36 protein-coding genes are annotated in these 42,934 nt (G+C 72.0%); 19 read left to right on the forward strand and 17 right to left on the reverse strand.

Features of this window, described 5'->3' with window-relative positions; genetic code table 11:
* Positions 1 to 426 precede the first annotated feature (426 nt).
* Positions 427 to 1,191 carry an SDR family NAD(P)-dependent oxidoreductase gene (locus tag ACFVX9_RS29510; protein WP_063349995.1) on the reverse strand — a complete coding sequence of 255 codons (765 nt, stop codon included), beginning with the start codon at positions 1,189 to 1,191 and terminating at the stop codon, positions 427 to 429.
* Positions 1,192 to 1,295: 104 nt separating this feature from the next.
* Positions 1,296 to 3,065 (reverse strand): group II intron reverse transcriptase/maturase, encoded by a 1,770-nt coding sequence (gene ltrA, locus ACFVX9_RS29515; protein WP_387984426.1) that lies wholly within the window; start codon positions 3,063 to 3,065, stop codon positions 1,296 to 1,298.
* Positions 3,066 to 3,859: 794 nt separating this feature from the next.
* Here ltrA and ACFVX9_RS29520 point away from each other — a divergent pair.
* Together ACFVX9_RS29520 and ACFVX9_RS29525 are read left to right on the forward strand one after the other, a co-directional pair.
* A complete protein-coding gene (locus ACFVX9_RS29520) occupies positions 3,860 to 4,480 on the forward strand; it encodes a TetR family transcriptional regulator (protein ID WP_387984428.1) in 621 nt (206 codons plus the stop codon).
* Positions 4,481 to 4,698: 218 nt separating this feature from the next.
* Entirely contained in the window at positions 4,699 to 5,841 is a 1,143-nt protein-coding gene (locus ACFVX9_RS29525; protein WP_063349997.1) for an esterase family protein, read from the forward strand.
* A 113-nt stretch (positions 5,842 to 5,954) separates the two neighbouring features.
* Here ACFVX9_RS29525 and ACFVX9_RS29530 read toward each other — a convergent pair whose 3' ends face one another.
* The gene (locus ACFVX9_RS29530) at positions 5,955 to 6,284 is read right to left on the reverse strand and encodes a MoaF N-terminal domain-containing protein (protein WP_063349998.1); all 330 of its coding nucleotides are present in this window, start codon (positions 6,282 to 6,284) and stop codon (positions 5,955 to 5,957) included.
* 209 nt (positions 6,285 to 6,493) lie between these two features.
* On the opposite strand from ACFVX9_RS29530, the gene ACFVX9_RS29535 reads away from it, so the two are divergent.
* Both ACFVX9_RS29535 and ACFVX9_RS29540 read left to right on the forward strand, forming a co-directional pair.
* On the forward strand, positions 6,494 to 7,831 hold the full coding sequence (locus ACFVX9_RS29535) for an esterase/lipase family protein (protein ID WP_387984430.1): 1,338 nt from the start codon (positions 6,494 to 6,496) through the stop codon (positions 7,829 to 7,831).
* Between the two features lie 27 nt (positions 7,832 to 7,858).
* On the forward strand, positions 7,859 to 8,122 hold the full coding sequence (locus ACFVX9_RS29540; RefSeq protein ID WP_387984432.1) for a hypothetical protein: 264 nt from the start codon (positions 7,859 to 7,861) through the stop codon (positions 8,120 to 8,122).
* 19 nt (positions 8,123 to 8,141) lie between these two features.
* Here ACFVX9_RS29540 and ACFVX9_RS29545 read toward each other — a convergent pair whose 3' ends face one another.
* Both ACFVX9_RS29545 and ACFVX9_RS29550 read right to left on the reverse strand, forming a co-directional pair.
* Positions 8,142 to 8,762: a hypothetical protein gene (locus ACFVX9_RS29545; protein ID WP_387984433.1), complete on the reverse strand. Its 621-nt coding sequence runs from the start codon at positions 8,760 to 8,762 to the stop codon at positions 8,142 to 8,144.
* Positions 8,763 to 8,946: 184 nt separating this feature from the next.
* Positions 8,947 to 9,744 (reverse strand): IclR family transcriptional regulator, encoded by a 798-nt coding sequence (locus tag ACFVX9_RS29550; RefSeq protein ID WP_079136010.1) that lies wholly within the window; start codon positions 9,742 to 9,744, stop codon positions 8,947 to 8,949.
* A gap of 188 nt (positions 9,745 to 9,932) precedes the next feature.
* On the opposite strand from ACFVX9_RS29550, the gene aceB reads away from it, so the two are divergent.
* Together aceB and ACFVX9_RS29560 are read left to right on the forward strand one after the other, a co-directional pair.
* Positions 9,933 to 11,585, forward strand: coding sequence for a malate synthase A (gene aceB / locus ACFVX9_RS29555; RefSeq protein WP_380340223.1), 1,653 nt, complete (start codon positions 9,933 to 9,935; stop codon positions 11,583 to 11,585).
* A gap of 153 nt (positions 11,586 to 11,738) precedes the next feature.
* Entirely contained in the window at positions 11,739 to 12,125 is a 387-nt protein-coding gene (locus ACFVX9_RS29560) for a gamma-glutamylcyclotransferase (protein ID WP_079136011.1), read from the forward strand.
* 290 nt (positions 12,126 to 12,415) lie between these two features.
* Here ACFVX9_RS29560 and ACFVX9_RS29565 read toward each other — a convergent pair whose 3' ends face one another.
* The 7 genes from ACFVX9_RS29565 to ACFVX9_RS29595 all read right to left on the reverse strand — a co-directional run bounded on the left by ACFVX9_RS29565 (position 12,416) and on the right by ACFVX9_RS29595 (position 18,429).
* Entirely contained in the window at positions 12,416 to 13,801 is a 1,386-nt protein-coding gene (locus tag ACFVX9_RS29565) for an 8-oxoguanine deaminase (RefSeq protein WP_387984434.1), read from the reverse strand.
* 68 nt (positions 13,802 to 13,869) lie between these two features.
* On the reverse strand, positions 13,870 to 15,348 hold the full coding sequence (locus ACFVX9_RS29570; RefSeq protein ID WP_380559208.1) for a nucleobase:cation symporter-2 family protein: 1,479 nt from the start codon (positions 15,346 to 15,348) through the stop codon (positions 13,870 to 13,872).
* A 301-nt stretch (positions 15,349 to 15,649) separates the two neighbouring features.
* A complete protein-coding gene (gene pucL / locus ACFVX9_RS29575; protein WP_380378551.1) occupies positions 15,650 to 16,570 on the reverse strand; it encodes a factor-independent urate hydroxylase in 921 nt (306 codons plus the stop codon).
* A gap of 32 nt (positions 16,571 to 16,602) precedes the next feature.
* Positions 16,603 to 16,938 (reverse strand): hydroxyisourate hydrolase, encoded by a 336-nt coding sequence (gene uraH / locus ACFVX9_RS29580; RefSeq protein WP_063350005.1) that lies wholly within the window; start codon positions 16,936 to 16,938, stop codon positions 16,603 to 16,605.
* 90 nt (positions 16,939 to 17,028) lie between these two features.
* The gene (gene uraD, locus ACFVX9_RS29585) at positions 17,029 to 17,532 is read right to left on the reverse strand and encodes a 2-oxo-4-hydroxy-4-carboxy-5-ureidoimidazoline decarboxylase (protein WP_387984436.1); all 504 of its coding nucleotides are present in this window, start codon (positions 17,530 to 17,532) and stop codon (positions 17,029 to 17,031) included.
* Positions 17,533 to 17,806: 274 nt separating this feature from the next.
* Complete coding sequence (locus ACFVX9_RS29590) at positions 17,807 to 18,187, reverse strand: helix-turn-helix domain-containing protein (RefSeq protein WP_380378546.1); 381 nt, start codon at positions 18,185 to 18,187, stop codon at positions 17,807 to 17,809.
* On the reverse strand, positions 18,184 to 18,429 hold the full coding sequence (locus tag ACFVX9_RS29595) for a thiamine-binding protein (protein ID WP_079136014.1): 246 nt from the start codon (positions 18,427 to 18,429) through the stop codon (positions 18,184 to 18,186). Before ACFVX9_RS29595 ends, ACFVX9_RS29590 begins: the two co-directional genes overlap by 4 nt.
* Before the next feature lie 225 nt (positions 18,430 to 18,654).
* Between ACFVX9_RS29595 and ACFVX9_RS29600 the strand changes: the two genes are divergently transcribed.
* The 12 genes from ACFVX9_RS29600 to ACFVX9_RS29655 all read left to right on the forward strand — a co-directional run bounded on the left by ACFVX9_RS29600 (position 18,655) and on the right by ACFVX9_RS29655 (position 33,591).
* Positions 18,655 to 19,500 carry a TIM barrel protein gene (locus ACFVX9_RS29600; RefSeq protein WP_380378544.1) on the forward strand — a complete coding sequence of 282 codons (846 nt, stop codon included), beginning with the start codon at positions 18,655 to 18,657 and terminating at the stop codon, positions 19,498 to 19,500.
* 139 nt (positions 19,501 to 19,639) lie between these two features.
* Entirely contained in the window at positions 19,640 to 20,527 is an 888-nt protein-coding gene (locus tag ACFVX9_RS29605; RefSeq protein WP_380479441.1) for a 2-hydroxy-3-oxopropionate reductase, read from the forward strand.
* Positions 20,528 to 20,983: 456 nt separating this feature from the next.
* Positions 20,984 to 22,126, forward strand: a complete 1,143-nt coding sequence (locus ACFVX9_RS29610; protein WP_380479438.1) for a glycerate kinase — start codon at positions 20,984 to 20,986, stop codon at positions 22,124 to 22,126.
* Positions 22,127 to 22,377: 251 nt separating this feature from the next.
* Positions 22,378 to 23,781: an allantoinase AllB gene (gene allB / locus ACFVX9_RS29615; protein WP_063350011.1), complete on the forward strand. Its 1,404-nt coding sequence runs from the start codon at positions 22,378 to 22,380 to the stop codon at positions 23,779 to 23,781.
* A gap of 9 nt (positions 23,782 to 23,790) precedes the next feature.
* Complete coding sequence (alc, locus tag ACFVX9_RS29620; protein ID WP_380378536.1) at positions 23,791 to 25,050, forward strand: allantoicase; 1,260 nt, start codon at positions 23,791 to 23,793, stop codon at positions 25,048 to 25,050.
* A gap of 123 nt (positions 25,051 to 25,173) precedes the next feature.
* A complete protein-coding gene (locus ACFVX9_RS29625; protein WP_387984437.1) occupies positions 25,174 to 26,634 on the forward strand; it encodes a catalase in 1,461 nt (486 codons plus the stop codon).
* 325 nt (positions 26,635 to 26,959) lie between these two features.
* On the forward strand, positions 26,960 to 27,739 hold the full coding sequence (locus tag ACFVX9_RS29630) for an IclR family transcriptional regulator (protein ID WP_063350013.1): 780 nt from the start codon (positions 26,960 to 26,962) through the stop codon (positions 27,737 to 27,739).
* A gap of 272 nt (positions 27,740 to 28,011) precedes the next feature.
* Positions 28,012 to 28,929 (forward strand): metal-dependent hydrolase, encoded by a 918-nt coding sequence (locus ACFVX9_RS29635; protein WP_387984438.1) that lies wholly within the window; start codon positions 28,012 to 28,014, stop codon positions 28,927 to 28,929.
* A gap of 123 nt (positions 28,930 to 29,052) precedes the next feature.
* Positions 29,053 to 30,138 carry a PDR/VanB family oxidoreductase gene (locus ACFVX9_RS29640; RefSeq protein ID WP_387984439.1) on the forward strand — a complete coding sequence of 362 codons (1,086 nt, stop codon included), beginning with the start codon at positions 29,053 to 29,055 and terminating at the stop codon, positions 30,136 to 30,138.
* Positions 30,139 to 30,165: 27 nt separating this feature from the next.
* Positions 30,166 to 31,029 carry a M24 family metallopeptidase gene (locus ACFVX9_RS29645; RefSeq protein WP_380479424.1) on the forward strand — a complete coding sequence of 288 codons (864 nt, stop codon included), beginning with the start codon at positions 30,166 to 30,168 and terminating at the stop codon, positions 31,027 to 31,029.
* The gene (locus tag ACFVX9_RS29650) at positions 31,026 to 32,855 is read left to right on the forward strand and encodes an SDR family oxidoreductase (RefSeq protein ID WP_387984441.1); all 1,830 of its coding nucleotides are present in this window, start codon (positions 31,026 to 31,028) and stop codon (positions 32,853 to 32,855) included. Before ACFVX9_RS29645 ends, ACFVX9_RS29650 begins: the two co-directional genes overlap by 4 nt.
* 115 nt (positions 32,856 to 32,970) lie before the next feature.
* Complete coding sequence (locus ACFVX9_RS29655) at positions 32,971 to 33,591, forward strand: LysE family translocator (protein ID WP_380378530.1); 621 nt, start codon at positions 32,971 to 32,973, stop codon at positions 33,589 to 33,591.
* A gap of 9 nt (positions 33,592 to 33,600) precedes the next feature.
* On the opposite strand, the gene ACFVX9_RS29660 is transcribed toward ACFVX9_RS29655, so the two are convergent.
* The 5 genes from ACFVX9_RS29660 to ACFVX9_RS29680 all read right to left on the reverse strand — a co-directional run bounded on the left by ACFVX9_RS29660 (position 33,601) and on the right by ACFVX9_RS29680 (position 40,724).
* Positions 33,601 to 34,893 carry an XdhC family protein gene (locus tag ACFVX9_RS29660; protein WP_387984442.1) on the reverse strand — a complete coding sequence of 431 codons (1,293 nt, stop codon included), beginning with the start codon at positions 34,891 to 34,893 and terminating at the stop codon, positions 33,601 to 33,603.
* 268 nt (positions 34,894 to 35,161) lie between these two features.
* Positions 35,162 to 36,649: an NCS2 family permease gene (locus ACFVX9_RS29665; RefSeq protein ID WP_387984444.1), complete on the reverse strand. Its 1,488-nt coding sequence runs from the start codon at positions 36,647 to 36,649 to the stop codon at positions 35,162 to 35,164.
* 336 nt (positions 36,650 to 36,985) lie between these two features.
* Complete coding sequence (pucD, locus tag ACFVX9_RS29670) at positions 36,986 to 39,355, reverse strand: xanthine dehydrogenase subunit D (protein ID WP_063350019.1); 2,370 nt, start codon at positions 39,353 to 39,355, stop codon at positions 36,986 to 36,988.
* Entirely contained in the window at positions 39,352 to 39,840 is a 489-nt protein-coding gene (locus ACFVX9_RS29675; protein WP_063350020.1) for a (2Fe-2S)-binding protein, read from the reverse strand. The genes pucD and ACFVX9_RS29675 overlap by 4 nt, the downstream gene beginning before the upstream one ends.
* Positions 39,837 to 40,724 (reverse strand): FAD binding domain-containing protein, encoded by an 888-nt coding sequence (locus ACFVX9_RS29680; protein ID WP_387984446.1) that lies wholly within the window; start codon positions 40,722 to 40,724, stop codon positions 39,837 to 39,839. The genes ACFVX9_RS29675 and ACFVX9_RS29680 overlap by 4 nt, the downstream gene beginning before the upstream one ends.
* A 451-nt stretch (positions 40,725 to 41,175) precedes the next feature.
* Between ACFVX9_RS29680 and ACFVX9_RS29685 the strand changes: the two genes are divergently transcribed.
* Positions 41,176 to 42,768 (forward strand): PucR family transcriptional regulator, encoded by a 1,593-nt coding sequence (locus ACFVX9_RS29685; protein WP_380340180.1) that lies wholly within the window; start codon positions 41,176 to 41,178, stop codon positions 42,766 to 42,768.
* The last annotated feature ends 166 nt before the right edge of the window (positions 42,769 to 42,934 follow it).

Consider the following 42,934-nt stretch of genomic DNA (forward strand, 5'->3'; position numbering starts at 1 on the left):
CAGACAGCATGGATCAACGACCCCAGCAAGCGCAGGGAACCCGCCCCACAAACCTCCTAACATCCCGACCGTCTCACTGGACTTGAAATCTTCCGGGCGGCCACGTCGGCCTCCGTGAGCCGGTACGGCGCGAGGGCGGTGAGCAGGGCGAGCCGGGCGGCCGGACGCTCGGGTGCGGCGAGCCCGGCCAGGTGCGGGCCGGCGGCGACACCGCCGACCGCGCCGCCGCCGTCCTCGCCGCGGCCCGCAACGGCGGCCTCGGCTGACCCGAGCGGCCTTCACGAGCCAGCGGCCTTCACGAGTCAGCGGCCTTCACGAGCCCGGCGCTCGTCATGCGCCCGGCCCCGCCGTCCGCGACGTGACGGTGGGGCCCGTGTCACCGGGGGGAGTGGCTGGGGCCCCACCGTCGTGCTGCCGTCCGGCGGCTCACATGTGGGTGCCGCCGTCGATGCGCAGCTCGGTGCCGGTGACGAACGCGCCGTCGTCGGAGGCCAGCATCGCGATCACCCCGGCCACCGTCTCCGGACCCGCGAAGCCCTGGCCGAGGGCCGGGGCGAGCTTGGCGAGCAGGCTGAAGTCGGCGTCGGCGGGCAGTCCCGGGTTGTGGGTCATGCCGCTGTCGATGCTGCCCGGCGCGACGCAGACCGCACGCAGGCCCTGCTTCGCGTACTCGGAGGCGATGGCGTGGGTGAAGGACTGGATGCCGCCCTTGGTCGCGGCGTACGCGGCCATGTAGGGGTGGGCGAAGCTCGCCGAGGTGGAGCTGAAGTTGACCACCACGCCCCTGCCGCCCGCGAGCAGCGCGGGGAGCGCCTCGCGGGTCATCAGGAAGGTGCCGGTCAGGTTGACCGCGAGGAGCTTGTTCCAGAACTCCAGGCTGGTCTCGTGGGTGTGCGAGGAGCGGAGGATGCCGGCCGCGTTGACCAGGGCGTCCAGTCCGCCGAGGTCCGTGATCGCCGCCGCGACGCCGGTGACGACGGCTGCCTCGTCCGAGATGTCCAGGACCTGGATGGCCAGGCGGTCCGCGGTGCCGTCGACGGTCGCGCGGTCCAGGGTCGTCTTCAGACCGTCCTCGTCGACGTCGACGGCGACGACCTTCCCTCCCTCGGCGAGGATCCGGTGCACGGTCGCCTGGCCGATGCCAGAGCCGCCGCCGGTGATCAGGACGTTCCGTCCGCTGAAGCGCTCCAGTCGGGTAGCCGGGGTGCGTTGCCGCACCCCGGCCCCCTCAGAACCGGACGTGCGGGTCGTCCCCGCATCCGGCTCAAGCGGACCCTGCTGGCTGCTTTGGATGGTCATGCGTCTATGGCCCTTCTATGGTCGCCAGCGTGATGCTGGCGGTGACATTCGGCGTGTACGAGGCGAAGGTTCGTTCGTGTGTCCGGCCCGTCGTCTCGTCGATAGATGAAGTGGTGTTTGTGCAACGGCTTCATCGATGCCGCGAACCATGCGGCCCACTCTCGCGGGCTGTCGGGTTCGTATTCGGCACCGGAGATCAGCGGCTGTTTGCGCAGCGGGCAAATCCCCTTCTGACGTGCCGCCAGGGCGATCGATGTCTTATCGACCGTCGAAGGCAGACTGCGGCGTCGGCGGGCCGCCCAGTACTCGATCAGGGACGGGTCGTCAGGGGAATTCGCCCCTTTGACTATGACGTGCCTGTCGATCCTGGTCCAGGCGGACTTGTAGAGGTAGGCCCCGGTCTCCCGGTCACCGAATATCCACTTGTCACGCCTGGTCGAGTTGAACTGGCCGAAGTACCTGGCTAAGCACCAGGGCACTGGCTTCTTCGGGTGTGTGTGCCGGACCCACTTGTAAGTGAGCTTCCACACGTAGTGGTCCAAGGATTGGAAGGTCTTCTTGGACACGACCGTCCGGTAGTAGGTTGCCCAGCCTCTGATGATGGGGTTGAGCTTTCTCGTCACCGCACCGGCGTTTGCCCCTCTGAGAGCGAGCATCTCGTCGCGGAGGCGTTTACGGACCCTCTTGACCGCGCTTTTGCTCGGCATGATCAGCAGCTTCCCGCTGTAGCGGCGGATGTTGAATCCGAGGAAGTCGAATCCTTCTTCCAGGTGGACGACTTGCGTCTTCTCCTCGTTGAAGGCGACTCCCCGGCTGGCCATCCACCGAGCGAGATCCTCCTTGGCCCTGTGCGCTTGTTCTTCGCTGTGACAGAACACTGCAAAGTCGTCCGCGTACCGGACCAGAATCGAGGCGTCTCGCCGAGTTGTTCCATTCTTCTCGGAGAGACAGCCTGCGGCTTCTTCCATACCGTGCAGAGCAACGTTCAACAGCAGCGGGCTGATCACGCCACCTTGAGGAGTGCCCTCAAGAGTTGGCGCGAACCGGCCGCGATCCATCGCCCCGGCCCTCAGCCAGCCTCGGATGGCTTCCCTGGCAGGGAAGGTTCCCAGGCTGCTGATCAGGTGGTCGTGAGAGATCCGGTCGAAGGCCGCTGTCAGGTCGGCATCGAGCACCCACAGCCGCCGGGCGTTCTTCTTCCCTGCGGCGATGAAGATCTGCGCGATGGCGTCATGACAGCCCCGGCCCGGACGGAAGCCGTAGCTCCTGTGCTCGAACCGGGCTTCCCACTCCGGCTCCAGCGCATTTTTCACGCGGGCCTGGCGAATCCGGTCACGAATGACCGGGATTCCGAGTGGGCGCTGCTTCCCGTTGGCTTTGGGAATGTACACGCGCCGAACAGGTCTGGCGCGACCAGGCTTTGTCTCTGAAGAGATCTGTGCGGCCACCATGCCCCGCTCACGCGGAGTCAGGATGACCTCCTGGTCGATGCCGGCCGTCCGGCGGCCTTGGCTCTGCTGTGTCACCCTCTTGACGCTCACGAGCGTGTTCGAGTGCGATCGCAGCATGAGCTTCTGCAAGTTCCGGACCTTCTTGAGGTCCCCTTCCTTCGCTGCCGTGAAGATTCGCTGCCTCAGTCGCCGTACCGTCGCCTCGGTCTTGGCCCAGTCGATGCCGTGCCATGCCTGCGCGTAGTCCTCGGGTCCGTTCACGGGAGCGGGAGACCCCGACGTCACTGCCTTCGTTGCCACACCTGCCTCCGGCATCTAACTTGTCCTTCGGTTCCGGCTTCCTTGCCGTTTCACTTCACAGGTCCACCTGATCCGCGTGGGCTCCCTTTCGGGCCGGGAAACTGAGTCCCGTATCCGGCGAGTTATGCAGGGTGAGTGAGGAGGCCCACCCTGTTTTCCTCCGGGCTTTCGCCCTACCAGCATTCGCTTCTCGGATCATCCTGTCCCGCTGAAGAGTTGGGCCTTCGTTGCCTCCGGCTTACCGGCTAGTGCCGGACTCCAACGGGGTTTCCACGTTCCGCTTCGTCAAGATGCGGCCGGGTTGGGCTCCCTCTTAACCCCGGGACAATCGGTGTCCTATCCCGCATCTCCCAAGGACGCGAGACCGATCGGCGCCTTTCATCGCCAGGTCCTACCAGTCGCCGAGTACGTCGCCATCGACGCGACTTCGGAGTAACGGGACGTCATCAAGGGTTCATTTTCATTAGCCCGTCCGGCCTTCCCCTTCGCCTGTTGCCACCCGATGGCGCGGGTCGCTCTTGGGCTTAACCGGCTCGGCTTCACACCCCGCCGTTGCCAGCGACGCATGCGAGCCTGGGGACGGACCCTGGACACTGGTCCGAGACGGCCTACCTGTTCACTCCTTCCTCTTGCAGGTCGTCTGCTTGGGCGAAGCGACTTCGTGTCGCACTGGTGGTACTCCGTTCGTTCGTGGCCTCTCGACCTCAAGAGGCACGGTACGCCTTTGTGGCATGACGTGCCAATAAGTCGTCTGAGTGTCACTTCGGCGCACCACGCCACAGTGGCACCGCCCCGCGTACGCTGGCCCTGTGACCGGACGCCCCACCCTGAACCAGCGCCGCCGCGACGCCACCCGGCTGGACATCGCCCGCACCGCCGCCGCGCTCTTCGCCGAGCGCGGGGCCGAGGCGACCACCGCCGAGGAGATCGCCCTCGCGGCGGGCATCTCGCTGCGCACCTTCTACCGGTACTTCTCCGTCAAGGAGGACGCCGTCGCGCCACTGCTGGCGGCCGGTGGGCGCCGCTGGGTCGACCAGCTCGCCGAGGCCCCGGCCGATCTGCCGCTGCGCGAGGCGCTGGAGCGCTCGGCGGTCGCCTCGCTGACCCCGCCCGACGGCGAGGCGGTCGAGGCGATGGAGTGGACTCGAAGCCTGCTGCGTGACCCGCGCCTCGACGGCACGTGGCAGCGCGTCCACGCCGACTCCGAGGGGCGGCTGCGGACGGTCCTCGCGGCCCGCTGTCCGGGTGGCACCGACCCGCTGGAGATCCGACTGGCCGCCGCTGCGGCGACGGCCGCGATCCGGGTCGCGCTGGAGGAATGGGCCGCCTCGGACGCGCCCACGGTCGGCCCGGGCTCCCCGCGGGAGCTCGGCGCGCGCTGCATGCGTGAACTCACGGCGGGGCTGCGGCTCTACGGGCGGGAGGGCTGAGCCCGTCAGGCCGCGAACAGATAACAGATAACAGATAACAGCTGACAGATTTCGTTATCTGTTATCTGTTATCTGTCGGCTGTCATCTGTCACCCGTTCCTCCTCCCAGGCCCCGTTAGGGTGGGTGATCGCGCGCCCCGGCGGGGGAACCGGGGTGACCACCTCGGATGTCCTGGACGGAGGGGGCGGGGAGTTCGAGGCGTGGGAGCAAGTAGGACATGGGTCTGACGAGCCACAAGGTGTTGGCGCTGGCCGTATTGATCGCCGTCGTGATGACGGCCGGCACGGTCTGGCTGTGGCCAAGACTCGCCAAGCAGACCTGGCAGGCGGTGCTCGGCCGGATCGGCGCACTGCTCGCCACCCAGCTCGCGGTGCTGGCCGCGCTCGGCCTGGTGGCGAACAACTACTTCGCCTTCTACAGCAGTTGGGGCGACCTGCTGGGCACCGGTGACACCGGCCCGGTGGTGATCCACAACAAGGCGGACGCGTCCGGCCGGCTGCTCGTGGAGACGATCGGCCACGCCTCCGTCAAGGGCGGCGGCGCGATGGGTCGCGAGCCCAGCCAGTCCGGCGAGATCCGCAAGGTGCGGATCGACGGCGCGGCCAGCCGGCTGTCCACCGAGGGGTACGTCTTCCTGCCGCCGCAGTACTTCCAACCGGAGTACGCACAGCGGCAGTTCCCGGCGGTGATCGTCAGCACCGGCTTCCCCGGGATCGCCGAGAACCTGATCACCCGGTTCAACTACCCGGGCGCAGCACTCAAGTTGCTCCAGGACGGCAAGATGCAGCCGACCGTCATGGTGCTGATGCGCCCCTCGCCGGCCCTGCCGCAGGACACCGAGTGCGAGGACATCCCGGGCGGCGCGCAGTCCGACACGTACTTCACCAAGGACGTCCCCTCAGCGATCCAGGCGAGCTTCCGGGTCTCCTCCGACCCGCAGGCCTGGGCCTTCATGGGCAACTCGACCGGCGGCTACTGCGCCCTCAAGCTGGCCATGCGCCACCCGGACGTCTTTCCGACCGCCGTCGCGCTCTCCGCCTACTACGACGCCGCCGACGACCCGACCACGGGCGACCTGTTCGGCGGCAGCAAGCAGCGTCGTGACGAGGCCAACCTGATGTGGCGGTTGAAGAACCTGCCGCAGCCCAAGGTGTCCGTGCTGCTGGCCGGCACCAAGAAGGGCGACGGCGACTACCGGCACGACACCGAGGCCTTCGTCGATGCCGCGCAGTCCCCGATGAAGGTCTCCTACAGCATGCTGGAGAACGGCGGCCACAACTTCGAGACCTGGAGCGCGCTGCTGCCGTCCTCGCTGGAGTGGCTGTCCCAGCACCTCAAGGTCCCGAACCAGACCGCCTGAGCAGACCGCCTGAGCAGGCCGTCTGAGCGAACCGCCTGAGCAGGCCGTCTGAGCGTCTGCTCAGACGGCTTGATCGAGCCGGCGGACAGCGAGGGGCGCGGGAGCGGCGAGGCTCAGGCCACCCGCTCCAGCGTCCCGGTGTGCAGCTCGCCGACGCGGCCGCCCTCGCCCTCGTACGTCCAGAAGGCGCGCACCGTCAGCCGGCCGAGGTCCATCACGTGGCTGACGGTGATCCCGCTCTCCTCGGTCCAGCTGATGAAGTAGATCTCCGGTGCCACCTCGGCGACGTGCAGCCGCACGTCCTCCCACTGGCCCGCCGACTCGCCGAGGCCCTCCCAGCGCAGCCGCCTGCCGTCGGCCGAGTAGGTGTTGCGGAAGGCCGCTCCGTTGTCGGCCCGGAAGAGGTAGGTGCGGCCGGCGAAGGCGGGCAGGGGCGCGGTCATGGTGGGGCGGTACCTCGTTCCTGTGAGGCCGTGCACGGCGGTCTTGTGCACTGCGGAAGATGTCGGAGCTCCAATTTATCCGACCCGGTGAGCCGGGTGGGCGCACCCGTGGGCGGTGCGCCACGGCACCGGCCGCCACCGCGCAGGCCTGCGGGGTGTGCGACCGGCACCTGGGCGCCCGCCGACGGCCGGTCCTACCGTCCACCCCTATGAGACGCACCCCCACTCCCGTGCGGCACATCCCCACCGCCATCAGACGCACCCCTGCCGGGCTGTCCGCCCTCCTGCTCACCCTCGCCGCGCTGCTCCTCGGCACCCCCGCCCCCGCCCAGGCCGCCCCCGCCCGGACCGCCAGTGCCCAGACCGCCGTCCAGGCGGTCACCGCCCCGCTCACCCTCGAAGCCGCCTTCCCCGCCCCCGGCAACGGCTGGGCCAAGGTCGAGCGCTACCTCGACACCACCCCCGGCTTCCGCGCCGAGCAGTACCCGGCCGATGGCCGTGGCGACCAGGACGGCGCCCGCCGGACGTACTTCGGCGGCACCGGCCAGCCCTCCTCCAGCCGCTTCCTGCTGTACTCGGCGACCGCCTGGGACACCGGTAGCCGCCCGACTCCCGTGCTGCTGGTCCACGGCGCCAACGACAACGCCGACCGCGCCTGGGCGAACCCGGGGGAGAGCGGCACCTGCGGTGCCTCCGCCTGCCCGTCCACCGGCCTCGCCCAGTACCTCGCCGGCACCGGCCACCGGGTATTCGCCATCGGTTTCGCCCACAAGCAGGGCGACAACCTGCTCCAGGCGCAGGCTGTCGGCGACGCCGTCTCGCTGATCCGGGCCCGCCTCGGCGTCCCCCAGGTGGACGTGGTGGCGTGGAGCAAGGGCGAGGTCGCCGCCCGGGCGTACGTGTCCTCGGTGCGCCCGTCCTGGGGGCGGGCCTACGCGGGCGACGTGCGCCGCCTGATCACCCTCGGCGGCCCGAACGGCGGGCTCGACTACGTGTACGCGCACGGCTGGTCGTTCGACCTCGCGAGCTGGCCGGCCTGCGGCGGCACCGCCAACGCGCCGTCCCCGCACCTGTACATGACCTGCTACGGCACGTACACCGCGCAGCCCTGCCTCGGCGTGCTGCCCACCGGCGGCTACGACTGCTACCCGGGCCAGCGCCAGCTGCTCGCCCGCTGGGACGGCCGGTACGGGGTGGACGGTACCGCCCAGGACTGGTGGACCACCTACTACGGCGGCCAGGGCTTCTACACCTCCGGCCAGGGCATCCAGGCGGCGATCGACGCCGGTTCGCTGATCGCGCCGCTGCAACAGGCGGGCGTCCCGGCGTCGGTGCGCACCTACCTGCTCGCGGGCGGGTCCGCCGACATCCCGGGCGTGCTCAACGAGAACCGGGGGCCCAGCGACGGCATCGTGTTCACCGCGAGCGCGCTGGACACCACCGGCATCGCGACGATCGGCGGCACCCGGCTGCTCACCGGCCTCAACCACCTGGAACTCGCCTGGGCACCGGAGGCCGAGAGCCAGGTCGACAACTGGCTCGCTTGACCCGTGGGCCCGTGGGCCCGTGGACCCGTGGACAACGGGGAGGTCGACTCCTTCGAGTACCACCCCGACAACCCGAACCTGCTGGAGCCGACCAACCACGTCAGCCCCGGCAACCCCAGGTACTACACCGACGCGAGCGCCAAGGTGTTCTCGGACGGCAAGGGCATCGGCGCCAACTGGTCGGCGTACCTGATCCGCAACCTGTCGGTCGGCGCGGGGAAGTACCACCCGGCGCCGCAGGGCACCGCCCCGATCACCTTCGCCGCCGACTACGTCCGCGTGTACCGGTAAGGCCTTCGGGTCTTTCGGGTCAGGAACCGGGAGCCGTCTCGACCACCGTGATGTCGAACGGCTGCCGGTTGTTCCCCTCGTCCGGGTCGTCCACGTCGCGCACCGCGACCGAGCCGCCGGTGAGCCTGCCGATCGGCAGGTCAGGGGACAACCTCACCGGCACCAGCGCGGTCGCGCTGCGCAGTGGGGGCAGTCCGGCTGGGAAGACACAGCGCACCTGTCGGCCGTTGAGCCGCACCTCGCAGTCCTCCGGGAAGTACGGGCCCTCGGGGGTGACCCCGGGTGGCAGCGTCACCAGCACGGTGAACGGTGCGGCGGTGGTGTCCGGGCCGCGGTTGGCGATGAAGGCGTGGATGGTGGTGGTGCCGCCGGGCGGGGCGGCGTCCGGGTCGAGCCGGACCACCTCCAGATCGGAGCGGGACGCCGCGGGGGCTGCCGTATCCACCGCCGGCCGGGGCTCGGGCCGCCGCAGCGCCCAGGACGGGCCGGCGGCCAGCGTCGCCACCGAACAGCCGGCCGCCACGGCCGCGACCAGCGAGGCCGCGCGGAATCCGCAGAGCCTGCCGCCCTGCCCGGACCCGCCCTGCCCGGACCCGCCCTGCCCGGACCCGCCTCGCGCTGCCGAACGCCTGTACGTCATCGTCGTCCACCCTGTCCCTGTGCTCCGGCCGCCCGCGCCGTTGCGGGCCGCGTCCGCACCAGGGTGGCGGAGCCTGCGCCGGGGCCCGGTGCAACCCGCTCGGCGTCCGCTCGAACGGGGGAACGCGCGCACGGGAAGTCGGCGGGACCGACTTCCCGTGCGTGAAACGGGTGCTGACGACAGGTCAGGGCGCGAGGACCTGCCCCAGCCGGGTCGCGATGTGGTGCATCACCGGCACCAGCGAGGACGCGCCGGTCTGCTCCTCCAGGGCCCGGATGCGGGCCTCCGGGCCGGACACCGACAGGGCGGTGGGCGTCGGTGCGCCCGGTACGGCGAGCGCGATGCAGCGGACGCCGATCTCCTGCTCCTGGTCGTCGACCACGTAGCCGCGCTCGCGCGCCTCGGCGAGCTGGTGCAGCAGTTCCTGCGGGTCGGTGACGGTGTACTCGGTGTGCGCGGGCAGCGGGTTGGGGCCCAGGATGGCGCGCGCCTCGTCCTCGGGGAGCTGGGCGAGCAGCGCCTTGCCGACGCCCGTGCAGTGCGGCTGCACCCGTCGGCCGACCTCGGTGAACATCCGCATCGAGCGCCGCGACTGCACCTGCCCGACGTACACCACCTCGCCGCCCTCCAGCACCGCCAGGTTGGCGGTCTCGCCGGTGGCCTCCATGAGTTCGGCCAGGTAGGGGCGGGCCCAGCTGCCGAGCAGCCGGCCGGCCGTCTCGCCGAGGCGGATCAGCCGCGGGCCGAGGGTGTAGCGACGCGCGGTGTCCTGGCGTACATAGCCCTGCTGGACGAGGGTACGAACCAGGCGGTGGATGGTCGGCATCGGCAGGCCGGAGCTGGCGGAGAGTTCGCTGAGCGTGGCCACGCCGCCGGAGTCGGCCAGCGCCTCCAGGAGTTGGAAGGCGCGCTCGACGGACTGCACACCGCCGGTCGCGCGGTCCGTGCTGGTCGTCGGTGCTGTGTCGGGGGTCGAAACCACCGGCGTTCCCTTCGCTGTCGGGGAGGAGTAGAGTCCCGGCGATCACATCAACAAACCGTTGAAATTCTGTATCGCGGAAACTAGTCTCCACCTTACAGAATCGAACTCGCCGACAGGCGGGTTCCGATCAAGGAAGTTCCCACCGGAGCTCCCTCCGCCAGGCTCAACCGCTTAGGAGTGTCCTGCCCATGGCTACAGAACAGGGACCCGTCGGCGCCTCCCCCGCTGCTCCGGTCGTCACTGTCGCCGGTCCGCGCGTTCACCGGGCGGAGGAGGTGCTCACTCCGGAGGCGGTCGCCTTCGTCGTCGGCCTCCATCGCGCTTTCGAAGGGCGCCGACAGGAGCTGCTGGCCGGGCGGAAGGCCCGCCGGGCGGAGATCGCCAGGGCCGGCACGCTGGACTTCCTCCCCGACACCGCCGACGTCCGGGCCGGCGACTGGAAGGTCGCCGAGGCGCCCCGCGCGCTCCAGGACCGCCGGGTCGAGATCACCGGCCCCACCGACCGCAAGATGGTCATCAACGCCCTCAACTCCGGCGCGCGGATCTGGCTCGCCGACTTCGAGGACGCCACCTCCCCGACCTGGGAGAACGTGGTCAGCGGCCAGATCAACCTGATCGACGCCTTCGAGGGCCGGATCGACTTCACCACCCCCGCCGGAAAGGCGTACGCCCTCAAGCCCGCCGCCGAACTCGCCACCGTCGTGGTCCGCCCGCGCGGCTGGCACCTGGACGAGAACCACCTGCTCGTCGACGGCACCCCGGTCGCCGGAGCCTTCCTCGACTTCGGCCTGTACTTCTTCCACAACGCCGCCCGGCTGCTCGCCAAGGGCGCCGAGGACCCCAACTCCGGCCCGTACTTCTACCTGCCGAAGACCGAGAGCCACCTCGAAGCCCGGCTCTGGAACGACGTGTTCACCCACGCCCAGGCCGCGCTCGGCATCCCGCACGGCACCGTCCGCGCCACCGTGCTGATCGAGACCATCACCGCCGCGTTCGAGATGGACGAGATCCTCTACGAGCTGCGCGACCACGCGGCCGGCCTCAACGCCGGGCGCTGGGACTACCTGTTCTCGATCGTCAAGAACTTCCGCGACGCCGGCGAGCAGTACGTCCTGCCGGACCGCAACAGCGTCACCATGGCCTCGCCGTTCATGGCCGCCTACACCCGCCTGCTGGTGCAGACCTGCCACAAGCGCGGCGCCCACGCGATCGGCGGCATGGCCGCGTTCATCCCCAGCCGCAGGGACCCGGAGGTCAACGCCGCCGCCCTGGAGAAGGTCAAGGCGGACAAGGACCGCGAGGCCGGCAACGGCTTCGACGGCTCCTGGGTCGCCCACCCGGACCTGGTGCCGGTCGCCCGTGCCTCCTTCGACGCGGTGCTCGGCGAGCGCCCCCACCAGAAGGACGACCCCGGGCCCTCCGAGCCGGTCACCGCGACCCAGCTGCTCGACATCGCCGGCGCCGGCGGCACCTGCACCCGCGCGGGGCTGCACAACGCCGTCCAGGTCGGCATCCGCTACATCGAGGCCTGGCTGCGCGGCCTCGGCGCGGTCGGCATCTTCAACATGATGGAGGACGCCGCCACCGCCGAGATCTCCCGCTCGCAGATCTGGCAGTGGATCCACAACGGCGTCGTCCTGTCCGACACCGGCGAGAAGGCCACCGCGGACCTCGTCCGCGCCCTGGTCGCCGCGGAGTTGGCCGAACTCCTGGCCGAGCTGGGCGCGGACGCCTACGCCGGCGGCCGCTGGCGCGAGGCCGCCCAGCTCTTCGAACAGGTCGCCCTGGCCGAGGAGTTCGCGGACTTCCTGACCCTCCCCGCGCTTCCCCTGCTGGGCTGAGCCCCAATCTATCCGCCGGCGCCGCTGCTGCCGCCTGCCAGGCTGTAGCAGTCCCGCCGGCCCATTGCTCCGTTCCGTACGGCGACGATTCCACCTGTCCTCTCGTCGCCGTGCGGAACGGCCTTTTCCCGGTACCCGGTAAGGAGTTCAACCGTGCCCCGCATCTTCTTCAACGGCCAGGCCATGGTCGGCGGACCGTTCCACGCCAAGGTCGCCGACTCGCTGATCGGCCCGGCCCGGACGGCCCCCGGCTACCGCTTCTTCTCGATCGACGACGTCTGCCCGGGCCTGCTCGCCGATCCGGCGGTCGACACGGCCATCGAGGGCGAGCTCTACGAGATCACCCTGGAGCACCTGCGTGACGTCATCCTCCCCGGCGAGCCGCGGGAGTTGGAGCTCGGCGTCATCGAGCTCGACGACGGCTCCGCCTGCCTGTCGATGCTGCTCGCCCGGGGTGAGGTGGAGCGGGGGGTGCACCGCGAGATCACCCACCACGGCGGCTGGCGCGCCTACCTCGGCTCGCTCGGGCGCACCGCCTGAGACCGGGCGCGTAGCAGCGGACGCACCACAGCGGACGGATCACAGCAAGCGAATCACGGCGAACAGATTTCAGCGAACAGATAACAGATGACAACTTTCGTCATCTGTTATCTGTTCGCTGTTGTCCGTCACTTGTCACCCACCCCCGGGAACGCCGCAGCCCCGGACCCTCGCCGTGGGTCCGGGGCTGCGGTCCGCGCGCCGGCCGGGAAGGCCGGGTTGCGGAGTCCGGGTCACGCACCGTCCCTGGGCGGCCCGGAGTTCAGGGGTGGAGGAGCAGCGGCGGGGCGTCAGAGCGGCCGGGCGGCGAGCTCCTTGGCGGCACAGGCGCAGGCGCGGGCGATCCGGTCCTCGTTGACGGTGGTCAGCTGGCCCTTCTCGACGACGGCGTTGCCGTTGACGAACAGCACGGCCAGCGGCGGCAGGGCGCCGAAGGTGAGGGCGGCGACCGGGTCGGCGATGGAGGAGTGCAGGACGCCGTCGATCTTCCACAGCGCCAGGTCGGCGAGCTTGCCGACCTCGATCGAGCCGATCTCGTCCTGGCGGCCGAGCACCCGGGCGCCGCCCATGGTGCCCAGCCGCAGCGCCTGGCGGCCGGTGAGGGCGGTCGGGGAGCCGTGCAGACGGTTGATCAGCAGGGCGTTGCGCAGCTCGGTGCCGAGTTCGCCGGACTCGTTGGAGGCGGTGCCGTCGACGCCGAGGCCGACCGGGACGCCGGCCCTGAGCATGTCGGGGACGCGGGCGATCCCGGCGGCCAGCCGGGCGTTGGAGGAGGGGCAGTGGGCCACGCCGGTGCCGGTCTCGGCGAACTTGGCGATGTCGGAGTCGTTCATGTGGACGCAGTGCGCCATCCAGACGTCCTCGCCGAGCCAGCCGACGGACTCGAAGTAGTCGGTCGGGCCCATGCCGAACAGTTCCTTGCAGAACTGCTCCTCCTCGGCGGTCTCCGAGCCGTGGGTGTGCAGCCGGACGCCCTTGCGGCGGGCGAGTTCGGCGGACTGGCGGAGCAGGTCGGTGGAGACCGAGAACGGCGAGCAGGGCGCGATGGCGATGTGCAGCATCGAGCCGAAGGAGGAGTCGTGGTAGGTGTCCACGGCGGCCTCGGAGGCGGTGAGGATGTCGTCGAGCTCCTCGACCGCGTGGTCCGGCGGGAGGCCGCCGTCCTTCTTGCTGCGGTCCATGGAGCCGCGCAGCGCGGTGAACCGCAGGCCGAGCTCCTGGACGGCCTCGATGGAGGCGCCGAGGACGTCGCCGCCGTCCTTGGGGAAGACGTAGTGGTGGTCGGAGGCGGTGGTGCAGCCGGACTTGAGGAGGGCGGCGGCGGAGCCCTGGCTGGCGGCGTGGACGAGTTTCTCGTCGATCCGGGCCCAGGTCGGGTAGAGGGCGACGAGCCAGTCGAAGAGGATGTCGTCCTGGGCGAGGCCGCGGGTGATCCACTGGTAGAAGTGGTGGTGGGTGTTGACCAGGCCGGGGGTGATCAGGTGGCCCTCGCCGTTGATCCGGCGCACCACGTTGTCCAGCCACTGCGGGGCGGGTCCGTCGCCGACCGACTCGATCGTGTTGCCGAGGATGACCACGTGGCCGCGGGCGTACTCGGTGTCGTGGGCGTCGACGGTGGCGATCGCGACGTTCTCGATGACGATCCGCTGGTCGGCGGGTGGGGGCTGGACTGCCATGGTGTCACTCCTATGGGGGAGGGCCGGGAGGGGCGTGCGCCGCGCGGCGTGTACCCCTCCCGGGTCGGTCAGGACGGTGTCGCCGTCGGCACCGTCGCGCCGGAGGCCTGGCCGGTTCTGGTCCGGCGGGCGGCTCCGACGTGGTGGAAGAGCAGGTTGAGCAGGACGGCCATCACGCAGCCGGCCGAGATCCCGGAGTGCATCAGGGTCCGGACGGCCTCCGGGAAGGAGTCGTAGAAGGTCGGCACCGCGATGGGGATGATGCCGACGCCGAGTGACACGGACACCAGGATGGTGTTCGAGCTGGATTCCATCCCGGCCTCCGCGAGGGTGCGGATGCCACTCGCCGCGACGGTGCCGAAGAGCACGATCCCGGCGCCGCCCAGGACGGGCTGCGGTACCAGGGAGACGAGCGACCCGAGTACGGGGAAGAGCCCGAGCAGGATCAGGATGCCGCCGCCGGCCGCGACCACGAAGCGGCTGCGGATCCTGGTCAGCGCCACCAGCCCGATGTTCTGGGCGAAGGCGCTGGCGGCGAAGCCGTTGAAGACGGGGCTGAGCGCGGTGGCCAGTCCGTCGGCCCGCAGGCCGGCGGCGAGCGTGGGTTCGTCGGCCTCGCGCTCGACGATCTTGCCCAGGGCGAGCATGTCGGCGGTGGACTCGGTCATGGCGACCACCATGACGATGCACATCGAGACGATCGCGGCGGCGTCGAAGACGGGCGCGCCGAAGTGGAAAGGGGAGGGGAGCGCGAAGACCTTCGCGTCCTTGACCGCGCCGAAGTCGGCCAGGCCCAGCGGGAAGGCGATCAGGGTGCCGAGCGCCAGGCCGATGAGCAACGAGAGCTGCTGCCAGAAGCCGCGCAGCAGCCGGTTGCAGAGCACCACCGCGACGAGGGTGATCGCGGCGAGCCCGACGGCCCGCATGGAGCCGTATCCGGGGGCGCCCGGCGAGCCGCCGCGCGCCCAGTTGACCGCCACCGGAAGCAGGGACACCCCGATGAGGGTGATCACGGTGCCCTGGACGACCGGGGGGAAGAACCGGATGAGCTTGCAGAAGTACGGTGCCGCGAGGAAGCACAGGATCCCCGCGACGATCACCGCTCCGAAGATCACCGGGAGGGCGTCCTTCGGGCCCCCCGTTCTTTCGATGGAGCCCTTGGCTATGGCGATCATGGGCGCGACTCCCGCGAAGGAGACGCCGTTGACGAACGGCAGTCGCGCGCCGATCTTCCAGATGCCGAGGGTCTGGAGCAGGGTGGCCAGTCCGGCGGTGAACAGGCTGGCCGATATGAGCAGGGCGAGTTCGGCGGGGGAGAGCCCGACGCCGGCGCCGACGATGAGCGGGGGTGCGACGACTCCCGCGTACATCGCGGCGACGTGCTGGAGTCCGGTGGAGAAGAGCTTCACCGGGGGCAGCAACTCGTCCACGGGGTGGGTTCCGGGCCCGGACGGCTCACCGGGGAGGTGTGCCGACGTGCCGTCCGGGCCAGGGGTTCTTTCCGGGGTGGAACCGCCGTCTTTACTACTGGTGTCGCTGGGTGCCATGTCGAGCCCCTCTTGTGCCCGTGACTCCCGGCGCGCCCGCGGCGCTGGAGCTGCCCCGAGGGCGGGACGGCGGTGCAGGAGTCCCTCGGGGCGCTTCTCCAGTGCCCCGGGCCGGCCGCCGCGAGGCAGACACGAACTCCGGTGGGTGGGGGTGGAGAAACTGGTGGAACGGGTGGCGCTGGTGGGGCAGATCGTGCTGGTGGGGCTGGTGGTGCGGGTACTGCGGCCCGCCCGGACGCGGCCGGCGTTCGGGGGCCGGCGGGTGCGGCGATTCCGGGCGGTGTCCATGGGGGTGGGGCGGTCAGGCGACGGGGATGACCGGGACGACGCCCTCGCGGTGCACGGTGCCCTCGATGAGGCCGTACATCCGGTCGGCGGCGTAGTAGACCTCGTTGTCGTTCTTGAGGCCGAAGGGCTCCAGGTCGACGAGGAAGTGGTGCTTGTTGGGCAGCTCCAGGCGGACTTCGTCCACCTCGGCGCGGTTGTTGAGGACCCGGGTGCCCATCGAGTGCAGGGTCTGCTGCAGCGAGTAGGAGTAGGTCTCGGCGAAGGCCTCCAGCAGGTGCCGCCGCACGTGGGTGTAGGAGCGGTTCCAGTTGGGCTGGGCCTGGCCGTCCCGGCCGTCGTAGCCGTACTTCCAGCGAGCAGTGACCTGGGTGGCGAGGATGCGGTCGTACGCCTCTTGCAGGGTGGTGTACTTGTCCTTGATGTAGCCCCAGAACTCCGAGTTGGTGGAGTTCATGACGATGAGGTCCTTGAGGCCGGAGACGACCTGGACGGTCTCGCCGTCGTAGACGATCTCGGTGGTGCGGGTCTCCTGGCCGTTGCGGACGAAGGAGTGGCCGACCTCCTCCGAGCCGATGAAGCGGGCCGAGTTGTCCGGCGTCTTGATCCGGTCCCAGGCGTACTCCTCGATCCGGATCCGGGCGCTGTGCACGACGCCGCGCTCGGTGTCGTCGACGAAGTGGCGGGCCAGGATGATGCCGAAGGCCTCGGCCGACTCGATCCCGTGCTCCTTGGCGAAGGCGTACACGGTGTTCTTGGTGGTGTCGGTGGGGAGGCAGTTGGCGTTCGACCCGGTGAGGTGGACGTCCTCGAACTCGCCCCGGAGGGAGACCGAGACGTTCAGGTCCTTGATCTCGTGCCGGGTGGAGTCGCGGTAGACCCGCACGATGCGGTTCTCCGCCTTGCCGTACTGGTTCTGACCGAGCACGTGGGCCATGACGTGGCTCCTAGGGCTTCCAGGTCGGTCTACTAGCTTCCGCGGTAGACCGAGTATCCGAACGGGTTGAGCAGCAGCGGCACGTGGTAGTGGTGCTGCGCGGGCGCGACCGTGAAGACGATCGAGACCTCGGGGAAGAACGGCGGCTCCGCGGACTTGAGCGCGTGGTAGGCGCGGGTGTCGAAGAGCAGCCGGACGACCGAGCCCGCCTCCACGGCCGGCAGGTCCTTGGCCCGGCCGTCGGAGTCCGTGGCGGAGGTGCCGAGCACCTGCCAGCCACCCTCGGTGTGCAGTGCGAGCTCGACCGGGACGCCCTCGGCCGGGCGGCCGAGGCTGGTGTCGAGCACGTGGGTGGAGATGCCAGTCATGGGTGAAGTGACCTTACTGATGGCAGAGGTGATCATTCGTCAGTAAATTCTAACGATCCGTCAGGATCTGTCAGGGTTTGCCAGGGCCTGTCAGGATGCGTCGAGCAGGCGATTGAGCCGAATGTCGTTGATCTTGCGCAGTTCGCCCCGGACGATCTCCGCCTCGGTGGCGGCGTCGTTGGTGTGGCGCTCGCGCAGGGCGGCGAGCATGGTGGCCGCGGTGCGGCCGGTCGCGCAGATCAGGAACACGTGACCGAACTTGGCCTCGTAGGCGGTGTTGGCCTCGTGCAGTTCGTCGAGGAGGGCTCGGTCCGCGCCCTGGACGCCGGCCTGCTCCCGCTGCGAGCTGGCGTCGCCGGTCCTGGGCTTGCCGATCCGGGCGTGGCCGGCCATCGCGTCGTGCAGGTCGGCGACCGTCAGCCCGGCCATGGCCGCCGCGTTGGCGGTGAGCAGGGACTCCCGGTCGGGCCAGGGCCTGGCCCGCGCGACGTCGGCGGCCCAGTGGGGGCTGGAGCAGACCTCCAGCAGAACGGCTTCCAGGTCCGCGGCGTCGGCCGCGGCCAGGGCGTCAAGGGTGTGGGGGTGGTTGGTCACGGGTGGACCTCCTGAAGAGTGGTGCCACCCGCACAAGCTAGATCCACCCCACCCGGCCGTCAACACTTTGTTGAACGGTTGGTGGTTACGTTTTGAACCGGCCGCCGTTGCCGGCGCGATTCGTGTGCGATTCGCCAAGTGCGCCCCGCCGGGGGCTGGTTCAGGCTGGCCGCGCCGGCGGGGTCCGTCCGTTCGGAAGGTTTCCGTCTGAGGGAAGTCCTGGCGGAAGTGCTGGAGGAATCGACCGGGGAATCGACCGGGGGATCGGTCGGGGTCAGGAGGGCTTCGAGCCGTCCTGGCGGTTGAGGTAGTTGTACACCGTGAACCGGCTGACGCCGAGCGCCGAGGCGACCGTCTCGACCCCGTGGCGGACGGTGAAGGCGCCGCGCTCCTCCAGGAGGGCGACGACCCGCTGCTTCTCCCCGCGGTCCAGCTCGGCCAGCGGGCGGCCGTCGAACTGGCGGGCCATCTCGGCCAGCAGCCGGTCCAGGGCACTGCTCAGGTGCGGCAGTCGGACGGCGAGCGCCGGGGCGCCCTCCCACTCCAGGACGACGTCCTCGGACTTCGCCTCGTCCAGTCGGACGGGCGCCGCGCCGACGGCGTCCAGCAGCGGCTTGATCGCCAGGGCGAGCGGGTGTTCCACGTGCTCGGTCACGGCGTACCGCCCTCCTCGCCGAGCACGCTGACCTGGACCGAGATCCGGGTCGCGCCCGCGGTCAGGGTCTCCCGGAGCAGCTTGGTCACCGCGGCGAGCACCTGGTCGGCCTCGCCCTCGGCGCCGGTCCCGAAGGGGCCGACCGAGACGGCCAGGCCGGCCTCGTCGACGACCTGGCGGGCCGCCGCGGCGTGCTCGGGGAACGTGTCCAGTTCGAACGGTTCTGTCGTGAACTCCACCATCAATCGCACGTGCTCACTGTAGCGAGCGCCGGTGCGGGCGGGCAGGGGCCGGTCGATCCGACGGCCGCGGTGCCGGCGGGAGGGGGTTTCCGGGTTCGCGTCCGGGCTTCTTCAACAAAATGTTGCGGCGGTCTTGACACCTGCTCGCCGAGCCGGAGATGCTTCCACCAAGCAGAATCCCTCTTCCGGATCGTGGAAGTTGCGGATCTCGGAAGAGAGTGAGAGGTGAGTGACGTGACGGCCGCTTCCCGACACAGCTTCACGGTCAACCTGTCGATCCTGTTCGGCGAACTGCCGCTGCTGGAGCGTCCCGCCGCGGCCGCCGCCGCCGGTTTCACCGCCGCCGAGCTGTGGTGGCCCTTCGGCGCCGAGCCCACCCCGTCCGAAGGCGAGCTGGACACCCTCCGCAAGGCCTTCGGCGACGCGGGCGTGCGGCTCACCGGCCTCAACTTCCTGGACGACCTCACCCTCGGGGCCCGCGGCACCGTCTCGGTGCCCTCCGAGAAGGACCGCTTCCGGGCCAACGTCCCGGTCGCCGCGGGGCTCGCCGCCTCGCTCGGCGCCAAGGCGCTCAACGCGCTGTACGGCAACCGGATCGAAGGCGTCGAGGCCGCCGAGCAGGACGCCCTCGCGCTGGAGAACCTGGTGCTCGCCGCCGGGGCCGCCCACGAGATCGGTGCGATCCTGCTGATCGAGGCCCTCAACACGGCGGAGTCCCCGGACTACCCGCTGGTCTCCGCGGCCGCCGCGGTCGAGGTGGTCGACAAGGTCAACGCCGCCACCGGCCTGGGCAACGCGAAGTTCCTCTGCGACCTGTACCACCTGGCCAGGAACGGCGAGGACCTGCCGGCCGTCATCGACGCCTACGCCGACCGGTTCGGCCACGTGCAGATCGCCGACAACCCGGGCCGCAACGAGCCCGGCACCGGCGGGCTGGACTTCGAGGACCTCTTCGCCCGGCTCACCGCCGCCGGCTACACCGGCCCGATCGGCCTGGAGTACCGGCCCTCCACCGGCGTCAGCGCCGACAGCTTCGGGTGGCTGCCGCGCGAGCACCGCGCCGCCGAGTAGCCGCCGAGCAGTCGCCGAGTAGGCGAGCACCGCCGCCGTGTGAGCGGGCACGGCACCGCTGCGTAGGCGGGCCACACGCCGCCGAGCAAGCCCGGCCCACCACCCTCCCCACCCCACGAACGACGTAAGGAACGACGCGATGAGCCGCAAGATCGCCTTCATCGGCCTCGGCATCATGGGCAGCCCGATGGCCGCCAACCTGGTCAAGGCCGGCCACCACGTCACCGGCTACAACCTCACCCAGCCGCAGATCGACGCCCTGGTCGCGGCCGGCGGCCACGGCGCCACCAGCATCGCGGACGCGGTGAAGGACGCCGAGGTCGTCATCACCATGGTTCCGGCGGACCCGCACGTCGAGCAGGCCGTCCTGGGCGAGGGCGGCGTGCTGGAGAACGCCAGGCCCGGCACCCTCGTGATCGACATGTCCTCGATCACCCCGCAGACCTCCCAGAAGGTCGAGGCGGCCGCCAAGGAGAAGGGCGTGCGCACCCTGGACGCCCCGGTCTCCGGTGGCGAGGCCGGTGCCGTCGAGGCGGTGCTGTCGATCATGGTCGGCGGCGCCGCCGAGGACTTCGCCGAGGCCAAGCCGCTGTTCGACGTCCTGGGCACCACGGTCATCCACGTCGGGCCGTCCGGCGCCGGCCAGACCGTCAAGGCCGCCAACCAGCTGATCGTCGCCGTCAACATCCAGGTGCTCGCCGAGGCCGTGGTGTTCCTGGAGAACGCCGGCGTCGACCTGCCCGCCGCGCTGGACGTGCTCGGCGGCGGCCTGGCCGGTTCGACCGTGCTGAACCGCAAGAAGGCGAACATGGTCGACCGCGAGTTCGCCCCCGGCTTCCGGATCGACCTGCACCACAAGGACATGGGCATCGTCACCGACGCCGCCCGCGCCGTGGGTGCCGCACTGCCGGTCGGCGCCGTGGTGGCCCAGCTGGTCGCCTCCGCCCGCGCCAACGGCGACGGCTCGCTCGACCACTCGGCGCTGCTGCGCGGTGTCGAGCGCCTCTCGGGCCGCGAGGTCAAGTAGGGCCCCGGGGCCCCTCGGGGCCCCCGTGAACTCCTCCTGGTGGCGTGTACCTCATCCGGTCGTGCCCGCGCCACCAGGAGGCCAGACCCGACCGGCGGCCGGGACCGGGGCTCATCCGCCCGCCCGCCGGTCGATCCAGCCGGTGATGCGTACCTCCCCTGTCGGGGGCACTTCGGTCGTGCCGGTACGCCTCGCCTGGCCCCCTCCCCGCCGAGGGGAGCCTCTCGTACGTCGGAAGCGGGACGAGGGGAACGGCGGGGAGGGGGTCGCACCTCCCGACGGGAGTCGCACCCTCCCGGCGGGAGGCGTATCTCCTGACCGGGGGCGTATCTCCCGAGTCTCCCGAGCGGGGACGTTTCTCCTGACGGGGGGTCGCACCCCAGGTGCACCCGGGCCCATGCTTGGCACAGGCTGTCGAAACATCGCCAGACCCCGTACGGAAGTGAGGACCGCACCATGCCCGTCACCCCCCACCAGGGCCATGTGGTCGTAGCTCCCGACAAGTTCAAGGGCACCCTGGAGGGCGCCGAGGTCGCCGCCCGGATCGCCGCCGGCGTCCGGCGCGCCGCGCCCGGCGTCGAGGTGCGCGAACTGCCCGTCGCCGACGGCGGCGAGGGCACCCTGGCCGCCGCGCTCGCGGCCGGCTTCACCCGCGTCCCGGCCAAGGTGGCCGGCCCGACCGGCCTGCCGGTGGACGCCGCGCTGGCCGTGCGGGAGGACACCGCCGTGGTCGAGCTCGCGCAGTCCTCCGGTCTCGCCCGGCTCCCCGGCGGCCGCACCGCCCCGCTCGCGGCCGGCTCCTACGGCGTCGGCCAGCTGATCGGCCGGGCCGTGGCGCTCGGCGCCAAACGGATCGTGCTCGGCCTCGGCGGCAGCGCCTGCACCGACGGCGGCGCGGGCATGGTCCAGGCCCTCGGGGCCCGCCTGCTCGACGCGGAGGGCGCCGAACTGCCCCCCGGCGGAGCCGCGTTGCGCAGGCTCGACCGGATCGAGCCCGGCCCGCTGGCCGACGTGCTGGCCGGCGTCGAGATCGTCGTGGCCTGCGACGTGGACAACCCGCTGCTCGGCCCGCGCGGCGCCACCGCCGTCTACGGCCCGCAGAAGGGCGCCGACGGCGACGACCTGGTGATCCTGGAGGAGGGCCTGACCCGCTTCGCCGACCAGGTCGCCCTGGCCACCGGACGGGACGTGCGCGACGCCCCCGGCGCCGGGGCCGCCGGCGGGGTGGGCTTCGCCGCCCTCGCGCTGCTCGGCGCCACCATGCGACCCGGTATCGAGCTGCTGCTCGAACTGCTGGGTTTCGACGAGGCCGTGCGTGGGGCACGCCTCGTCGTGACCGGCGAGGGCTGTCTGGACGCGCAGACGCTCCACGGCAAGGCCCCCGCCGGCGTTGCCGCGGCGGCCGCCCGGGCGGGGGTTCGGGTAGCTGCCGTGGCGGGGCGGCTGGAGCTGTCCGAGCCCGAGTGGCGGGCCGCCGGGTTCACCGCCGCGATCGCCCTCACCGACCTCGCCGAGCGGCCGGGGGACAGCATGACCAAGGCCGGCGAGCTGGCCGAGGTCGCGGGGGAGCGGCTGGCGGGCGAGCTGCTGGCCGGCTGATCCCTCGTGCCGATCCGCCGCACCCCGGTCCCGCACGCCGATCGGTCGGGCCGATCCCTCATGCCGATGGGGCGTGCGGATCCCCCGTACGTTTCCCTCGTACGTTCCTCCATTGACGTTTTGTTGAAGGCGGGCCTAGGCTCCCGGCAATCCTTCGCTTCCCCGCCCGGTTCCCGCCCGGTTCCCTGCCCGGTTCAAGCCCGGTTCCTGCCCGGCGCCCACCCCCAACTTCCAGGTTTCGGAGGTCTCCCATGCCTTTCAGCCAGCCAGCGGTGATCCGCTCCCGACGGGTGGTCCTGCCCGACGGGGAGCGCCCCGCCGACGTGCTGATCCGGGACGGGAAGATCGAGCAGGTCGCCGCGTACGGCTCGCTCCTCGCGGGCGACCGACCCGACGGCGACGGCGGCCTCGCCGACCTCGGCGACACCGCCCTGCTGCCCGGCCTGGTCGACACCCACGTGCACGTCAACGAGCCCGGCCGCACCGAGTGGGAGGGCTTCGCCACCGCCACCCGGGCCGCCGCGGCCGGCGGCGTCACCACGATCATCGACATGCCGCTCAACTCCGTCCCGCCCACCACCACGCTGGACGGCCTGGCCGCCAAGCGGAAGGCCGCGGACGGCCAGGCCTGGGTCGACCTCGGTTTCTGGGGCGGCGCCGTCCCCGGCAACGTCCCGGACCTCGCGCCGCTGCACGAGGCCGGCGTGTTCGGCTTCAAGAGCTTCCTCGCCCCCTCCGGCGTCGACGAGTTCCCGCACGTCGAGGCCGCGGACCTGGAGGCCGCGCTGGCCGAGCAGGCCCGGCTCGGGGCGCTGGCGATCATCCACGCCGAGGACCCGGCCGTGCTGGCCGCCGCCCCGCAGCAACCCGGCGTCCACTACCGCGACTTCCTCGCCTCCCGCCCCGCCGACGCGGAGACCGCCGCTGTCGCCGTCCTGCTCGACACCGCCCGGCGCACCGGCGCCCGCGTCCACATCCTGCACGTCTCCTCCGCCGCCGTGCTGCCGCTGCTGCGCCAGGCCCGCGAGGACGGCGTCCAGGTCACCGCCGAGACCTGCCCGCACTACCTGACCCTGGCGGCCGAGCAGGTGCCGGACGGCGACACCGCCTTCAAGTGCTGCCCGCCGATCCGGGACGAGACCAACCGCGACCTGCTCTGGCAGGCCCTGGCGGACGGCGAGTTCATCGCCGTCGTCTCCGACCACTCGCCCTCCACCCCCGACCTCAAGCTGCTGCCCGAGTACGGCGGCAGCGGTGACTTCGCGGCCGCCTGGGGCGGCATCGCCTCCCTGCAACTGGGCCTGCCGGCGATCTGGACCGAGGCCCGCCGCCGCGGCCACGGCCTCGCCGACGTGGTCCGCTGGATGTCCGCCGGACCGGCCGAACTCGCCGGCCTCACCGGGGTCAAGGGCGCCATCGCGGCGGGCTGCGACGCCGACCTGGTCGCCTTCGACCCCGACGGCGAATTCGCCGTCCACCCCCGCGAGTTGCACCACCGCAACCCCGTGACCCCGTACGCGGGCCGGACGCTGACCGGCGCGGTCCGCACCACCTGGCTGCGCGGCCGCGCGGTGGACGTCTCGGCCGAGCCCTTCGGCCGCCCGCTCACCCGGCCCGCCGCCGCCCCCACCACCCCGTCCGATCGCCCGTCCTGAGGAGACTTCGTGACCACTGCCGACACCCCGAGCGCTCCCTTCACCGAGCTGGTCAACCTGGCCTCGCGGCTGCTCGGCGCGGGCGTCGTCGCCACCAACGAGGACACCTTCGCCGACGCCGAGAACCTCCTGGTCGCCAAGCCCGCCGAGTTCCGCCCGCACACCTTCGGCCACAAGGGCCAGATCATGGACGGCTGGGAGTCCAAGCGCCGCCGCGGCGTCTCCGCCGACCAGCCCCACCCCACCGACCAGGACCACGACTGGGCGATCGTCCGGCTCGGCGCCGGCGGTGTGGTCCGCGGCCTGGTCGTGGACACCGCCCACTTCACCGGCAACTACCCGGAGAGCGCCTCCGTCGAGGCCGCCTCCGTGCCCGGCCACCCCTCGCCCGAGGAAGTGGCGGACGCCGAGTGGACCACGCTGGTGCCGCGCACCCCGCTCCAGGGCGACACCGCCCACGAGTTCGCCGTCGAGGACGCCAACCGCTACACCCACATCCGCCTCAACATCTTCCCGGACGGCGGCGTCGCCCGGCTGCGCGTCCACGGCGAGGTGCTGCCCGACCCGCGCGAACTGGACGGCCTCACCTTCGACCTGGCCGCCCAGGAGTACGGCGGCGTGGCCGAGGCGGCGTCCGACCGCTACTTCTCCTCCCCGCACAACCTGAACGCTCCCGGTCGCGCCTCCGTCATGGGCGAGGGCTGGGAGACCCGGCGTCGGCGCGACAAGGCCAACGACTGGGTGCAGATCGCCCTGGCCGGGGGCGGTGAGGCCCTGGCCGCCGAGGTGGACACCACCCACTTCGTCGCCAATGCCCCCGGCTGGGCCGACCTCGTCGGCTTCGACGCCTCGACCGGGGCGGACCCGGCCGACGGCGAATGGTTCGAGATCCTGCCCCGCACCCGCCTGCAGCCCGACACCCGGCACCGCTTCCGGCTCGACGCCGGCCGCCCGGTGACCCACGTGCGCATCAACGTCCACCCGGACGGCGGCCTCGCCCGCCTCCGGCTCACCGGGCGCCTCACCGAGGCCGGCCGCGCGGCCCTCGCGCTGCGCTGGTTCAACGCCGTCCCGGCCGCCGAGGCCGCCGCGGCCCTCACCGAGGCCGGCCTGACCGCCGACGAGGCCGCCGCGCTGACCGCCGCCCGCCCGCTGGCGGACCAGGCCGCGGCCGCCGGCGCCGTCGCCGCGCTCCGGCCCGCCGACGGCCTCGACGGCGAGCACTCCTCCCGCCGCCGCTCGGCGGTGTGGCGCCTGCTGGGCGCCTGACGCCCGTTCGGCGATCCGGCGCCCGTTCGGCGATCCGGCGGAGCCCTGCGCGCGCCGAGAAACTGACGACACGTCACATCACTCTCCACGCACCGATTTTATCGACACCTGAAGGACCCCTCCATGTCCAAGATCCTGACCACGGAGTCCGGCGCCCCGGTCGCCGACAACCAGAACTCGGCCTCGGCCGGCGAGTACGGCCCGCTGCTGATCCAGGACCAGCAGCTGCTGGAGAAGCTGGCCCGCTTCAACCGCGAGCGCATCCCGGAGCGCGTCGTGCACGCCCGCGGCTCCGGTGCGTACGGCTACTTCGAGGTCACCGACGAGGTGTCGCAGTACACCCGCGCGGACTTCCTCGCCGAGGTCGGCAAGCGCACCGAGGTCTTCCTGCGGTTCTCCACCGTGGCCGGCAACCTGGGCTCCAGCGACGCGGTGCGCGACCCGCGCGGCTTCGCGCTGAAGTTCTACACCGCGCAGGGCAATTACGACCTGGTCGGCAACAACACCCCGGTGTTCTTCATCAAGGACCCGCTCAAGTTCCCCGACTTCATCCACTCGCAGAAGCGCGACCCGTACACCGGCGTGCAGGAGGCGGACAACGTCTGGGACTTCTGGGCCCACTCGCCCGCCTCGACCCACCAGATCACCTGGCTGTTCGGCGACCGCGGCATCCCGGCCTCCTACCGCCACATGAACGGCTACGGCTCGCACACCTACCAGTGGGTCAGCGCCGAGGGCGACGCCTACTGGGTCAAGTACCACTTCAAGACCAACCAGGGCATCCGCTCGCTGGACGGCGACCAGTCCGCCGAGGTGCTCGGCGCCGACGCCGACTCGCACCAGCGCGACCTGCACCAGGCCATCGAGCGCGGCGTGTTCCCGTCCTGGACCCTCTACGTCCAGCTGATGCCGGTGGCCGAGGCCGCGGACTACCGCTTCAACCCGTTCGACCTCACCAAGGTGTGGCCGCACGCCGACTACCCGCTGGTCAAGGTCGGCCGCCTGGTGCTCAACAGGAACCCGGAGAACGTCTTCGCCGACGTCGAGCAGTCCGCGTTCTCGCCGAACAACTTCGTGCCCGGCATCGGCCCCTCCCCGGACAAGATGCTCCAGGGCCGCCTGTTCGCCTACGCCGACGCCCAGCGCTACCGCCTCGGCGTCAACCACACCCAGCTGCCGGTGAACGCCCCGCGCGCCACCGAGGCGGACAACTACGGCCGCGACGGCCTCCACGCCGTCAACAAGTCCGGCCGCGGCAAGAACTACGAGCCCAACTCGTACGACGGCCCCGCCCAGACCGACACCGCGCTCGCCGCGCCGGTCCGGCTGGACGGCTGCACGGGCACCTACACCACGCCGGCCCACACCAAGGACGACGACTTCTTCCAGGCCGGCGAACTGTACCGGCTGATGTCCGCGGGCGAGAGGACCCGGCTGATCGACAACATCGCGGGCTTCGTCGCCCAGGTGAGCCGCGACGACGTGGTCGAGAAGAACCTCGCCCACTTCCACGCCGCGGACGAGGAGTACGGCGCCCGCCTGGAGGCGGCCGTCGCCAAGCTGCGGGCGGGCGACGAGGGCTGAGCCACCTCGCTATGGCGTGCCACGTGCAACGAGGGCTGGGCCACCCCGTCGTGGCGCGCCACGCGTGACGCCCCGCTGACCGACTGACCCGCCCCCACCGGCCGCCGGGGCCCCGCAACCCGGCGGCCGCGGGACGGGCTCCTCTCCGCGGGCAGTGGGGGAGGGGCCCGTCGTGCTGTCCTCCACTACCGTTCCTCCAGGCGATCGGTGGGTGCTCCACGGAATGTTCACGGATATTCACGGACGGCAGTCGCCGGGCCCGCCGGGTCGATAGGCTGGAGGGCGCCCGCGGTCGCTCCGTGGGGGGACATCGGAAGGGGACGACATGTCGACACCAGCCCCGGGTCGCCACGCCGCGCTGGACCAGGGCCTCGCCGGCCCGTTCACCTCCCTGCAGCACGCCCTCAGACTGCTGGAGGCCGTCGACCGGCACCCTGACGGTGCCACCCTGGTCGCCCTCGCGCGGGAGACCTCGCTCGGCCTGCCGACCGTCCGGCAGCTCGCGGAGATCCTGGAGATCGAGGGCTACCTCCAGTGCCAGGACGGCGGTTGGGTGCTCGGCGGCACCTTCGCCCTGCTCGGCCAGCACAACCGGGAGCAGCTGGTGAAGGCCCGGCTGAACCGCAAACTCGCCGAGCTGCGCGACGAGTTGGGTGCGGCAGTGTACTTCACCCGCTACCACGACGGCGAGTTGTCGGTGGAGGCGGTGTCCGCGGCCGAGTATGCGCCGGCCGTGCAGGAGTGGGTGGACTTCCGGGCCACCGCGCACGCCAGCGCGATCGGCAAGTGCCTGCTCGGCCAGCTCGACGCGGACGCCCGCTGGGACCACCTCTCCCGCCACCCGGTGGCCCGGCTCACCTCCCGGACCGTCACCGACGCCGACCAGCTGATGCACCGGCTGGAGCGGCAGCCGGCCACCGTGCCGGTGCTGGACATCCAGGAGTACGCGCTCGGTACGGTGTGCGCGGCCGTCCCGATCACGGCGGGCAGCACGGTCGGCTGCCTGGCCACGTCGATGCCGGTGGACAACGTGCACAAGCTGAAGGCCGCCGCCGAACTGCTGGCGGCCCGGGCGGCGCCGCTGATGCTGGCGATGGCGGTCTGACGGCCGGTCGCTCCCGTGGGCCCCGCCGGATCCGAGTGATCCGGCGGGGCTCGCGTGTTTGTCCGCGGGCGTGTTGGTTCACGGACATGACGGTTCGCAGGCGTGTTCGTTCACGGGCGCGTCCGTTCGCAAGCGTTTCCGGTGACGGCCCCGGAGTGCGTCACTTATTAGACTCGATGTCGATAAGAGTCGCCGAACCCCTTGTCCCGGCCGCTACCCGCGAGTACGTTTCCCTGAGTCGAGCCGCCGCCCCGAGGTCAGGAGGGCCTGCCGTGCCCCGCTCAACCCCCGTACCCGCCCTTGCCGTCCCCGCCGCGCGCGTCCACGACAGCCTCGTCCTCGAACCCCGGGACGTCCGCTTCGACTGGGACCGGCTGCCGCTGCACTGGATCCCCGACGAGCCGATGGCCACCCACGTCATCAACGTGCTGCACCTGCTGCTGCCCGAGGGCGAGCGCTGGTTCGTCAAGGTTTTCAAGGAGGCGCTGCCGCTCATCCGCGACGAGCAACTGCGCGAGGAGGTCCTCGGGTTCATCGGCCAGGAGGCCATCCACGCCGAGGCGCACCAGGAGGTCCTCGACCACCTGCTCGGCCAGGGGCTCGACCCGCGCCCGTACGTCCGGCAGATCGCCTGGCTGTTCCAGCGCGTCCTCGGCGACAAGCCCGGGCTCAGCCCCGCGCGGCGACGCGAGAACCTCATCGAGCGGGTCGCCTTCGTGGCGGCGATCGAGCACTTCACCGCCTTCCTCGGCAACTGGGCGCTCAACTCCCCTGGCCTGGACCGCGCCAAGGCCGACCCGACGATGCTCGACCTGCTGCGCTGGCACGGCGCCGAGGAGGTCGAACACCGCAGCGTCGCCTTCGACCTGATGGTCCACCTCGACCCCGGCTACCTGCGCCGGGTCCGCGGCATGGCGGTCTCCGGGCCGCTGCTCGTCCACCTCTGGGTGCGCGGCGCCCGCTTCCTGCTCGCCGCCGACCCCACCCTCGGCGGACGGCTCAAGCCCACCTGGCGCGAGGCCGGCAAGATCGCGAGGCGCGGCCTGCTGCCCGACCCGCTCCGGTCGATCCGCTCCGGCCTGCGCTACCTGCGGCCCGGCTACCACCCCACCCAGGAGGGCTCCTCCAGCCAGGCCCTCGGCTACCTTGCCGCCTCCCCGGCCGCCCGCGCGGCGGCAGGGGGCCACTGACAGAGTTCAGGCGACAGATTTCAGATAACAGATAACAGAAAACGTTATCTGTTATCTGAAATCTGAACTCTGAAACTTGTCACCCGTCGCCCGCGCCCCCTCCCAGACGCCAAGGACCGCCGGATGGACCTGCTCGACCCGCCCCCCGACCTCTACGGCCGCCCCCGCGCCGACGCGTTCATGCGCCGGCTCACCGCCTTCGGCGACCGCTACACCCCGGCTCTCGGCAGCCCCCTGCTGCGCCGCAACCCCCGCCGCCCGCTCAGCCGCCCCACCCCGCCGCTCCAGCTGGTCGTCGCCGCCCGCCGCCAACTCGCCTCCGACGTCGTCGAATTGCGACTCGCCGACCCCTCCGGCGGCCCGCTCCCCGGCTGGCAGCCCGGCGCCCACCTGCGCCTCGCCCTGCCCTCCGGCCGCGAACGCCACTACTCGCTCTGCGGCGACCCCGCCGACCGCGCCGCCTACCGGATCGCCATACGGCGACTGCCCGAGGGCGGCGGCGGCTCCGTCGAGATCCACGACACCCTGCACCCCGGCAGTCGCCTCACCGCCCGCCGCCCGCGCAACGGCTTCGCCTTCTGCGCCGAGCCCGCCGTCCTGCTGCTCGCCGGCGGCATCGGCATCACCCCGCTGCTCCCGATGGCCCGCGAGGCGCAGCGGCACGGCCTGGACTGGCGCCTGGTGCACGTCGGCCGCAGCGCCGACACCCTCCCGTACGCGGACGAGCTGCGCGCCCTCGACCCGCGCCGGGTGGTGCTGCGCACCGACGACGAGCACGGCGTGCCGACCGGCGCCGACCTGCTCGCCCACGCCCCGCGCGGCGCCGCCGTCTACTGCTGCGGCCCGGCCCCGATGCTCACCGCCGTGCAGCGCGCCCTGGACGAATCCCCGTCCACCGCCCTGCACTTCGAGCGCTTCGGTGCCGCCCCGGTCGTCGGCGGCGAGCCCTTCGCCCTGCGCCTGGGCGTCGACGGCCCGGCGCTGGAGGTCCCCGCCGACCGCTCCGCCCTGGACGTGCTGCGCGAAGCCCGCCCCGACCTCCCGTACTCCTGCCACCAGGGCTTCTGCGGCACCTGCGAGGTCCGCCTGCTGGCCGGTACGCCCGAGCACCGGGACCGCCGGCTCACCCCCGAGCAGCGTGCCGCCGGCGCCGTGCTGCCCTGCGTCTCCCGGGCCGCCGAGGGCGAGACCCTGGTGCTCGACCTGTAGCGTGCTCGACCTGTAGAAGGAGCCCCGATGGCGAACCCCCCGACCTTCCCCTACGACGAGCGCGACCTCGCCCGCTTCCGCGAGACCCAGCAACTCGCCTACGACTGCGCCGAACAGGTCGCCGCCTGGATCGAACCGGGCGTCACCGAGCGCCAGGCCACCGCCGAACTGCGCCGCCGCCTGGTCGCCGCCGGGGTGCAGGACTTCTTCCACGTCCCGTTCGCCTGGTTCGGCGACCGCACGGCCTTCCGGCACTTCCACACCCCGCTCCAGTTCTTCGCCGGCAACCGCCGCCTGGAGGAGGGCATGCCGTACGTCCTGGACTGCGCGCCCATCGTCGACGGCTACACCGCCGACATCGGCTACGGCGGCAAGGTCGGTGAGAACCGGGTCTGGGACCGCCTGGCCGCCGACCTCCAGGTGTACCGCGAGCTGATCCTCGCCGAGGTGCGCGCCCGCCGTCCGCTCGACGAGGTGTACGCGGCCGTGGACGCGCAGATCGCCGCGCACGGCTACGACAACCGCCACCAGGTCTACCCGGGCCGGGTGATCGGCCATCAGGTCACCCGCACCACCGTGCGCGGCCCGGCCGGGGTCAACGTCCTCGGCTTCGGCGTGCGCACCCTGCAGACCCTCGGGCGCGAGCTGATCTCCGAGCGCCTGCAAGGCCGTTCACCGCTCTGGGCGGACGGCCGGTCGTCCCGGCACGCGCCCACCCCGGGCCTGTGGGCGGTCGAGCCGCACATCGGCTTCCGCGGCGTGGGCATCAAGTTCGAGGAACTGCTGGTGGTCACCGAGGACGACGCCCACTGGCTCGACGACGACCTGCCGCACGTCCGCCGCTGGACGGCGGGCGCCGCCCACGACGTTGCCCTGGAGGCCGCCCGATGACCACCCCCGCCGCAGACGCCCCGAAGGCCGCAGCTGCCTCGCAGGCCCCTGACGCCGCAGCCGCCCCGAAGACACTGGACGCCCCGAAGGCGCCGGCCGCCCCGCCCGCGCGCCGCCGCACCGTGCGCTCCGACGGCCTCCCGCTCGCCGTCTTCGAACAGGGCGACCCTGCCGCCCCCACCGTCCTCCTGGTGCACGGCTACCCGGACACCCACGCGGTCTGGGACGACGTCGCCGCCGACCTCGCCCGCGACCACCACGTGGTCCGCTACGACGTGCGCGGCGCCGGCGAGTCCGGAGTACCCGCCACCCGGGACGGCTACCGGCTGGAGCACCTGGCCGCCGACCTGTTCGCGGTCGCCGACGCCGTCAGCCCCGACCGCCCGGTGCACGTGGTCGCCCACGACTGGGGCTCGCTGCAGTCCTGGGAGGCCGTCACCGAGCCCGGCTCCGAGCGGCGGATCGCCTCGTACACCACCATGTCCGGCCCCTGCCTGGACCACATGGGCTACTGGCTGCGCCACCGGATGCGCCGGCCCACCCCGCGCCACCTGCGCCAACTCCTCCACCAGGGCCTGCACTCCTGGTACATCACCGCCTTCCACCTGCCCTTCCTCGCCCCCGGCGTGTGGCGCCTGGGCCTGGCCCGGGCCTGGCCGCGGGTGCTGCGCGACCTGGAGCAGGTCACCCCGCGGCCCGACCACCCGCAGCCCGGCCTGCGCCGCGACGCCGTCCGCGGCATCGAGCTGTACCGGGCCAACTTCCGCCCCACGCTGCGCAGTCCGCGCGAGCGGCCGACGCAGGTGCCGGTCCAGCTGATCACCCTCACCCGGGACCGCTACGTCGCCCCGTTCCTCTCCGAGGGGCTGGAACGCTGGGTGCCCGAGCTGACCCGACGGACGCTGCACGCCGGCCACTGGTCGGCGCTGCTGGAGAAGGGAGCCACCGTGGCCGAGATGGTCCGCGAGTTCACCGCCCGCATCGAGACCGGGGCCGCCGAGCCGGCCCGGGAGCAGGGCGACGGCCGGCTGGTCGTCGTCACCGGCGGCGGCAGCGGCATCGGCCGGGCCACCGCGCTCGCCTTCGCCGAGGACGGCGCCCGCGTCGTGGTCTGCGACCTCGACCTCGCCGCCGCCGAGCGCACCGCCGAACTCGCCTCGCTGCTCGGCCCGCAGGCGCACGCCTACCGGGTGGACGTCGCCGACGGCGCGGCGGTGGACGCCTTCGCGCAGACGGTCGCGGAGGAGCACGGGGTGCCCGACGTGGTGGTCAACAACGCCGGCATCGGCCACTCCGGGACGTTCCTGCAGACCACCGAGAAGGAGTGGCAGCGCGTCCTGGACGTCAACCTCTGGGGCGTCATCCACGGCTGCCGAGCCTTCGGCACGCTGATGGCCGACCGCGGCCGCGGCGGCCACCTGGTCAACGTCTCCTCGGTCGCCGCCTACCTGCCGTCCAAGGCGCTCACCGCGTACGCGACCAGCAAGGCCGCGGTGTTCATGCTCTCGGACTGCCTGCGCGCCGAACTCGCCGGGCACGGCATCGGCGTCTCCACCATCTGCCCGGGCATCGTCAACACCAACATCACCCGCACCTCCACCTTCTCCGCGACCACCGCCGACCAGCAGGCCGCCAAGCAGGCCCGCGCCGCCAGGCTCTACGCCCGCCGCGGCTTCCCCCCGGAGAAGGTCGCCACCGCCATCCTCACCGCCGTCCGCACCGGCAAGCCGGTCGTCCCCGTCACCCCCGAGGCCAAGGCCGCCCGCTTCCTCTCCCGCCTCAGCCCCGGCCTCCTGCGCCTGGCAGCCCGCCTCAACGTCACCTGAGCGGCCCATGCGGGCCTGCGGTATCGGCCAGACTTGCTCCCGTATATCGCAGGCCCGCTTCGCTCCGGGAGGTTGACCCGAGGGCCCCATCGGGCCTGTGAGAGTATCGAGGCCCATGGAGATGACAACGGCTCTGTGGTCCTTCGCCCTCGTCGTGGGGCTGCTCACGCTCACACCCGGGCTCGATACCGCGCTGGTGCTGCGCACGTCCGCGCTCGGGCGGCGGCGTCAGGCGTGGGGGGTGGTGCTGGGGATCCAGACCGGGACGCTGGTCTGGGGGACGCTGACGTCGGCCGGGGTGACGGCGTTGCTGACCGCCTCGCAGGTGGCGTACGAGGTGCTGCGCTGGGGCGGGGCCGCGTACCTGGTGTGGATGGGCGTCGGCATGCTGCGCAGCCGGGGCGGGGAGGCGGCGGCCGAGGAGGAGCCGGTCGAGGGCGGCTTCGGGTACGGCTGGCGGCGCGGCACGCTGACCAATCTGCTGAACCCGAAGGTCGGGGTGTTCTACGTGGCCGTGCTGCCGCAGTTCATCCCCGCCGGGGCCCCGCACTTCGCCGCCGGGGTGGCGCTCACCTGCGTCCACGTGGTGGAGGGCGTGCTGTGGTCGGCCGTCCTGGTCGGCTTCGCCCAGGCGCTGCGCGGCTGGTTGCGTCGCCCGGCTGCCCGGAGGCTGATGGACCGGGTGACCGGCGCGGTGGTGGTGGGCTTCGGCGTGAAGCTGGCGCTGAGCGACTGACCGCCGGCCTCAGGCGGCGTGCGTCCGTCGCGTGCGTCGTGCCTGTCGCGCCGCCCGGGGCTCCTCGGGGGTGTCCGGTGCCTCGTGGTGGATCGGGCCGTCCCCGGCGTTGAGCGGCAGGCAGCTGCCGCCGCGCCGGTGGGCGATGATCTCGGCGGCGACGGACACGGCCGTCTCCTCGGGGGTGCGGGCGCCGAGGTCGAGGCCGATGGGGGAGCGCAGCCGGCCGATCTCGGCCTCGGTGAGCCCGACCTCGCGCAGCCGCGCCTCGCGGTCGCGGTGGGTGCGGCGCGAGCCCATCGCGCCGACGTAGCCGACCGGCAGCCGCAGGGCGCGTTCCAGCAGCGGGATGTCGAACTTGGCGTCGTGGGTGAGCACGCAGAGCACGGTGCGCCCGTCGATCCGGTCGAGCTGGGAGTCGAGGTAGCGGTGCGGCCAGTCGACGACGACCTCGTCGGCCTCGGGGAAGCGCTGCTTCGTGGCGAAGACGGGCCGGGCGTCGCAGACGGTGACGCGGTAGCCGAGGAAGCGGCCGATCCGGACGACGGCGGCGGCGAAGTCGATGGCGCCGAAGACGAGCATCCGCGGTGCGGGCACGTAGGACTCGACGAAGCAGGTGACGGTGCCCTGGTCGCGGTCGTCGCAGGGGCGTCCGTCGAGGCCGAGCACGATCCGGCCGGTGCGTCCGGCGTCGAGCATGGCCCGGGCCTCGGTGACGACCGCCTGTTCGAGCGCGGTCAGGAGGTGTCGCGCGGGGCGCGTCGCCGCAGGGGCGGCGGCGGGCGACGGCTGGGCCGTCGAGGGGGCGGGAGGGAGGGCAGGGGGGAGGGCGGGGGAGAGGGCGGGGGAGAGGGCGCCGTGGTGGGTGTCGGCGGTGACGGCGACGGTGGCGCCGACGAGTCCGCCGGGCCCGGCGATCACCCGGGCGAGCGCGACCGGGGTGCCGGAGGCGATGTAGGCGATGCCGGCGTCGAGCCCGTCGTCGGCCCCGGGCCGGATCGGCTGGACGAACACGTCGAGGACGCCGCCGCAGGTCAGGCCGACGGCGAAGGCGTCCTCGTCGCTGTAGCCGAACCGTTCCAGCACGGGTTCGCCGGACTCGATGGCGGCCTGGCACAGCTCGTAGACGGCGCCCTCGACGCAGCCCCCGGAGACGCTGCCGATCGCCTCGCCGGCCGCGTCGACGGCCAGGGCCGCCCCCGGGTCCCGGGGCGCGCTGCCGGAGACGCCGACGACGGTGGCCACGGCGAAGGCGCGCCCGGCCGCGTGCCAGGCCTGCAACTGCTCGGCGATGTCCTGCATGTCGGGGAGCTCCTTACACAAGCGAGGGTAGACGGGAGGTGCCGCCGTACGGGAAACGATTCCTGTACGGCGGCGGTGCGGCCAGGTCCTGTCCGGCCGGGAGGGTCTAGGGGCTCTCTTTCGGATCACGCCGGGCGCGCGACGCCGGAGCACGCACCTCGCCGCGTTGTCGTCGGTCGCCGATACTCCGCATGGACTCCCTCCTCCGCCTTGCGATGCACGCACTCCGACGCCGCGCGCTGATCCGACGTGATCCGAAAGAGAGCCCCTAGTGCACGCCCAGCCAGGACTTGATCGGGGTGAGCGCGAAGTAGACCACGAAGACCCCGGTGAGGATCCACATCAGCGGGCCGGGCTCGCGCCACTTGCCGGTGCCCGCCTTGATGACCGTGTACGAGATGACGCCCGCGGCGACACCGGCGGTGATGCTGTAGGTGAACGGCATCAGGGTGCAGGTGAGGAAGGCCGGGATGGCGACCTCGCGGTCGGACCAGTCGATGTGCCGGGCCTGGCTCATCATCATCGAGCCGATCACGACGAGGGCGGCGGAGGCCACCTCGGTCGGGACGATCGCGGCGAGCGGCGAGAAGAACAGCATCAGCGCGAACACGCCGCCGGTGACGGTCGAGGCGAGGCCGGTGCGGGCGCCGTCGCCGACACCGGTGGCGGACTCGACGAACACGGTCTGGCCGGAGGCGCCGGACAGGCCGCCGATGGCGCCGCCGGCCCCGTCGATGAACAGGGCCTTGGAGAGGCCGGGCATCCGGCCCTGCTTGTCGGCCAGCCCGGCCTCGGTGCCGACGCCGATGATGGTGGCCATCGCGTCGAAGAAGCCGGCCAGTACCAGGGTGAAGACGGCGACCGAGGCGCTGATGGCGCCCAGGCCGCGGCTGCCGAAGGCACCGAAGAGGTCGACGTGGCCGAAGAGGCCGAAGTCGGGCGCGGAGACCGGACTGCCCGGCCACACCGGGGCGGAGCTGACCCAGGTCTTCGCGGGGAGGTCGGCGACCGCGTTGATGACGAAGGCCGCCACGGTGCCGCCGGCGATGCCGATCAGGATCGCGCCGCGGACGTTGCGGGCCAGCAGGACGAAGATCGTCAGCACGGTGAGGCAGAAGACCAGGACGGGCCAGCCGGCCAGCTCGCCGAAGGGGCCGAGCGCGAGCGGCGTGGGGCCGCCGGTGTGCACGAAGCCGGCCTTGACCAGGCCGATCAGTGAGACGAAGAGGCCGATGCCGATGGTGATGGCGTGCTTGAGCGGCAGCGGGATGCCGTTCATGATCTTCTCGCGGAGCCCGGACACGACCAGCAGGACGATCAGCAGGCCGTAGATCACGCACAGGCCCATGGCCTGGGGCCAGGTGGTGTGCGGCACCACCAGCGCGGATATCACGCCGGAGACCGAGAGCCCGGCGGCGACCGCCAGGGGGACGTTGCCGACCACGCCCATCAGGATCGTGGTGACGGCGGCGGCGAGCGCGGTCGCGGTGGTGAGCTGCGCGTGGTCCAGCTCGAGGCCGTTGACGTCGGCGCCGCTCAGGATGATCGGGTTGAGCAGCACGATGTAGGCCATCGCCATGAAGGTGGTGAGGCCGCCGCGGATCTCGTTGCCGAAGGTCGATCCCCGGGCCGTGATCTTGAAGTACGCGTCCAGTGCGTTCTTCGGAGCGGGGGCCGGGGCGGGGGCGGGCGCGGCGGTGTCGTCCTCGGTGGGTCTTTCTTCTGTGGGGCTGTGTTCCGTGGGGATCTGGGTCATGTCCACTCCCAAGTGTCAAAGGGGGTTGGGGTGGGCGAGCCGACCTGACTGCCAGTCAACGAGGTTGGCGCAGGGGGACTGCTCGACTCACTGGGCGCACTGTGGCGGTGCCTGCGGTGCGTGGGTGGTGCGCACCGCTGCAGAACCCCGGCGTGGGAGAGGCAGCGGGATGGTGCGCTCGCGTGCCGGTGGGTGGTGCACGCGAGTGGGGGTGGCGCGGTGGAGCGGCCCCGGGGCGGCGCGGAAGACGGTCGCCGCCCCGGGGAGGTTCTCCTGCACCCCGGCCGTGCTCCCCCGGGGCCCGAAGCCCGGGGGAGCTTGCGGGCTCCGGGGGCGTCAGGCTCCGGGGGCCTCCGTGGTCAGGTGCTCGGGCCGGACCGGGATCCGGTTGAGGGCCAGGCCGGTGGCGTTGCGGATGGCTGCCACGATCGACGGCGTCGCCGAGACGGTCGGGGCCTCGCCGACGCCGCGCAGCCCGTACGGGGCGTGCGGGTCGGGGAGTTCGAGGATCTCCACCGGGATCGGCGGGGTGTCGAGGATGGTGGGGATCAGGTAGTCGGTGAAGGAGGCGTTGCGCACCTTCCCGTCCCGCACGATGATCTCCTCCATCACGGCGAGGCCGAGCGCCTGGGTGCAGCCGCCCTGGATCTGGCCGACGACGGAGAGCGGGTTGAGCGCCTTGCCGACGTCCTGGACGGCGGTGAGCTCGACGACCTTGACCAGGCCCAGTTCGACGTCCACGTCGACCACCGCGCGGTTGGCGCAGAAGGTGTACTGGACGTGGCCGAAGCCCTGCCCGGTCTCCTTGTCGAAGGGGACGGTCGGGCGGTGGTGGTGTTCGCGGGTGAGGTCGATGGCCTCCTCGCCGAGCAGGTCGACCATGGGGACCAGCACGCCGGCGCTCTCCGAGACGACCTTCCCGGCGATCAGCGTGATGTCGCCGTGGGTCCAGCCGTAGCGGCGGCGGCCCTTCTCGATCAGCGCCCGCCTGACCGCCTCGGCGGCCAGCTTCACGGCCCCGCCGGTCATGTACGTCTGGCGCGAGGCGGAGGTCGATCCGGCCGATCCGACCTCGGTGTTGGCCGGGTGGATGGTGACCAGTTCGACGCCCAGCTCGGTGCGGGCGATCTGGGCGTGCACGGTGACGCCGCCCTGGCCGACCTCCGCCATCGCGGTGTGCACCATGGCGACGGGCTCGCCGCCGATCACCTCCAGGCGCACCCGGGCGGTGGAGTAGTCGTCGAAGCCTTCGGAGAAGCCGACGTTCTTGATGCCGACCGAGTAGCCGACGCCGCGCACGATGCCCTCGCCGTGCGAGGTGTTGGACAGCGCCCCGGGGAGCTGGCGCACGTCCGGGTGCTCGGTGTCCAGCGGCGGCGGCAGCGGCATCTCCTTGGCGCGCCGCAGCAGTTCGGCGACCGGGGCGGGCGAGTCGATCTGCTGGCCGGTGGGCATGCGGTCGCCCTCCGACATGGCGTTGAGCTGCCTCAACTCGACCGGGTCCATGCCGAGTTCGGCGGCCAGCTTGTCCATCTGCGACTCGTAGCCGAACGCGGCCTGGACGGCGCCGAAGCCGCGCATGGCGCCGCAGGACGGGTTGTTGCTGTAGAGCGCGATGGCGTGCATCCGTACGTTCGGGATCACGTACGGGCCGTGCCCGAGCGAGGCCGCGTTGCCGACCACGGCGGGCGAGGCGGAGGCGTACGCGCCGCCGTCCAGCACGATCCGGCAGTCGGCGAAGACCAGCTTGCCGTCGCGGGTGGCGCCGTGCTCGTAGTGCATCCTGGCGGGGTGGCGGTGCACGTGGCCGAAGAAGGACTCGTCGCGGGCGTAGACGATCTTGACGGGCTTGCCGGTGTGCTGGGCCAGCAGGCAGGCGTGGATCTGCATCGACAGGTCCTCGCGGCCGCCGAAGGCGCCGCCGACGCCGGCCAGGGTGAGCCGGACCTTCTCCTCGGGCAGGTCGAGCACCGGGGCCATCTGCTGGCGGTCGACGTGCAGCCACTGGGTGGCGATGTAGAGGTCGATGCCGCCGTCCTCGGCGGGCACCGCGAGGCCGGACTCGGGGCCGAGGAAGGCCTGGTCCTGCATGCCGACCTCGTAGTCGCCGCTGACGACGACGTCCGCGAGCGCGCGGACCTCGTCGGTGACGCCGAGGCCGGAGACCAGCCGCTGCTCGTGGCAGATGTTGCCGTACCCGTGCGACTTGTACTCGTGCGGCTCGTGCACGTAGCCGTGGGTGGCGGGGTCGAGGCACTGCTCCTCGGTGACGATCGGGGTGAGCACCTCGTACTCGACCTTGATCTTCTTCACCGCGCGGCGGGCGGTCTCCGGGTGGTCGGCCGCGACCAGGGCGATCGCCTCGCCGTGGTAGCGGACCTTGTCGATGGCCAGGGCCGGCTGGTCCTGGATCTCCAGGCCGTAGTACTTCGCGCCGGGGATGTCCTGGTGGGTGAGGACGGCGTAGACGCCGGGCACCTTGAGCGCCTCGGAGATGTCCACCGACAGGATGGTGGCGCGCGGGTGCGGCGAGCGCAGCGCCGTGCCCCAGAGCATGTCCTCGTGCCACATGTCGGAGGAGTACGCGAACTCGCCCTTGACCTTGAGGTGGCCGTCCGGGCGCAGCGGTGAGCCGCCGATGCCGTCCTTGCTGGCCTGCCGGATGTCCTGGAGGTTCTTCTGCCCCTGGATGGTGCGGGTGGTCATTGCGAAACGGCCTTTCCGGCGCACGTGCGGGCGGACGCCAGCCGCACCGCGTCCATGATCTTCTCGTAGCCGGTGCAGCGGCAGAGGTTGCCCGACAGCGCCTCGCGGATGTCGTTGTCGCTCGGCTGGGCGTCCCGCTCCAGCAGCGCGTCGGTCTGCACCAGCAGGCCGGGGGTGCAGAAGCCGCACTGGACGGCGCCGGCGTCGATGAACGCCTGCTGGACGAGGCCGAGTTCGCCGTTCTCGTCGGTCAGCCCCTCGACCGTGCGCACCTCGCGGTCCTGCACCTGGCCGGCCGCGACCAGGCAGCTGCAGACCGGCACGCCGTCCAGGTAGACCGTGCAGGAGCCGCACTCGCCCTGCTCGCAGGCGTTCTTGGAGCCCGGCAGGCCGACCCGCTCGCGCAGCACGTACAGGAGGCTCTCGCCCTCCCAGACGTCGTCCGCCTCGACCGGCTTGCCGTTGGCGGTGAAAGTCACCCTCATGCCGCGCTCCTGATCTGCTTGCTGTAGTCGTTCCAGGTCCAGGTGAGGGTGCGGCGGGCCATCACGGCCAGCGCGTGCCGGCGGTAGTCGGCGGTGCCCCGGACGTCGTCGATCGGCGAGGCGGCCGCCTTGACCAGCTCGCCGAAGCGCTGGACCACCTCGGCGCCCAGCAGGTCGCCGGACTCCCAGAGGCCGCGCTCGGCGAGCACGCCCTCCAGGTACTCCTCGGCCTCGACGGCGCGGCGCGGCGTGGGGGCGGCCGAGCCGATGCCGGTGCCGACGGTGCCGTTCTTCGGGTGGAGGGCGAAACCGAAGGCGCAGACCGCGATCACCATGGCGTTGCGGGTGCCGATCTTCGAGAACTGCTGCGGGCCGTCCGCCACCGGGATGCGCACGGCCCGGATCAGCTCGTCGGCCTCCAGGCTGTTGCGCTTCACGCCGACGTAGAAGTCGTCGATCGGGATCAGCCGGGTGCCGCGCACGGAGGCGGCCTCGACCAGGACGTCCCGGCCGGCCGCCAGCAGCGCCGGGTGGGAGTCGCCGGCCGGGGAGGCCGCGCCGAGGTTGCCGCCGACGCCGCCGCGGTTGCGGATCTGCGGGGAGCCGACGGTGTGGGCCGCCAGTGCCAGCCCGGGCAGCGGCCCGGACAGCTCGTCGATGATCCGGGAGTAGGGGACGGAGGCGCCGAGCCTGACGACGCCGCCGTCGTTCGACCACTGGGTGAGCTCGGTGATGCGGTTCAGATCGAGAATCGCGGATGGCCGGTGCACGTCGAAGTTCAGCTCGACCATGACGTCCGTACCGCCCGCGATGGGCAGTGCGGTCGGGTACTCGGCCTTCGCCGCGAGTGCCTCGTCCCAGGTAGCGGGCCGAAGGAACTCCATGCGGGTGTCTCCTCAAGTCGTCGCCTGCCGGACGGGTGGGCACAGTGCCCGGAACTCGGTGTTCGGACCTCTCAACCAACCGCTTCGTCGCCTCCGCGTCGGGCCCCGGTCACCGGGCTGCGTCCGGCGGCGTGTCGCCCAGTGAACCGCCGCGACGGGGCCCACAGGCAGTCACCGATGGCATGAAGCCCCGGCTGTGCTCCCGCCCGGCATCCTGTACGTTCCTCTAAGGAGAGGAATGCGCAGCCCAGGTGTTCACCAGGTGCTACCTACGACCGTAATCCGGCCGTGATTCGCAAGCGACGGGCCCGTGATCCGGTCGCCCGCCCGGACGTGACGACAAGTACGGATGTTCGGGCACACTGTGACCCCCGACCGAACGCTCGGGCCTCCCCCGTTCGGCCCACCCCCTCAGCCCCATCCCACCCTCAGCCCCGTTAGGAGTCCGCGGATGCGTGTCCGTGACCTGCTCGCCCCCGGCGCCCCGCGACTGCGCCTGCTCGCGGCCGAGGACGAGCTGGACCGGCAGGTCAGCGGCGTCATGACCACGGACCTGCACGACCCCGGCCGCTACCTGCACGGCGGCGAGCTGGTGCTCACCGGCATGCTGTGGCGCACCGCCCCGGCCGACTCCGAGCGGTTCGTGCGGACCATCGTGGCCGGCGGCGCGGTCGCCCTGGCGGCCGGCGAGGCCGAGGTCGGCCCGGTGCCCGAGGACCTGGTGGAGGCCTGCCGGCGGCACCGGATGCCGCTGCTGGCCGTCCCCGACGACATCGCCTTCGGCACCGTCACCGAGTTCATCGGCCGCCAGGTCTCCGCCGACCGCGCCGCCGACCTCGCCGCCCTCGTCGACCGGCACCGCCTGCTGGTCTCGGCGGCCGGCGGCGGCGGGCTGGACGCGGTGCTGGACCTGCTCGGCGGCGACCTCGACCTCGACTGCTGGGTGCTCACCCCCACCGGCGCGGTGATCGCCGGCCCCGCCGACCGCCTCCCGGCCGAGGACCGCGACCAGCTGGTCCGCGCCCACCTCGGCGCCCAGCGCCAGCGCCGCCGCCCCCCGCACCGGGCCCGCCTGGCCGGCGGCTCCTACTCGCTGCTGCCCGCCCCGGCCTCGGCCGACCACCAGGCGCCGCTGGCCGACTGGGTGCTCGCGGTGGCCGGCGACGTCACCGAGTGGACCGCCAAGCGCCAGCAGCTCGCCGAGAACCTGGCCCGGCTGGTCGCCGCCGAGCGCCACCGCCGCGACGAGGGCCGCCGGCTGCGCCGCCGCCTCGCCGACGAGGTGCTGGCCCTGCTCCAGCGCGACGCCGACCCGGCCGAGATCAGCCGCACCCTGTACGCCTCCACGGCGATGGCCGCCCGCTACGAGAGCGTCGAGCCCAAACCCCAGGCCCAGGACGGGTCCTGGCTGGTGCTCAGCGCCGAGGGCACCGGCCTGCCCGAGGGCGTGGTGCGCGCCGTCCTGGAGGAGGCGCTGGGCGGCACCACCGACCGCGCGCTGGTCGCCGGGGCCGGCTCCGGCGCCGTCGTGGTGCTGCCCGCCCTGGACGGCCCGGTGCCCGCCGAGACCCTGCGCGACCTGCTCGCCCCGCTGGAGGCGGGCCTCGGCTCGGAGGGCCGGATCACCCTCGGCGTCTCCGCCCCCGCCTCCGAGGCCGGCGGCCTGCGCGGCGCCCTGGAGGAGGCCCGGCACGCCCGCCGGATCGCCGCCGCCCGGGTCGGCCGGGTCTGCGTGGCGGGCCCCGAGGAGCTGGCCTCGCACGTGCTGCTGCTGGCGGCCGTCCCGGACGAGGTCCGCCGCGCCTTCCGCAGCCGGCTGCTGGACAAGGTGATCGCGTACGACATCGAGCACCAGGCGGACCTGGTCCGCACCCTGGAGGCGTTCCTGCGCTCGGACGGCTCCTGGACGCGCTGCGCCGCGCAGCTGCACGTCCACGTCAACACCCTGCGCTACCGGATCGGCCGGATCGAGGAGCTGACCGGCCGTGACCTCTCCCGGCTGGAGGACCGGGTGGACTTCTACCTGGCGCTCGAACTGGCCTGACGGGTCGGGACGGCCGGGCCCGGGGGTTGGACCGGACGGCCGGGCCTGAGAGCCGTGCCTCATGCAGGAGGGCCCGACACGAAAAACCCCCGTGGGGCCCCCCTCCCCAGCTTTCCTCCCTGGGGATACCTCTTCTGGAGGAACACAGTCACCCCCCCCAAAACGT

Source organism: Kitasatospora sp. NPDC058243, from assembly GCF_042882025.1.
Classification (GTDB): Bacteria; Actinomycetota; Actinomycetes; order Streptomycetales; family Streptomycetaceae; genus Kitasatospora.

What these genes read in the sequence shown, in the direction of transcription:
- pucD (WP_063350019.1), bottom strand. Translation starts at nt 39,355, where the DNA reads ATGACCACCCGCACCATCCAGGGGCAGAAGAACCTCCAGGACATCCGG.
- ACFVX9_RS29610 (WP_380479438.1), top strand. Translation starts at nt 20,984, where the DNA reads ATGCCCGTCACCCCCCACCAGGGCCATGTGGTCGTAGCTCCCGACAAG.
- ACFVX9_RS29650 (WP_387984441.1), top strand. Translation starts at nt 31,026, where the DNA reads ATGACCACCCCCGCCGCAGACGCCCCGAAGGCCGCAGCTGCCTCGCAG.
- ACFVX9_RS29530 (WP_063349998.1), bottom strand. Translation starts at nt 6,284, where the DNA reads ATGACCGCGCCCCTGCCCGCCTTCGCCGGCCGCACCTACCTCTTCCGG.
- ACFVX9_RS29675 (WP_063350020.1), bottom strand. Translation starts at nt 39,840, where the DNA reads ATGAGGGTGACTTTCACCGCCAACGGCAAGCCGGTCGAGGCGGACGAC.
- ACFVX9_RS29640 (WP_387984439.1), top strand. Translation starts at nt 29,053, where the DNA reads ATGGACCTGCTCGACCCGCCCCCCGACCTCTACGGCCGCCCCCGCGCC.
- ACFVX9_RS29605 (WP_380479441.1), top strand. Translation starts at nt 19,640, where the DNA reads ATGAGCCGCAAGATCGCCTTCATCGGCCTCGGCATCATGGGCAGCCCG.
- ACFVX9_RS29565 (WP_387984434.1), bottom strand. Translation starts at nt 13,801, where the DNA reads ATGGCAGTCCAGCCCCCACCCGCCGACCAGCGGATCGTCATCGAGAAC.
- ACFVX9_RS29525 (WP_063349997.1), top strand. Translation starts at nt 4,699, where the DNA reads ATGGGTCTGACGAGCCACAAGGTGTTGGCGCTGGCCGTATTGATCGCC.
- ACFVX9_RS29535 (WP_387984430.1), top strand. Translation starts at nt 6,494, where the DNA reads ATGAGACGCACCCCCACTCCCGTGCGGCACATCCCCACCGCCATCAGA.
- ACFVX9_RS29625 (WP_387984437.1), top strand. Translation starts at nt 25,174, where the DNA reads ATGTCCAAGATCCTGACCACGGAGTCCGGCGCCCCGGTCGCCGACAAC.
- ACFVX9_RS29660 (WP_387984442.1), bottom strand. Translation starts at nt 34,893, where the DNA reads ATGCAGGACATCGCCGAGCAGTTGCAGGCCTGGCACGCGGCCGGGCGC.
- ACFVX9_RS29570 (WP_380559208.1), bottom strand. Translation starts at nt 15,348, where the DNA reads ATGGCACCCAGCGACACCAGTAGTAAAGACGGCGGTTCCACCCCGGAA.
- ACFVX9_RS29595 (WP_079136014.1), bottom strand. Translation starts at nt 18,429, where the DNA reads ATGGTGGAGTTCACGACAGAACCGTTCGAACTGGACACGTTCCCCGAG.
- pucL (WP_380378551.1), bottom strand. Translation starts at nt 16,570, where the DNA reads ATGGCCCACGTGCTCGGTCAGAACCAGTACGGCAAGGCGGAGAACCGC.
- ACFVX9_RS29645 (WP_380479424.1), top strand. Translation starts at nt 30,166, where the DNA reads ATGGCGAACCCCCCGACCTTCCCCTACGACGAGCGCGACCTCGCCCGC.
- allB (WP_063350011.1), top strand. Translation starts at nt 22,378, where the DNA reads ATGCCTTTCAGCCAGCCAGCGGTGATCCGCTCCCGACGGGTGGTCCTG.
- ltrA (WP_387984426.1), bottom strand. Translation starts at nt 3,065, where the DNA reads ATGCCGGAGGCAGGTGTGGCAACGAAGGCAGTGACGTCGGGGTCTCCC.
- ACFVX9_RS29680 (WP_387984446.1), bottom strand. Translation starts at nt 40,724, where the DNA reads ATGGAGTTCCTTCGGCCCGCTACCTGGGACGAGGCACTCGCGGCGAAG.
- uraH (WP_063350005.1), bottom strand. Translation starts at nt 16,938, where the DNA reads ATGACTGGCATCTCCACCCACGTGCTCGACACCAGCCTCGGCCGCCCG.
- aceB (WP_380340223.1), top strand. Translation starts at nt 9,933, where the DNA reads ATGGCTACAGAACAGGGACCCGTCGGCGCCTCCCCCGCTGCTCCGGTC.
- ACFVX9_RS29545 (WP_387984433.1), bottom strand. Translation starts at nt 8,762, where the DNA reads ATGACGTACAGGCGTTCGGCAGCGCGAGGCGGGTCCGGGCAGGGCGGG.
- ACFVX9_RS29665 (WP_387984444.1), bottom strand. Translation starts at nt 36,649, where the DNA reads ATGACCCAGATCCCCACGGAACACAGCCCCACAGAAGAAAGACCCACC.
- ACFVX9_RS29655 (WP_380378530.1), top strand. Translation starts at nt 32,971, where the DNA reads ATGGAGATGACAACGGCTCTGTGGTCCTTCGCCCTCGTCGTGGGGCTG.
- ACFVX9_RS29685 (WP_380340180.1), top strand. Translation starts at nt 41,176, where the DNA reads ATGCGTGTCCGTGACCTGCTCGCCCCCGGCGCCCCGCGACTGCGCCTG.
- ACFVX9_RS29630 (WP_063350013.1), top strand. Translation starts at nt 26,960, where the DNA reads ATGTCGACACCAGCCCCGGGTCGCCACGCCGCGCTGGACCAGGGCCTC.